Genomic DNA, 56,011 nt, shown 5'->3' with positions numbered 1-56,011 from the left:
GGATGGCGTGTGCGGCGCTGATCCAGGTGATGGCACCCTTGACCTTGACCGAATCGGCCCCCGGTGTGCCGCTGCGCGTGTCGGGCAGGTATTCGCACTGCACCTCGGTGACCACGCCGTTGGCATCTTTAACGCAGCCGGTGCAGCGCACCACGTAGCCGTATTTGAGACGGACGAGATTACCCGGAAAGAGCCGGAAGTATTTTTTTGGTGGGTCTTCGCGGAAATCGTCGCGTTCGATCCAGAGCTCGCGGCTGAGCGGAAACTGGCGTGAGCCGGCCTCTGGCTGGTGCGGGTTGATGGGCGCGGAGCAGGGCTCGATGTGGTCTTCGGGGAAATTGGTGATGATCAATTTGAGGGGATCGAGCACCGCCACGGCGCGCGCGGCAACCGGATCGAGATCGTCGCGCAGGGCTTGCTCGAGCACGCTGTAATCAATGCGTGAATCGGATTTGGAGACACCCAGGCGCTCGCAGAACAGACGGATGGCACCCGGTGTATAACCGCGCCGACGCAGGCCCGCCAGGGTTGGCAGGCGAGGGTCGTCCCAGCCGTTGACATGGCCTTCGGTAACCAGCTGGCGCAGCTTGCGCTTGCTGGTGACCACGTAGCTGAGGTTCAGGCGCGAAAACTCGTGTTGATGGGGCAGCGGCTCTGCCAATTGGCCGAGTTCGGCCAGGCGGTTGAGAATCCAGTCGTAAAAAGGACGTTGATCTTCGAACTCGAGCGTGCAGATGCTGTGCGTGATGCCCTCGAGGGCGTCTTCTACGGGGTGCGCCCACGCGTACATCGGGTAAATGCACCAGGTGTCACCTGTGCGGTGATGGCTGGCATGGCGGATGCGGTACAGGACGGGGTCTCGCAAATTGATATTGGGCGAAGCCATATCGATGCGTGCCCGCAGGGCCATCTGACCATCGGGAAACTTGCCGGCCCGCATGTCGCGCAGCAACGCCAGGGACTCTGCGGCAGGGCGGTCGCGCCAGGGTGAGTTGGTGCCTGGCTCGGTGAGCGTCCCCCGGGTAGCCCGCATGTCGTCGGCTGACTGCTCGTCGACGTAGGCGTGGCCTGCCTGAACAAGCGCTTCGGCAAAGCCGTACAGAGTTTCGAAGTAGTCGCTGGCGAAATATTGGTGAGATGTGCCGTTATTGACCCAATCGAACCCCAACCAGCGTACCATCTCGATGATGGCGTGGACGTACTCGTCCTCTTCTTTCTCGGGGTTGGTGTCGTCAAAGCGCAGGTGGCAAACACCGGCGTAATCGTGGGCCAAGCCAAAATTAAGGCAGATGCTTTTGGCGTGGCCGATATGCAGATAGCCATTGGGCTCGGGCGGGAAACGCGTTCGGATCCGGGCAGTATCGGGGGCTGCGGCCAGGCGGGCTTGCGCATCGCACGGCGGCGGCGCCCAGTGCCGTCCGTGGTAGCGACCAGATTTCAGGTCGTTATCAATAATAGTGCGCAAAAAATTGGAAACAGGCGCGACGTCGGTGGTCATACAATCCGCTGCATAATAAACTAGCGCACATTATGACTCAAACCGCATGGGTTCTGTCGCTTACCCAGTTCTATTTGGGCCTGGGGTTCATGTTGTTCTTCCTGGCGCTAGAGCTCGGGTTGGCGTGGGTGCTGTTCGTCCTGCGCGTACAGGCACGCCGAAAAAACGCCGCATTGCTGGCGTACCGCTTCTGGGTGCGCATTTACGCGCTGGCCCTGATTGTCGGGTTTGCCACCAGTTTGCCCTTGCTGCTGCAGCTGGGCACCTTGTGGCCATTGCTGATGGATCGCATGGGTGAGGTCGTCGGGCCATTGGTGGCGCTGGCTGTCCTCACCGCCTTTGTTTTCAAGTCCTGTTTCCTGGGCGCCATGCTTTATGGGCAACGCACTTTATCGGGGGCGGCGCACACCACGGTTGTGGGGATGGTAGCCGTGGGTGCCTCCCTGACCGCGTGGTGGCTGATGGTACTGCTGGCCTGGATGCAACGGCCTGTGGGCACGCTGTCCACAGAAAATCACTATCAGATTACCGATTGGGCGGTGCTGCTGTTTGGCGGTGTGGCCCCCGAGATGTTTGGACTGCTGCTCACCGGCGGCCTGATGCTGGTGGCTGCATTGATGCTGGCCGTTACTGCGCAGCGCACGCGCGCGCGCCCCAGTGACGAAGGCGACCGTACTGTGTTTGCAGGCGCCACCTGGCTGCTGCTGTTGATGATTGTGCTGCAGCTGGCCCTGGCAACCCAGCTGGGACGTCAGCTTTTGCCTGTACAGCCTGCGCGTTTGGCAGCCACTTTGCCACAATGGCAAAGTGGCCCGCCGGTCCGCCCGGCGTTATTTGCCTGGCTGGATGTGCCGGCCGGTGATAGCCATTGGTCCCTCAAGGGGCCAGCCCTGCCGCAAAGTTTTTTACCACCAGCCACAGAGTCCGGCCCGCCCGCCACCGTCAGCAATCAGGTGTTAACTGGCCTGAACGAGTTGATCGGCGTGAGGCCACCAGTGTGGATTACGTTTGCCTCTTCGCGGCTTGCCCTTGTGTTTACCAGTGTGCTCTTCCTGCTTGCCCTGTGGGCCTTCTGGCTGGCTCGTCGTCTGGGATTCGAGCCCGACAGCCTGTCTGCAGCCAGGCGGAACATGCTGCACACCAGCCTCTGGCTGGCGTTGGCTGTGCAGGTTGCCGGCTGGACCCACCTGCTGATAGGCAGTCTGCCCTATGCTGTCGAAGGTGCTGTCACTTTTCGCCAGATCGGTGCGGCGCAGGATGCCGGCACCTTGTGGGCCATACTGCTTGTGCAACTGGTGGTCTATGCGGCATTGGCGCTGGGCTTTCGTCAGTTGCTGGGCCATACCTTGCGATATGGTGTGGTGCCGGTGGCCCGGCATCGGGGGCGTGCATGATCGATTCTCTCGCAGCCCTGGTGGGGCTGGGCGCACAAGACCCCGCGTTCTGGATGCCTCTGGCCCTGATGGGCATATTCTTTGCCATTTTGGTGGCAGGGGTTGTGCTGGACGGCTTTGACATCGGAGTGGGGTGTCTGTCGCTGGTGGCGCCTGCTGCCCTGCGTCCGCGCATGCTGTCCTTGCTTGGCCCCTGGCGTGATGCCAACGAGTTCTGGCTGTTTCTGGGCCTGGGGCTGTGGGCCGTGGCGTTTCCCTATGGCTGGTCGCAAACCCTGGGACGCTTGTATTTCCCCTTATCGTTGCTGGGCTTGGGGACGATCCTGCGTTCAGTCTGCTTCGAGTGGCGTTTGCGCGCCCCTGCCTACCAGCAGGGCCGCTGGCAGCTGGGCTTTGGTTTGGGTGCCATTCTGGTGGCCTTTTCTCATGGCTATCTGCTGGCCCGGGTTGCCGTGGCTTACGAAACCGGCCCCGGCTATACAGGGTTTGCGGTGTTGATGGGCTTGTGTGCGGTAGCCGCCTACAGCCTTTTGGGGGCCGCCTGGCTGATGATGCGTGAGGCCGGTGAACTCCGTGCCCGGGCTGTTGGCTGGGCACGCCGAAACCTGCGCTGGAGCGCCGTGGGGGCAGTGGGCTTATCGGTGGTGCTGGATTTTTCCAATGCCGGCGTGTTTCTCAAGTGGGGCGATGGCGAACACTGGTCTGCCGTGTTTGTGGTCTGGGGTGGGCTGCTGCTGTGTTTTGTGTTTGCCGACATGATCCTGCAACGCATGATTGCGCAAAGCTACCGGGCGTCAGCCATGCCCTATGTGCTGGTGCTGGTGATCATCACGGTATTGCTGGCTGGCCTCGCGTATAGCTTTTTTCCCTATGTCGTGCTTGATGAGGTCACCCTGTGGGATGCGGCGGCGCCAGTGGCCACTTTGCGGCTTACCCTGTCGGCAACCGTCGTTGCGTTTCCGGTGGCCCTGATTTTCAACCTCTGGGTATATTGGCGCATGGTGGGGCGTTCTCGCGCGCCCATCCCGCCGGATTTTCACCCATGAGCCTCAACTCCCATCGCCTCAATCTGGACACAGGCAGCGTGGTTGCCATGCTGTGCTGGGCGGCACTGGCCGGGGTGGGAGGGGCGCTGGTTACCCTGGCATTTCATGCAGGTATCCATGCCATTCAGCGCATATTTGCCGAGCAACCAGGGCTGATTACCCAGGTAATGGGCAGCCTCGACTGGCGCTTGCAGGTGTTGGTGCCTGCTGTGGGTGGCGTGTGTGCCGGCGGCCTGCTGTTGGCCGCCCAGCGTGTTTCCAACGACCGGCATTCGGGCTACATGGAGGCCGTGGCAATTGGCGATGGCCGCATGTCCCTGGGGCAGGGGCTGTTGCGATCCCTCTCTTCTTTGTGCACCGTTGCCTCCGGCGGCTCAATCGGCCGGGAAGGGGCAATGGTGCACCTCGCGGCGCTCTGGTCGTCAGGGCTGGGCCGCATCCTGAGAATTGACACCGCCCGCCTGCGCTTGCTGGCCGCCTGCGGGGCCGCGGCGGGTGTATCGGCGGCCTACGGAGCACCCTTGGCCGGGGCGGTATTCGTCGGTGAAATCATCCTCGGTTCGATGTCATTTCAAAATTTTGGGCCGCTGCTGGTGGCGGCGGCGTCCTCCAGCCTGGTGATGCATCTATCCGGAGAATACAGCGCCCGCTATCCCATGCCTGATCTGTCTGCGGTGCCGCCAGAACTGTTCTTGCCCTGTCTGGCCCTGGGGGTACTGGCGGGCGTGGGGGCCGCACAGTTTTTGCGCTGCCTGCACGGCTTTAAAACCCTGTTTGCCCGCACGCGTTTGTCCTTGCCCTTACGCCTGGGGCTGGGCGGCCTGCTGCTGGGGGCCTTGCTGACACAGTTGCCGGACATGGCGGGCAACGGTAACCGTGTGGTGCTGTCCTTGCTGCATGACAACTGGGCCTGGCAAACCGTATTACTGATGCTGGTTTGCAAGGTGCTGGCCACTGCATTGACGGCGGGCTCCGGTGCAGTGGGCGGCGTATTTACACCCACTCTGTTTGTTGGCGGGGCTTTCGGAGTGCTTTTTGGACAAATCCTTGGAGATGCCTGGCCGATGCTGGCCGGTCATGGGGCCGTGTTTGCGCTGGTGGGGATGGGCGCGTTTTTGGCTGCGGCCACCAGTGCGCCGTTTATGGCAATCCTGATGATTTTTGAGATGACGCTCAGCTACCAGATGGTGCTGCCCCTGGTGCTGGCCTGCGTAGTTGCGTATTTCGTGTCCAGGGGCCTGGCCCAGGCGGTGATGTATGACGTCACCTTGCACCACGAGGATAATCAGGCCTTGCGTCAGCGCTTGCGTCAGGCACGCCTCGACAGCCTGCTGCGTCCGGCCGAAACCGTTGTCCTTACCAGCTCGCCGGTGCGCGCTGCACAAGAGATGTTTCTGGATTATCCCGTGCGGTACCTGTATGTGGTGGATGAAGCCGGCCACTGGCAGGGGGTCATTGCGCAGCAAGATCTCACCCGTATGATGCTGGGCGAGATCGATGTCGGATCCAAAACCTGTGGCGATGTGCTGCGGCTGGATTTTGTGAAGCCTTTATATCCGGATCTCGATCTGGACGAAGCACAGGCTCAGTTCAGTGCTTTTTCGGGTGAGCGCCTGCCTGTGGTCAGCCGGGATGCTTCCGCGCGCCTTTTGGGCGTGGTTTATAAATCAGACATGCTCGAGCGGTATTCTCAGTTGAAGCGTGCGGTAGACAGCGAAGACGCGTTTGTGCTGTCGCCCCGGCGGCGCCCTTAGCCCCGGCAGTAGGGGTTGGGACACACAAGGCATGGGATATACTGTGGTTTTAAACAGTTTGATGGCCTGTCGCCATCGCCGGTACGCTTTTTTGCACACCCTATCTGATGGCCATACAACCTGATTCCCTGTCGGCACCCGATCTCCCCGCTTCGCGGCTGGTGGCAGCTGATCTCAGCTCGCATGCCGAAGACTCCATCGAGCGCGCCCTGCGGCCCAAAGCCCTGCAAGAGTACGTGGGCCAGCAGCGCGTGCGTGAGCAACTGGATATCTTTATTGCCGCTGCCCGTAAACGTGGAGAATCTCTCGATCACGTGCTGCTGTTTGGCCCTCCCGGCCTGGGTAAAACCACGCTGGCCCACATTGTGGCCCACGAAATGGGCGTGCAGCTGCGCCAAACGTCAGGCCCCGTCCTCGAGCGTCCGGGTGACCTCGCCGCCATGCTCACCAACCTCGAACGCAACGATGTTCTGTTCATCGACGAGATCCATCGTTTGTCGCCGGTTGTCGAAGAAATCCTCTACCCGGCTCTCGAAGACTTCCAGATCGATATCCTTATCGGCGAAGGCCCGGCTGCGCGCAGTGTCAAGATCGATCTTCAGCCCTTTACGTTGGTGGGTGCCACCACGCGCGCCGGGATGCTGACCAATCCCTTGCGCGATCGCTTTGGCATTGTGTCGCGGCTCGAGTTCTATTCAGCCGAAGACCTCACCCATATTGTTCAGCGCAGTGCCGGCTTGCTGGGGGCACACACCACTCCTGATGGCGCCGCCGAAATCGCCTGCCGTTCGCGCGGTACCCCCCGTATTGCCAACCGTTTGCTACGGCGTGTACGCGATTACGCCGAGGTGCGTGCCGATGGGCACATCGACACCAAAACCGCCCAGGCCGCGCTGGCAATGCTCGAGGTCGATCCCGAAGGGCTCGACCTCATGGATCGCAAATTGCTCGAGGCCATTGTGCACAAGTTTGATGGTGGTCCGGTGGGGGTAGACAGCCTTGCAGCGGCCATTGGCGAAGAACGTGACACCATCGAAGACGTCATCGAGCCCTATCTTATCCAGCACGGCTATCTGCAGCGTACGCCTCGCGGGCGCATGGCGACACGTCGTTGCTGGCAACACCTGGGCCTCGAGGCGCCAGGCACCGAGCCCGGGCTTTTCTGATTCAAGCCTGGGTCTGTCGTACGCACTCAATCACATCGGCGCCGTAGGTTTCCAGCTTGCGGCCGCCCACTCCGCTGATGTTGCTCAGGCTGTCCAGATTGTCGGGGTTGTTCAGGGCAATCTCGCGCAGGGTGGCGTCGTGGAAGATGACATACGCGGGCACGCTATGGGCTTTGGCCACACGTCCACGCCAGGCACGCAAGTGTTCAAATCTGGCCAGGGCGTCGGGTGGCAGCGCATCCAGCTGGGCTGCGGTAGTCGTGCGCTGGCGGCTGGCCTTGGCGCGTTTTACGGCCACAGGGCGCAGCATCAGCGTGCGCTCGCCCTTAAGTACCGCCCGGCTGGCATCCGTGAGGGCCAGCGTGCCATAGCCTTCCAGATCTACGGTCAGCAGCCCCAGCGCCAGGGCTTGCCGCAAGATACTGCGCCAGGCATCCACCGAGAGCGTATCGCCCACACCAAACACACTGAGGGTGTCATGCTGGTTTTGCGTGACGCGATCCGTCATCTGGCCACGCAGGATATCGATGATGTGCCCGCCACCAAAGCGTTGGCCGCGTTCGCGCCATAACCGGTACACCGTTGATAACAGCTTTTGTACGGCCACGGTGCCGTCCCAGGCTGCGGGTGGATCCAGGCAGGTGTCGCAGTGGCCACAAGGTGCAATGGTTTGGCCAAAGTACGCCAGCAGATCCTGGCGGCGGCACGTGACGGTTTCACACAGTGCCAGCATGGCGTCCAGTTGACGTACCTGGCGGCGCTGGTGCAATGCATCGCCGTCAGAGGCGTCAATCATGCGCCGCTGTTGCACCACATCCTGCAGGCCATAGGCCAGCCAGGCATCGGCTGGCAAGCCGTCGCGGCCGGCGCGTCCGGTTTCCTGGTAGTAGCCCTCGATGGATTTAGGCAAATCGATATGCGCCACAAAACGCACGTCAGGTTTGTTGACGCCCATGCCAAAGGCAATGGTGGCCACCATCACCACGCCGTCTTCGCGTAAAAATCGTGCCTGATGCTCGGCACGGGTACGGGCATCCAGCCCGGCGTGATAAGGCAGTGCCGTGATGTCGTGCCGGGTCAGAAACTCGGCCGTCTGCTCTACCCGGGTGCGGGAGAGCGCATATACGATGCCGCATTCACCCGCATGTTCAGCACGGATGAAATCCAATAATTGCCGCCGAACTTCTTGCTTCTCAACGATGCGATAGCACAGGTTGGGGCGGTCGAAGCTGGCAACAAACTGGGGGGCTTCATCCAGCGACAGGCAATGGACAATATCCTTGCGGGTGGCGTCCGTGGCCGTGGCGGTGAGTGCCACCCGAGGGACCTCTGGCCAGCGCTCTGCCAGCAGGTTCAAGCCCTGGTATTCGGGCCGAAAATCATGTCCCCACTGAGACACGCAATGGGCCTCGTCAATCGCAAAAAGTGCAATGGATCCGTGGCCCAGCAAATCCAGGCAGCGGGGGGTCAGCAGCCGCTCGGGAGCCACATAAAGAAGATCCAGCCTGCCGCCCAGAAAGGCCTGTTCCACCGCCCGGGCTTCAGCCGATGTCTGGCTGGAATTCAGAAAGGCGGCACGTACACCCAACTCTTGCAGGGCGTCTACCTGGTCTTGCATCAGGGCGATCAGGGGCGAGATCACCACACCTGTGCCTTCTCGCACCAGGGACGGAATCTGGTAGCACAGTGATTTGCCACCACCCGTGGGCATCAATACCAGCGCGTCTCCGCCGCCGATAATGTGCTCGATGATGGCTTGTTGTTCTCCCCGGAAGGCACCATACCCAAACACATCGTGCAAGGCGTCTAGTGCCGTGCGATAGCGATCCTGCATGTCCGGCCTAGCCCCGCGAGAGTGCTTTCAGGGCCTGGCGGATGCTCTCGGAGACGGATAGGCCTTCGGGCAACGCGTTGCTGGCTCGCCGGGCCTCGGCGGCAGAGTACCCCAGGGCCTGCAGTGCGTTGAGCACATCATTGCCCGCATGGCTGGTTGGGCTGCCGCCGGCGTGTGCCGGGTTGGCCAGAGGGGTGAGTTTGTCGCGCAGCTCAAGCAGCAGGCGTTCTGCTGTTTTTTTGCCGATACCGGGTACTTTGATCAGCCGGCCGGACTCTTGCTGATCGATGGCCTCTATCAGATCGTCGACGCTCAGGCCAGAGAGCACAGACAGCGCTGTACGGGCACCAATGCCGCTGACCTTGATGAGTGCCCGAAATGCACTGCGCTCGGCCGCTGTGGAAAATCCGTACAGGACATGGGCGTCTTCGCGAATGGCCAGGTGCGTGTGCAAGGTAACGGTTTGACCCACCGCCGGCAGCTTGTACAGCGTACTCATGGGCACATCTACCTCGTAGCCCAGCCCGCCCGTCTGGATGCAGACAGTAGGGGGAGAGAGTTCGAGCAGGGTACCGGTGATGCGGCCGATCATGGTGGGATCCTGGAAAACAAAAGAGGCAAACAGAGGATGGGTGGTGCTCAGGATACCAGACGGCCGGTTCGCAGCCGACGGGTGCCGGACGATAGCGTCTCAGGCGCCAACGCCTGCAAACGGCCGGCCAGTGGCGCGCAATGGGCATGGCAAATGGCGCAGGCCAGCGCATCGGCGGCATCGGGTGCGGGTTCGCCATTGAGGCTGAGCAAATGCCGGACCATGGTCTGGATTTGCTCTTTGGTGGCTCGCCCGGTGCCCACTACCGCCTTCTTGATCTGCAAGGCGGTGTACTCCTGCACCGACAGGCCGGTATCAGCCAAGGCGCACAGCGCGGCGCCGCGTGCCTGGCCCAGCAGCAGGGTAGACGCAGGATTGGCGTTCAGGAACACCTTCTCGAGCGCCGCCTGATCGGGGTGGGTGTCGCGAGCCACTTCTCGCAGATTGTCGAGAATGACCTTAAGCCTGGCATGCAGGGGCAAGGCCGTAGGCACGACAATCGTGCCGCTGGCCACGTATCGCAGTTGTGCGCCGTGGACTTCGATGACGCCGAAGCCTGTGCGCCGCAAACCAGGATCGACCCCCAGGATGCGCATCAGTGGCGGAAATGCCGGGTGCCGGTGAAGACCATCGCAATGCCGCGCTCGTTGGCGGCAGCAATCACTTCGTCGTCGCGGATACTGCCGCCCGGCTGGATGACGCAGTTGGCGCCGGCATCGGCCACCACGTCCAGACCGTCACGGAACGGGAAAAAGGCATCCGAGGCCACGGCTGACCCTTGCAGCGACAGACCGGCTTTCTCGGCCTTGATGGAGGCAATGCGTGCGGAGTCGATGCGGCTCATTTGCCCCGCGCCCACCCCCAGTGTCATGTGCTGGCCACAAAACACGATGGCGTTGGATTTGACGTATTGCGCAACGTTCCAGGCAAAGAGCAGATCCTGCATTTGGGCAGCCGTTGGCACCAAGGTGGTGACCACCTTCACGCTGGATTCGGTGGCGACATGACCGTCGGGATCCTGTACCAGCCAGCCGCCGCCCACGCGTTTGATATCGAACGCGTTGCGGGCATCGCCCGCGTGCAACTGAAGCACGCGGATGTTCTTTTTGGCTGCCAGCAGCTGCAAGGCTGCGGGCGTGTAGTCTGGAGCGATCAGTACTTCGAGGAATTGCCCGGTGATGGCTTGCGCTGCCACTTCGTCCACCTGGGTATTGAAGGCAATGATGCCACCAAAGGCAGAGGTGGGGTCTGTCTTGAACGCCTGCTGATAGGCGTTGAGTGCATCGGTACCCAGGGCCACGCCGCAGGGGTTGGCATGTTTGACGATGACGCAGGCGGTACTGTCAAAGCTGCGCACACATTCCCAGGCCGCATCGGCATCGGCGATATTGTTGTAGGAAAGTTCTTTACCCTGGATCTGCCGGTAGCCGGCCAACAGGCCAGAGCCCACGCGTTTGTCGTGGTAAAACGCGGCATCCTGGTGGGGGTTTTCGCCGTAGCGCAGGGCTTGCTGCCGATCCATTTGTACGGTCAGTACCCGTGGCCAGGTGTCACGTTGCGGCACTTGCGACGGGGCGGGTTCACGGTCGGACAGGCTGCTGAGGTAAGCAGCAATGGCACCGTCATATGCCGCGGTGTGGGCGTACACCTTGGCTGCGAGCTCAAGCCGCAGGCCATACGAAGGTTGTCCGGCGGGGCCGTCCATCTCCGTCAGTACCCGTGCATAGTCGGTGGGGTCGATCACTACGGTGACACCGCCCTGGTTTGAACCATGGTTTTTTGCTGCCGAGCGCAGCATGGCCGGGCCGCCGATATCGATGTTCTCGATGGCATCCGCCAGGAGGCAGTCGGCTTTGGCGATGGTTTGCTCAAACGGGTATAGGTTGACCACCAGCAGGTCGATGGTGGGAATGTCCTGATCTTTAAGTGTCTGCATGTGTGCCGGATCGTCGCGGCGGGCCAGCAGGCCTCCGTGGATTCGGGGATGCAGGGTCTTGACGCGTCCGTCCAGGATTTCGGGCGAGCCAGTATGCGTCGCCACTTCGGTGACTGTCAGCCCGGCCCGGCGCAGCAAACGTGCCGTGCCGCCGGTAGACAGCAAGGCCACGCCGCGTTGGGCAAGGGCTTGGGCAAATTCGAGGACGCCCGTTTTATCGGACACGGAAATCAAAGCAGTCTGGATAGTCATGGCAGCAAAATGAAAGAAAAAAAGGGCTCAGGCACTGATCTGGTGGATATGCAATTTTTTGCGCAAGGTGCCACGGGTGATGCCCAGCATCTCGGCGGCGCGTGTCTGGTTGCCATCGGTGCGCTCGAGGGCAACCTGCAAGACCGTGCGTTCGACGCACAGGTTGACCATCGCCAGCATGTCGCTGGGTGCGGAGCCACCCAGGTCTTTAAAGTAGCGATCCAGTTGATCGCGCACGGCTTGTTCCAGGGGCGTAGAGGTAGGCATGAGGTACAAAAGTTGTCGAGGTGAACGTCGGTAAAAAACGTTAATGCAGTAAGGGGCTTTCAGGGACGGCCGCAGCATCTGCGGGCTGCGCATCCAGCCAATGGCGCAGCAGCTTGAATTGTTGCTGGGTACTCTCTAGGGCCATGACAGCCGGCAACAGGACGTCAGCTCCCGGGAGATCGGCCAGATACCAGCCGATATGCTTGCGGGCAGTACGGACGCCGGTGTGTTCGCCGTAAAACGAATAATGGTCTTCGAGGTGATTGAGCAGGTGGTCGCGCAGCTCGCCATAGGTGGGAGGTGGCAGATGGCTGCCGTGCGCCAGATAGTGGGCAATTTCCCGAAAAATCCATGGACGACCTTGAGCCGCCCGGCCCACCATGATCGCGTCGGCCCCAGTGTAGTCCAGAACTGCCCGTGCTTTCTCTGGGGTGTTGATATCCCCGTTGGCGATGAGGGGTATGCGGATGACCTGACGCACGGCACGGATCGTCTCGTATTCGGCCTCACCCGTGTAAAGATCGCAACGTGTGCGCCCGTGTAGCGTCAGGGCGGCGATGCCGCAATCTTCGGCCAGGCGGGCAATGCGCACTGCATTGCGGCTGCTGCGATCCCAGCCTGTGCGGGTTTTCAGGGTAACGGGTATACCCAGTGGCTGGCAGGCAGCCACTACTTTTTTCAGGATGCGTGCCACCAGGGCTTCGTCGCGCAGCAGAGCTGAGCCGGACGCCACGTGACAGACCTTTTTGACCGGACAGCCCATATTGATGTCGATAATCCGGGCACCCTTGCCGATGTTGAACACTGCGGCCTCGGCCAGCATATCGGGATCGGCGCCTGCAATCTGCACGGCAACGGGATCGGGTTCACCCTCGTGGTTGATGCGTCGGGACGTTTTTACGCTGTCCCAGAGTTGCGGATTGCTGGCCGCCATTTCGGACACGGCATACGCCGCCCCCAACGCCTTGCACAGGCGCCGGTAAGGGCGGTCTGTGACGCCCGCCATTGGGGCGGCACAGACAGGGTGGGGAAGTGTCCAGGGGCCGATTTGCATGAGCGTTATTGTAGAAGGCTATTGGCGCTGGCCTTGTAGCAGGTGGTGGGCCAGAGGTTGGCGCAGGCCCGGGATGAGATCAAGCAGTACCAGGCCAAGCCCCGCGAGGTGGCGTGGTAGTGCATAGCGGCTGGCAAATATTCTGGGCAGGGTATCGGTAATGGCCAGCGTGACGGTGCGGTCGATTTTGCGTTGACGGGCATATTGCTGCAGCAATGGCTGCAGTGCCTGCGCAGGCTGAACCAGCCAGGGTTGTAGCACGTGCGATAGCTGCGCAACATCGCGCAGGCCAAGGTTGAGCCCTTGCCCCGCCACCGGGTGCAGGGTTTGCGCGGCATTGCCAACTGCCACCACGCCCTCACCTTGCAAGCTGGGCCCGGCATGCAGCGCCAGGGGAAAGGTATTGACCGGTGTCAGGCGGTGCAGCGTGCCCAAACGGGTGCCAAACGCCTGTTGAAGTCGGGTGTCAAAAGTTGTGTCGTCCATCCCGGACAAGGCAGTGGCCTGTGCCGGCCGTACACACCACACGACACTGTAGAGACCCTGGCCGGCCGGATGGGGCAGCAGTGCCAGAGGCCCGGTTTGTGTAAAGCGCTCGAAGGCTCTGCCCGGGATTGCCTGGCTGGCGCGCACCGTGGTCAGTATGGCGTGTTGCTGGTAATCGCGGTGGAGACCTTGTGGCCGGGAGCCATCGGAGATCAGGGCGAGGCGCGTGCTGTGGTGGGTGTCGTCGGCGGTTTTGAGGATCACCGGCTGCCCTGGTTGAGGGCGCGAGGGCCGTTGCAAAATGCGGGTGATGCCGCTTTGTGCCAGTGCGGTGTGCAGCGATTCGAGGAGTTCATCGTAGGCTACTACGCTGCCCAGGCGCGGCACGTGAAGTTCGGTATGGTCAATCAGGGTACGGCCCAAATGGCCCGCCTGGGAAACATGCACCGTACTGATATCGGCAGAGTGTCCCGGCCAGGCACCCAGTTGCTGCAAAAACTGCCGGCTGCCATGGTTGATGGCAATTGCGCGTGGGTCGATGGATTGTCCCGCCGCGCGCTGGGCAGGTGCCGGGCCCATCAAGGCGATGCGGCCAGGGTCTGGGGCATGTCGCGCCAGGCTTAAGGCCAGCACGCAGCCCACAGGGCCGGCGCCAAGAATCGCAATATCGTAGTTTGTACTGGGCATGGCAGGCAGAAAACAGCAGGCAAAACGTCTATTTTAGGATGCTTTACACTAGTTGGATTAACCATTCTGATGGCTCCGCTGGTATGGATCTGCTTGCCTGGTTGCGGCCCTGGGAGTTCTCTCCCTCTTTGGTGCTGGCATTTCTGTTGTCGGCAGTGCTGTTTGTGCGCGGCCGCCGCGTGCACTCTGTGGGCAGGATTCGCCAGGTTCTGTTTTGGGTCGGCTGGATACTGCTGTATCTGTCCTTGCACACGCGGCTGGATTACTACGCAGAACGCATGTTCTTCATCCATCGGCTGCAACACCTGGTATTGCACCACTTGGGGCCCTTGCTCATCATGGGGGCTTATCCGGGGCAGGTGATGCGTGCCGGCCTGCCGCTACGCTGGCGTGTGCGGCTGGCCCAGGCCCGCAAAAGCGGCTGGGTACGCACCCTCGAGCATCTGGCCACTCACCGGATCCTGGTGCCGTTCCTGTTTGTGTTGCTGGTGCTGGTGTGGCTGCAGCCCACGGTGCAGTTTTATTCCATGCTCGACTGGCGGATTTACCGCTTCATGAACTGGTCAGTGGTGATCAGCGGTGTGCTGTACTGGAACCTCATCCTCGACCGGCGGCCCCACCCTCCGGCTGCGCTCAGCCCTGGCGGCCGGGTGTTCTCTCCCGTCTTTACCATGGTGCCGCAAATGGTTGCCGGTGCTGTCATCGCCTTTACCGGGCATGATCTCTATCCGGTCTTCGATCTCTGTGGCCGTGCACTGCCCGGCATCTCTGCACTGGACGATCAAGTACTGGGCGGGCTGATCATGTGGGTGCCAGCGGGCCTGATCGAAGCCTTTGGGTTGATGTATGCGCTGGGTACCTTGATGCGTCTGTCCTCCAAGGGACGCTTGCCGCCACCACGACGGCGGGTGCCACGTGCCTCTGCCCACGTGGCATCCTAGCTGGGTGGTTTCATTATGCGCCGTACCGGACAGATCCTGTGCCTGATTACTGCTTTATCGTGTGCTGTGCCGGCCTGGACACAGCCTGTGGGCCTGCCCACCCTGGGTGCGGCTTCCTCGGCAGAACTCTCCCCCGGCGTCGAGCGTCTGCTGGGGCAGGCCATCATGGAGCAGGGCCGCCACGACCCCACCTATATTGCCGATCTGGATATCAATCAGTATCTGACCCAGTTGGGTAGAAAACTGGCGGCACATGCCCCTCAGTCCTTGTCACAGGACATCACCGTGTTTGCGGTGCGCGACCCCTCCATCAATGCCTTTGCCTTGCCGGGGGGGTATATCGGGATTCATAGCGGGCTTGTGACCACCACAAACACCGAGTCCGAACTCGCCGGTGTGCTGGCTCACGAGATTGGCCACGTCATGCAGCGCCACATCGCCCGGGGCATCACACAACAGTCACAAGGCACAGCCCTGATGGTTGCCAGCCTGGTAGGGGCCTTGCTGGCGGCGCTGGCCGGGCAGGGCGATCTGGCAATGGGGGTTGCTACCTTTGGGCAAGCCGCCACCATCGATCGTCAGCTGGGTTTTTCTCGTAGCGCCGAGCAGGAAGCCGACCGGGCCGGTTTTCAGATGCTGAGCCAGACAGGGTTCAACCCCCGTGGCATGCTCACCATGTTTCGCAAGCTTGCCAATGCATCCCGGCTCAACGAAGGAGCAGGAGGCGGGTATGCCTCTACCCATCCATTGTCCATCCAGCGCATGTCCGATATCGAAAACCGGGTGGCCAATATGTCGTCAGGCAAAGACACCCTGGATGCTCAATATTGGTTTGTGCGCAGCCGTCTGGCACTGATTCAGGCGCGCAGCAACGAAGACACGCGTCGCCTGCAGCAGTCTTTTGAAAGCGAAGCGAAAAAGACCAGTGGCAGCAGCCAGGCCGCGGCCCTTTATGGGCTGGCGTGGTTGCACTGGAAATCCGGCGGTCTTGCCCAGGCCAAGCAGTTGCTGGATCAGGCCAATGCCGTGCAGCCGGCGCCGCAACTGGCGCTGCTGGAAATCAGTTTGGCACGTGCCAGCGGTGTGGCTGCGGCGGTGGATGTATCAGCGCAAGCCTGGAAACAGTGGCCCAATAGCCAGGCGGTGGCTGATGCGCACGCCCGTGCCCTGCAGGCAGCCGACAAGCATGCCCAGGCGGTTGAGTTTCTGAAGACTGTCATCAAGAAATGGAGCCATGTGCCCGAGTTTCAGCAACTGCTGGCCACCAGCCTGGAGCACCAGGGCCAGAAGGTACAGGCCCACGAGGCCATGGCTACGTACTTCGAGCAAACGGGTGCCTTGCCCACAGCCATGGAACACCTGCAGCAGGCGCGTCGCTTATCAGACGATTTTTACGAACAATCGCGCCTGGATACACGCATCCAGGCTTTGAGAGACCATCTGGAAAACCGCCGGGCCCTGCTGGAGCCTTTCCGGAAATAAGCGATGGGCGCCACCTCTGCCTGAAGCAGGGGTGGGCCGCGGCTTTAGATGCGAATGCCTGCTTGCTCGTGGCCGTGAGGGTGGTCGCCCTCGCGCAGGACGTACTCGGTGCCGCAATACTGGCACTTGGCGACACCGTTTTTGACCACCTCGATGTAGGTGCGCGGGTGCATGCACCAAAGCGGTGATTTCGGGCCTGGGCAAAATACCGGGAGGTCTTCGGCACCGACCACGACGGGTTCTTTTTTGTGAGAAGTATTGGGATTGCTGCTCATGGTGTTTCCTGTTATACCTTCGAGAGCCAGTGATGATATTTGGGCGTCTTGCCCGATACCGCATCGAAGAACGCTTTTTGCAATTGGGCTGTGATGGGGCCGCGCTCGCCGGCGCCAATCTGGCGGCCGTCGATTTCGCGAATGGGTGTGACTTCGGCCGCCGTGCCGGTAAAGAAGGCTTCGTCGGCAATGTAGAGGTCGTCGCGGGTGAGCCGGCGGGACACCACTTTCAGGCCGAGGTCGTCGGCGAGCTGGTGGATGGACGCCCGGGTAATGCCCGTGAGCGCGCAGGCGATATCGGGTTCGTAGAGCACGCCATCCCGAACAATAAACAGGTTTTCGCCCGCGCCTTCGGCCACGAAGCCGCTGGTGTCCAGCAAGATGGCTTCGTCGTAGCCGTGATCCTGGGCCTCGGCGTTGGCCAGAATGGAGTTGGCGTATGTGCTGGCAATCTTGGCACGGGGCATGGTGACATTGACATGCTGGCGTGCAAACGAGGAAATTTTGACCCGGATGCCCTGTTTGAGGGCTTCTTCGCCCAGATAGGCACCCCAGGGCCAGGCTGCGATGGCCACATGCACCTGCGCGCCTTTGGGCGACACCCCCATTTTCTCGGAGCCATAAAACACGATGGGGCGGATGTAGCAGGACTCAAGCTCGTTGCGTCGCACGACCTCGATTTGAGCCGAGGAGATGGCTTCGCGGGTGTACGGAATCTTGATTTGGTAGATATGTGCCGAGTTGAACAGGCGGCGTGTGTGATCTTCGAGGCGGAAAATAGCCGTGCCGTGGTCGGTTTTGTAGGCGCGCACGCCTTCGAAGACGGACAGCCCATAATGCAGAGAATGAGTCAGGACGTGCGTGGTTGCTTCGCGCCAAGGCACGAGCTTGCCATCATACCAGATTACCCCGTCGCGGTCGGCCATGGACATTGCGATCTCCCAGATTAATAGCGCTTTATTGTACCAATTGCCCGCGCAACGGAGATGCACGTTAAAATACTTCGTTCATGCACGCGTTGGGCCTTTTTGGGCCGGCGCATCTTTTACGACGAATGACCGAAACCATCCCCCAAGATTCTATTGCCGATACGCCTGTTGCGTTTGGCCAGTTTGGCCTGCATCCAGGCATCATGAAAGCCATCGAGGCCTCCGGATATGTGTCTGCGACACCCATCCAGGCCAAAGCAATCCCCATCGCACTAAGTGGCCGTGATGTCATGGGGGCAGCCCAAACCGGCACGGGTAAAACAGCCGCGTTTTCCTTACCCATCCTGCACCGGCTGATGCCGTTTGCCAATACCAGTGCATCTCCTGCCCGCCACCCTGTGCGGGCGCTGATCCTCACACCTACCCGCGAGCTCGCCGACCAAATCCACGAGAACGTACAGCGCTACAGCCAGTACGTGCCCTTGCGTGCCGCGGTGGTATTTGGCGGAGTGGATATCCGCCCTCAGCGCGATCAGTTGCGCCGGGGCTGCGAGATCCTCATTGCCACGCCGGGACGGCTGCTTGATCACGTCGAACAGCGCAACGTCAATCTCGGGCAGGTAGGCATTCTGGTTCTGGATGAAGCCGACCGCATGCTGGATATGGGCTTTTTGCCAGACCTCGATCGCATCATGCGTCTGCTGCCCCCCGGGCGGCAGGGCTTGCTGTTTTCGGCCACCTTCAGCCCCGAGATCCGCAAGCTGGGTCGCGGCTTTTTGCGCACCCCCGTCGAAGTCGAAGTTGCGCGAGCCAATGCCACAGCCGATACGGTGTCTCAAATCGCCTATGGCCTCGAAGGCGATGCCAAACGGCGTGCCGTGGTGCATCTGGTCAAGTCGCGCAAGCTCACCCAGGTCATTGTGTTTTCCAACACAAAAATTGGTTGCAGTCGCTTGGCGCGCCAACTAGAGCAAGACGGTGTACGGGCCGAGTCCATCCATGGCAACAAATCGCAAATCGAGCGCATGAAAGCACTCGAGGCCTTCAAGGCGGGCACCCTCGAAGTCCTGGTGGCTACCGATGTGGCCGCACGTGGCCTGGATGTGGCCGGTATTCCGTGCGTGATCAACTATGATCTGCCCCGTAATCCCGAAGACTACGTCCACCGCATCGGCCGTACCGGCCGTGCTGGCGCTCTGGGCGAGGCCATTGCCTTTTTTGCGCCCGACGAAGAGCGGCATTTGCTGGACATCGAAAAGCTCATCAAAACCAAGATACCCCGTGGCGAGCTTGATCTTCCCCGCCTGCCACGGCGGCGGCCGGTGGTTGCACCCCGGCATAGCGGTGGTGGCTGGCATGCGCCGGCAGCACCTGTGGATGATTTTTTCGACAAACCCTACGAGCCTTCAACTTCGTCTGTGCCCAGTCAGGGGGTCCCTCCTGTCGCAACCCCTTCACGCCAGTCGGTGGGGGTGTTATTGGGTGGCAAGGGCAAGCCCAGCTAAGCCCCCTATCTACCTGCCGGTCAACCGGCAGCCAGATGCCGGATATTACCGGGCCCCGCCTGCACGATTGGCAGGCGGTCTGCCCCATCCAGCAGGCGCTTCAGGTGGTCTATATACGGAAGCTGGGTGCCCCAGAACCGCGTCCCGCCTGCATCCTGAACCAGCACCGTCGGGAAATTCTCGACATCCTCATCGCCCAGCCACTCGGGGCTGTCCTCAACGTCTACCCAGATAAACGTCCAGTCGGGATGCTGTGCAGCCAGGTTCTCGAATGCTGGTTGGTAGGCATCGCAGGTGCGGCACCAGGCCGCGCAATAACAGACCACGCACGTGTTGTGGCTGTCGGCCAGCCGCTGTTGCAGCGCTGCCAGATCAGAGTGGGGGTTGAATACTTTCATCAGGGCAATATAGTATGAAATTTCCCAGTTATTTTCAGTGTGTGTATTCATGAACCACCAGGATCTCGTCGTGCGCAGCCCGCATTCTCCCAATGGTCTGACCCTGGTCGGGCAGGCATTTCGGCGCGCGCTGATCAGCCAACTGCATCCGCGCATGCTGGCGGCCCTGTTTTTGCCGTTTCTCGTTGCCATCCTTGGTGCAGCCCTTTTGCTGTGGTTCTTTTGGACGCCACTGACAGGCTGGCTGGATCAGGAAGCCTCCTCGTGGGGCGTATTCAATACCGTGGATGGCTGGCTGGTTGCGGTTGGCCTGTTTTCCCTCAAGTTGTGGATGGTGCCACTGCTGGCTGCCGGCCTGTTGCTGCCGATGGCGGGCATATTGGGCTTGGGCATTGCCGCGGTGTTTGTCATGCCACTGGTATTGCAGCACCTCGAGAAGCGCGATTATCCCGGGCTGCGGCGTCAAGGTCAGCACGCAACCGTTCTGGGCACCTGGAACGCCATCTGGGTGGGCTTTCTGTTTTGTGTGGGCTGGGTGCTTACCATGCCCTTATGGCTGTTGCCGCCGATGGCCCTGGTGCTGCCGGTGTTCTGGTGGGCGTTTGCGGTTAATCGCATGCTGCGGGTGGATGCCATGATCGAGCATGCCAGTGGCCCCGAGCGGCGCCTGCTCTGGCGTCGCCACACCAGATCCCTGTGGCTGATGGCCGGCATCCTCGCAGTCATCAATCTGGTGCCCTTGTTTTGGCTGGTCATGCCGGTGTTCTCGGCACTGGTCTATGCCCATTTCAGTCTGGATGCGATCCGGCGGCTGCGCACCGAAACCCTGATCGATATCTGATTGGCTGCATCCTCATTTATTTCCCTGTATTTACTGGAAACCTCCCATGACCTCGTCCGCCCGTACACACACGCCAGCCAACACTGTTGCCAGCCCCCGCCGGGCCCCTCGTGTAAGGCTGATTGCCATTGGCGACGAAATTCTCTCGGGGCGGCGACAGGACAAACATTTCAGCACCCTGATCAATCTGTTGCAGGAACGTGGGATGCAACTCAATGCGGCCGAGTTCATCTCCGACGACGAAGACGAGATCACCGCCTGCCTGCAGCGCAGCTTTGCCACACCTGATCTGGTTTTTTGTTGCGGTGGCATCGGCGCTACCCCGGATGACCGCACCCGCCAGGCGGCCGCGCGTGCATTAGGGGTTGGGCTGGCGCTGCACCCAGAGGCCGGGCAGCTGATTGCGCAGCGGTGTGCCGACATGGCAGCCAAGGGGCAGGGTAGTGCGGATATGTCTACACCCGAAAACCAGCAACGGCTGCAAATGGGCGTGTTTCCAGAAGGCGCCGAAATCATTCCCAATACGTATAACCGTATTCCCGGGTTTTTTATTCATAATCACAGTTTCATGCCCGGGTTTCCGGTCATGGCGCATCCGATGATGGCCTGGACACTGGATACCCGTTATGCCGGTTGGCATCACCACGAGGCGCGGGTCGAGCATTCCTTTTTGTTGTTTGGCTTGCCCGAGTCCCGCATCACGCCTGCCCTGGAGGCGCTCGAGCTGCGGTGGCCGGGGATTCGCGCGTTCAGCCTGCCCAACGTTGGCGATTCAGGCGGCTATCCGCATATCGAGCTTGGGGTCAAGGGCGAGCCCGTTGCCGCAGCGGAAGCCTTGGCCTGGCTGCGCGCCCAAGTGCAGTCGCTGGGTGGCCGGCTAAATCCGCCTGCCTGATCCTTTGCCCGGATAGAGACAAAAGCCTGCATCACGGGGCTTGCCATCCTTCCCGATTTTTCATAGTATGGAATTTGTCGCGTTGCAACAATTTTCTCTATGGCTCATTCGCAAAGTCCGGCTTCCATGCTTTCCTCTTCCTCCCCGTCGTTGCACGACTCCGTCGCGGATACCAGTGCGGTCACCATCCAGGTGCTGGATCGAGCAATGCGTATTCTGGATGTGCTGGCCAGCCAGCGCGATCCCGTTGCACTAAAAGACCTGGCAGCCGCCACCGGCTTGCACGCATCCACCACACACCGGATTCTTGCCGATCTGGCTGTTGGCCGCTATGTCGAGCGGGTGGATAGCGGCCTGTATCGCCTGGGGATGCGGTTGCTGGAGCTCGGATCGTTGGTCAAGGGGCGCCTGGATGTCCGTACTGCGTCGTTGGGCCCCATGCGCGAGCTTCATCGTCAAACCGGGCAGACAGTCAACCTGTCCCTGGCGCAAGGCGACGAAATCGTCTATATCGAACGTGCCTGGAGCGAGCGCTCGGGCATGCAGGTGGTGCGTGCCATCGGTGGCCGTGCCCCTTTGCATCTCACCTCCACCGGCAAGCTGTTTCTGGCCACCTGGGATGCACGCAATGTGCGCAGCTATGCCATTCGCACAGGCTTGGCGGGCAATACCCGCAACAGCCTTACACAACTCGAGCAACTCGAGCGCGAACTGGCCCTGGTACGACGTCACGGCTATTCGCGCGACAACGAAGAGCTCGAGCTTGGAGTACGCTGCATTGCGGCGGGTGTCTACGACGATACCGGCACCTTGCTGGCTGGTTTATCGCTGTCGGCACCGGCAGAGCGCATGCGTGACGACTGGATTCCGTTGCTGATGGCAGCCACATCCAGCATCTCGGAAGCATTGGGCTACGAAGCCGCACACTAAATGACACACTTATTTGTTGCATCGCAGCAAATAAGTGTTGACATCCATTTTGATTCATTTAAACTTTCAATTGTGCGCTGCAGCAATTCTTGCTGACAGTCGAGAAGGTGCCGGGCATATCGCCTCTGAGGAAGCCTTCTACTTATTGACAAGGAGTCATCATGAGTGCAAATCCCCAACTGCTGGCCACACAAAAGGCCGTCATCGACAATTTCCTGGCTGTTCAAGGTACGTTTTTCAGCGGCTTCGAAAAGTTGGTCGACCTTAACCTGAAAGCCACCAAGGCTGTTCTGGACGACGCTGCGCAGAAATCGCAAGATGCCGTCGAACTCAAGGATGCCCAAGAGCTTCTGGCTTTCACCTCCGGTTTGGTTCGCCCCGAGCAGGCTGTTGCCTATGGCAAGGATGTTTACGAGATTCTTGCCAGTGTGCAAGGCGAGCTCAGCAAATTGGCTGAAACCCAATTGGCCGACAGCCAGGATCGCGTGTCCGACGCGGTAGAGCAGTTTGCCCGCAACGCCCCCACCGGCTCTGAAGGTGCGGTTGCCTTGCTGAAGTCCTCGCTGGCCACGGCCACCAATGCTTACGAGTCGGCAACCAAGGCCGCTCGTCAGGCCGCCAGTGCTGCCGAGTCCAACTTCACTGCTGCCACCAACGCCACGCTCAAGGCTGCGGCTGACGCCTCCAAGGCCAGCAAGCCTGCACGCAGCCGTCGTTCAGCCAACTAATCACTGGCTGCACGGGGCCTGCCGCTAGGCGGGCCTGCAAGAACGCTCCGTAGCAACATCCTTAAGGGCCTCCAAGGCATGGATAAGATCCAGCTTTGGGGGCCTTTATATTAGGCCCAACCTTTACCCTCTGGTATTTTCTTCCGCAAGTGCTGCGATTGGCTTACCCTCAATATGCAGCTTGACCGTATACTCGCACAGGGCGCCATTTGGTGTTCCAACCGCACGTCGTCTGCTGAGCAGGGCGGCGCCAGGCAGTTTTCAACCTCCCGAGAGATTTTCTGAATGTCGTCCGTTCGTCGTTCGCTGCTGGTTGTGGGTGTGCCTGTCCTGTTGGTTCTGGGGGCGATGATCTGGTGGGTGAGCCAGCCCAAGGCCAAGGTGCCGGCCAGTACCACTCAGGTGGCGGCGGTGCGTGTGCATGTACAACCGGTTCAGGTGCAGGATGTCACCATCCGCCTGCCCGGCCTGGGTATTGTCCAGGCATGGCATTCGGCCACCATCCGTGCCCGCATCGATGGGCAGCTGCAGTCGCTGGGGTTTCTTGAGGGCGAGCAGGTAAAAAAAGGACAACTGATCGCCCAACTGGACAACCGTGCCCAGAAGGCTCAACTGGATCTTGCTCTGGCACAGCGTAGCCGCGATCAGGCGCAGCTGGATAACGCCCGGCAAGACCTCAAACGTTACACCGAACTGGCCCGCCAGTCTGCCATCAATCGCCAGACTCTGGATACGCAACGTGCGCAGGTAGCAACCTTGCAAGCCATAGTGCAGGCGGATGATGCACAAGTGCAAGCCGCCAGGGTACAGCTGGATTACACCCGGATTGTGGCGCCGTTTGCTGGGCGCACAGGAGCCCGGCTGGTGGATCCTGGCAATCTCGTGCGGGCGGCGGATGGCCAGGGGCTGGTGGTTATCAATCAGACAGACCCCATTGCCGTCAACTTTACCGTGCCGGATACCGAGTACGCGCAGATTCAGGCTGCCTTGAAGGGCGCTGATGCCTTGCCGCCCGATGCGTCCCTGCCGGCAGTCAAGGTGCAAGTGTTGCCACGTGGGCAATCCGGCGTACTGAAAGAAGGGCGCCTGGTGTTGGTGGATAACCAGGTAGACACCAGCAGTGGCACACTGCGCCTCAAGGCCAGGTTTGATAACCCGGATGCGGTTTTGTGGCCTGGCCAGGCGGTGGATGTGCGGCTGGTTTTGGGCGTGCGCAAGCACGCACTGACGGTACCCGACGCCGCAGTGCAGCGGGGTGCTCAGGGCCTGTTTGTGTATGTGGTGTCGGCGGATGACACTGTACGGGCACAAGCCGTGCAGGTGGCATTCAGCCAGGATGGTTTCAGTGTCATCGAGCAAGGCCTTGCGGCTGAGGATCGTGTGGTGACTGATGGGCAATATCGTTTGCATCCCGGCGCGCGAATCGCCGAGATTCAGCCAGAATCCGCCGAACCCAAGCCGGCTGCCTCCCAGGCAACCGCGCCGGCGGCATCCTGACGGGGCCGGACATGAAGTTCTCGACTTCGTTTATTCAGCGTCCCATTGGCACCTCGCTGCTGGCGCTGGCCCTGTTTTTGGTGGGGCTGGCGGTTTTCTCTTTGTTGCCTGTGGCGCCTTTGCCCCAGGTAGACTTTCCCACTATTCAGGTTACCGCCAAATTGCCTGGTGGTAATCCGGAAACCATGGCAACCAGCGTGGCACAGCCTCTGGAGCGTCAGTTTTCGACGATTCCCGGCCTGGTGCAGATGAGCTCGCAAAATGCATTGGGAGAGTCGCGCATTACCTTGCAGTTTGATCTGGATCGCAATATTGATGGTGCTGCCCTGGACGTGCAGACGGCGATTGCGTCAGCAGCGCGGCAGTTGCCTGCCAATATGCCCAGCCCGCCTACGTTTCGCAAGGTCAATCCGGCTGATTTTTCCATCCTGATCCTGTCGGTGCAATCGGATGTATTGCCCATCACGGTGGTCAACGACTACACGGACAATATCCTGGCGCAACAGCTCTCACGCGTTGAAGGCGTGGGTCAGGTCAATATCTTCGGGCAACAAAAGCCCGCGATCCGCGTACAGATCGACCCCCTGAGAATTTCCGCACTGGGGCTTGATCTTGAATCCATCCGGGGCGTGCTGGCCAGCACCACGGTCAATCAGCCCAAGGGCACCGTAGACGGGGCGCGACAAAGCTATACCATCTACACCAACGACCAACTGCTCAGTGTCGAGCACTGGAATGACGCGATTGTGGCCTGGCGCAATGGGGCGCCTGTCAGAATCCGGGATATCGGGCAGGCTATCCCAGGCCCAGAGGACACCAAGCAGGCCGCCTGGGCCTTTGCGGGGAAAGGTGCGCAGCCTGGTGATGTGGCATTGGATGGACGGTCTCTGGTGGTGGGCGTGACCAAACAGCCCGGTGCCAATGTGATCGATACCGTGGCGCGTATCAAGGCCGAGATGCCAAAGCTGATGGCATCCATGCCGGCCAGCATTCATGTCAGCACGCTGATTGATCGTACCCAAAATATTCAAGCCTCGGTGCACGAGGTGGAATTTACGCTGTTGTTGTCCATCGCACTGGTGGTGCTGGTGATATTCATGTTTTTGCGCAATGTGGCGGGCACACTGATTGCCAGTGTGGCCGTGCCGCTGGTGCTGATGGGCACCTTTGCACTGATGTATCTGGCAGGCTACAGCCTGGATAACCTGTCCCTCATGGCGCTCACCATTTCGGTGGGCTTCATCATTGATGATGCCGTGGTCATGCTGGAAAACATCTGGCGTCACATCGAGGAAGGCATGCGGCCCTTTGAGGCGGCAGTGCGAGGGGCCCAGGAAATTGGTTTCACAATTATCTCGATTTCCGTGTCATTGATGGCCGTGTTTATCCCCCTGCTGCTTATGGGGGGCATTGTGGGGCGCCTGTTTCGCGAGTTTGCCGTCACGGTGGTCATAACCATCGGCATCTCGGTGCTGGTGACCCTTACCCTGACGCCGATGTTGTGCTCGCGTTTTTTGCGTCAGCAGCGGCCCGGGCAGCATGGCCGCTTGTACCAGATCTTTGAGACAGGTTTTGATCGGCTGCTGGGGGCTTATCGCCGGTCTTTGGATGTGGTGCTCAATCACGCCTTTGCTACGCTTTGCGTGTTTTTACTGACGCTGGCGGCTTCTGTGGCCTTGCTGATCGTGATCCCCAAAGGGTTTTTTCCGCAGCAGGATACTGGCACGATTTTTGGGATTGCTGAATCGGGGCAAGACAGTTCTTTTGAGGCCATGAATGAACGCATGATGGCGCTGGCGGATGTCCTGCGGCAAGACCCGGATATCACGGGGTTTGGCATGACCAGCAATGCCCCTACGTTTAATACCGGGCGGTTTTTCATTAGCCTCACACCACGCAGCCAGGGGCGCACGGCAACGGCCGACGAAGTTATCCGGCGCCTGAACCCGCAGTTGGCCCGAGTGCCGGGTGTGCGCCTGTTCATGCAGGCCGGGCAGGACATCAACGTCGGTGGGCGCCTGTCGCGTACGCAATATCAGTACACCCTTACCAGCGCCAACCTGGACGAGCTTAATATCTGGGCCCCACGGCTGCTTGAACGGTTTCGTACCCTGGCACCACTCACTGATCTGGCGACCGACCAGCAAAATGGTGCCAGTACGGCGGTTGTCACGATCGACCGCGCCCGGGCGGCCATGTTTGGCATCACCCCCGCCATGATCGACAGCACCATCTATGATGCACTGGGCCAGCGCCAGGTGGCGCAGTTCTTTACCCAGATCAACAGCTATAACGTAGTGCTCGAGATTACGCCGCAATGGCAGCGTGATCCCGATGTGTTCTCGCGCCTGTATATCAGCTCGCCGCTCACGGGCCAACAAGTACCGTTATCCAGCCTGGTAACGGTAGATACCTCGAAGACGGGCTATCTGTCCATCAATCACCAGGGGCAGTTTCCGGCGGTAACCATCTCGTTCAACCTGGCCAGTGGCTATTCGTTGGGGCAGGCGGTGGATGCCATCCAGGAGGCACAGGCCGAAATGGCTGTGCCTATTTCTGTTCAAGGCGCGTTTCAGGGCACCGCCCAGGCGTTTCAGGAGTCTCTCGCCACGCAGCCTTACCTGATTGCCGCCGCATTAATTGCGGTGTATATCGTTTTAGGCCTGCTCTACGAGAGCTATATCCACCCGCTCACGATTTTGTCCACCTTGCCGGCGGCTGGCGTGGGTGCCTTGCTGATTTTGATGCTCAGCGGCATGGATTTCAGTGTGATTGCCCTGATTGGGGTGCTGTTGCTGATTGGTATCGTAAAGAAAAACGGTATTTTGCTGATCGACTTTGCCATCGTGGCAGAGCGTGAGCAGGGGCTCTCGTCCCGGGAGGCCATTTATCAGGCGTGCCTGCTGCGGTTTCGCCCGATTCTCATGACCACCCTGTGTGCGCTGTTTGCCGGCCTGCCGCTGATGCTGGGTTCGGGGGCCGGATCAGAGTTGCGCCAGCCCCTGGGCTACACCATGGTGGGTGGCCTGATCTTGTCTCAGGTGCTTACCCTGTACACCACGCCCGTGGTATATCTGTATCTGGATCGCGCGCATCACCATTATGTGCGGGGGCGTGCGCTTAAACAGGCCCGGCGCTTGCGGGCACGCCGTCAGGCGGCACATCGGGTGGCCTGATGACCAAAACACCAAATGCTTACAGGGGATCCAGCGCCTGCACGCACTCGCGAATGAGTGCCGGGCCGCGATAGATCAGGCCAGTGTATAACTGCACTGCATCGGCGCCAGCCTGGATTTTTTCAATCGCCTGCTGGCCGGATTCGATCCCGCCCACGCCAATGATTGCCACCTTGTCGCCCAGTTGCTGGCGCAATTGGCGAATCACCACCAGCGACATCGCGTGTACGGGTGGGCCCGAAAGCCCCCCGGCTTCGTTTTCGTGGGGCAAGCCACGCACGGCATCGCGCGACAGTGTGGTGTTGGTGGCAATAATGCCATCGATGCCATGGTGGCTGATCAACTGCCCCACGGCCGTGATTTCGTCGGTGTCGAGATCAGGGGCGATTTTGACCACGAGCGGCCGCATGCGTCCGTGGATCTCGGCCAGTTGCTGGCGACGGGCGTGCAGTGCCGCCAGCAAGGCATCCAGCGCATCGTGGCTTTGCAGACTGCGCAGGTTTTTTGTGTTGGGCGAAGAAATATTGATGGTGATGTAGTCGGCATGCGGGTACACACCGTCCAGACAGCGCAGGTAGTCGTCTACCGCGTGCTCGATGGGGGTGGCTGCATTTTTGCCAATGTTTAATCCCAGGATGCCGCCTTTGCTGCGCCATTGGCTGCGCTTTACGTTGGCAATAAAGGTATCCAGCCCATCGTTGTTAAAGCCCATGCGGTTGATCAGGCAGCGGGCCCGGGGCAGGCGAAACATGCGTGGCTTGGGATTGCCTGGCTGGGCGCGCGGTGTAACGGTGCCAACTTCGATGAAGCCAAAGCCCAGTGCGGCCAGCGCATCGATATAGGCACCGTTTTTGTCCAGCCCGGCCGCCAGGCCAATGGGGTTGCGCAGGGGCAAGCCCATCACAGTGCGCGGCAGCGTGGGTTGTGCGGTGGCCGACAGCACCCGTGTGAGGGTGCACTGATGGCTGTGCTGCAGGGCGCGCAGCGTGTGTTCGTGCGCCTGTTCGGGGTCCATGGAGAACAGTGCGGCACGGGCCAGTGGATAGGCGTTGAACAAAAGAGACATGGGTATCCGGGGGATTCAGGACATCAGGGATCGGAGGGCTCGACCCACACACCACCCTGAAGAATCTGGTGGGGGCGAAACCGCGACTTATAAGCCATTTTACGGCTTTCGGCGATCCAGTAGCCCAGGTACAGCCAGGGCAGCTGGCGCTGCCGGCAGTAGTCCAGTTGCCACAGAATGCCATAGGTGCCCAGGCTGCCATGCCAGTCGGGATCATAGAAGGTATAGACGGCAGACAGGCCATGATCGAGATAATCCATGATGGCCACCATGCGCAATTGGCCGCCGGCATCATGAAACTCTGCCATCTCGGTGTGTACCCGGCTGGTAAGCAGAAACTGCGTGTACTGCGCCTGGTCGTCCTGATCCATCCCCGCACCCGGATGGCGCAGCTGCTGGTAGCGCAGGTACAGCGCAAAGTGGCTGGCATCCCAGTGCAGCGGGGTTAGCTGCACGCGAAGTGTTTCTTGCATGTGCCGCCACAATCTTTGCTGGGTACGGTTGCGCACAAACCGCTGAGTATCCACCCGCAGGGGAATACAGGCCTGGCATCCGTTGCAGGCAGGACGGTAGGTAAACAGGCCGCTGCGCCTGAAACCTTGTTCGATCAGGCGCGAATATGCGGCATCATCCACCAGATGGGCGGGTGCGGCCACCTCGGATCGCGCCATGCGCCCCGGCAAGTAGCTGCAGGGGTAGGCGGCCGTTGTATAAAACTGCAGGTGGCGGAAAATCGACTCGCTGGGTTTGCTCATGAGATAGCCTCGTATCCTCTGCCTACATTGTGGCACCGTGCGTACTGCTTGTACCTAGTTGCTCAAGGCTGGATCAGAGGTATCAAGCGCCCATCGGCTGTCAGGCGGCCAGATGGCCAGTGCAGCTGCGTGTCATCGCGCCCTTGTGCCAGTCGGCTCAGGAAGTCATCGCGGGAGATGGCTTGTGCGCCCAGGCTGGCCAGATGAGGGGTTTCTTGTTGGCAGTCTATCCAGGGGATGCCCTGAGCCATCAGAAACCGAACCAGATATGCCAGCGCTACCTTGCTGGTGTCTGTGGCCAGGCTGAACATCGACTCACCAAAAAAGCAGCGCCCGATACACACGCCATACAAGCCGCCCGCCAACTGTCCATTGATCCAGGTTTCTACGCTGTGGGCATATCCCAGGTGATGCCAGGCGCGGTAGGTCTGACGGATATCGGGTGTAATCCAGGTGCCACCCGGTTGTGGTGCGGCGGGTGCCGGCCAGTGCTGCGTATGGCGGGCCGCACCCAGGCCAAGCCGGTGTGGGTTGCGCTGTGCGCAGTGTGTGATGACTTGATCGAATGCTGTGTTTAGCGTGATCGCCAGGCCCGCTTGGCCGGCCGGGTGGGTTGGCTGTAGGGGAGGACGATCAAACTGGCGGACGCGTTTGGCCAGTGAGTGGCTGATGTGAAGATCGCCGCACATCAGCAGCATGCGTGGATCCGGACTCCACCAGAGCACGGGCTCACCCGGGCTATACCATGGAAACATTCCCTTGCGGTATGCCTCAAGCAACCGTGCGGTCGATAGGTCGGCCCCCGCCGCCACCAGTCCGTGGGGAGAGGTTTGCTTGATCTCTGGCAGGGGCGTGTTGGGGTCTACCCAGATAATCGACATGGCACCATATCGGCTGATGCGCGCGGCCTAATCAGGAAAGCGCAGGTCGATGGCGTAATGATGTGTGGGAAACACGCCTTGTGGCCGGTCTTTGAGATAGTGTTCGATGGTGGTGCTGACTGTGCGAAACGCCAGGTCGTTCCAGGGGATCTCATCGAGCTTGAAAAAACCGGCTTCGAGGGTTTCGGGGCCTGGAGCCAGATGGGGCCCCAGGACATCGGCCAAATAAAAGAAATGCACCTGATTGACAGACGGCACGTCCACCACGGTGAATAAAGAACGCACCTGAATGCGTGCGCCGGATTCTTCGTGATTTTCGCGTATCGCGCCTTGCTCGGTGGTTTCTCCGAGTTCCATAAAGCCCGCCGGGAGCGTCCATTTGCCGTAACGGGGCTCGATGGCCCGCCGACACAGCAGGATCTGGTCTTGCAAAACAGGCACGATACCCACGACGTTGCGCGGATTTTGATAATGAACTGCACCGCAGTGGGTGCAGAGATCCCGGATACGATTGTCATCAGGCGGAGTTTCGCGGCTGAGACGGTGGCCACATTGAGAGCAGAACTGCTGCGTACGGGGAGCCGGATGATAGAAGGCGGGATCAGTTTGATTCATGAACTGATTTTAGCCGCTTGCCACCGGTTTGCGCAGTGCCTCGAGACGAGGGTAGACGCGGAGAAATCAGGGGGCAGGCTGTGCTTGAAAACCCAGGGTTTTGGCTACTGCCTGGGTGGGTAGCCATCCCACAGGTGCCATGTTTGCACCAGACGGTGGTTGGGGCCCGGGAACAAGACCAACTGCCAATGGCCGCGTCTGCAGACTTTGCAATGAGGGCAATGCGTCCAGGCAATCTGCCAGCGTCTGGTGCTCGGGCGTCACCAGCGCCTCTGCTGCCCGAGCGAGATCGCGATCCAGCACGCGTCCTGCGCCTTGCGGGGCCTGTGCATAGAGGTAGCCGTTGTCGTCTACCCACCACTGCTTGATGGGACCATACGGCAGGCCTGTATGGGTTTGCCAATGCAGGCCGGTGTCTGGCCCGGGATGCAATTCGAGAATCCAGGGAGCTGCGTCCAGGCGCACATATACTTTTTGTGGACCATTCTGAAAAAACCAGCGGCCAGTATCGTCGGACTGATAGTTGCGGCCGATAAAGGTCACGATTTGCGGGTTGGTAATCGGCTGGCCGGGCTCGGTTTTTGTATGCCCCCAGCCATGGCCTGCGGGGTGCAGGCACCACTGGCCGCGAGGCGATAAGGACAGCCAGCCAAAGGCTGCTGGCACATTAGGCCAGCGAGCCATGGCGGCCAGTACGGTGTCGTCCATTATTTCCAGTAGCCGTTGGCAGCTGCAATCGTTTGGAAGTTGGTGGCTACGACCTGGGATGATGCAATCAGGGCATTGGCGTCTTCACCGTAAACAGGGCGCAGCTTATCGCGCACTTCGGCAGAGGGTTGGGTGTACTTGACCCCCATGCGAGCCAGCTTGATCGCCAGTTCGTAACCCTCTTGGGGTGTGTCGGTGATTAGAGTCTTGAGCCAGTTGTCAGCCATCTTGGGTGCCTCCTGTTAAATAAGGTTTTATAAGAATGGCATGAATTCGCGTCGATTGCATCCTTGCCTCGGAGCAAAAGCAGGTATGGCGGTGGCGTGCAGCGTAAAATGGTGGTTTGTCTGAGTGTCTGGGAATCTGTCATGGATACGCCGGTAGCTACACACCTTGATGCGGCTGCACTACAAGGTTTTGTCGACGAGCAATGGGATCGCGAAATTACGCCAGCCCTTCAGCGATATATTGCCGTGCCTGCCAAAAGCCCTGCCTTTGATGCCGACTGGCAGGCACATGGGTTTATCGGCCAGGTAGTGCGCGATGCCGCCACTTGGCTGGAATCCCGTCGGGTGGCCGGCTTGAAGGTCGAGATCCTGCAACTGCCGGGCCGCACACCGGTGCTCACCTTCGAGGCCCCGGCTACCCGGGCTGACAATGGTGACACCGTATTGCTGTATGGCCACCTGGATAAACAGCCCGAGTTCTCCGGCTGGCGCCAGGGCCTGGGGCCCTGGCAGCCGGTTATCCAGGATGGCAAGCTCTATGGCCGTGGCGGTGCAGACGACGGCTATGCCGTGTATGCCTCTCTCACCGCCATCGAGGCGCTGGATCGTCAGGGCATTCCCCGGCCGCGTTGTGTGGGGCTCATCGAAACCTGCGAAGAATCCGGCAGCTACGATCTCTTGCCCTATATCGATACGCTTCGCTCACGCCTGGGCAATATTGCGTTGGTGGTGTGCCTGGATTCGGGCGCCGGTAACTACGATCAACTGTGGATGACCACCTCATTGCGCGGGCTGGTTACCGGCACCCTCGAGGTTCAGGTGCTGGACGAAGGTGTGCATTCGGGTGACTCCAGTGGCGTCGTGCCCTCCAGTTTCCGGGTATTGCGTCATCTGCTTGATCGCCTTGAAGACAGTGGAACAGGCCGTGTATTGCCTGGCAGCTTTCATTGCGAGATTCCTTTGCAGCGCCAGGATCAGGCCCGTCAGGCGGCTCGTATTTTGGGTGATGAAGTCTGGCGACGTTTTCCCTGGGCGTGCGGGGCGGATGGCAATTTTGTGCTGCCTATGACGCGCGAGCCCGATCAGGCCTTGCTAAACCGTACCTGGCGGCCAGCCTTATCGGTTACCGGCGTGGATGGCATGCCGTCTGTGGACAATGCCGGCAATGTGCTGCGCCCGCACACCGCATTCAAGCTGTCTTTGCGTCTGCCCCCGCTGGTGGATGCGGGGCAGGCTGCCCAGAAGCTCAAGACACTGCTCGAGCAAGAGGCGCCTTATCAGGCGCGGGTGGTGTTTCAGCCCGATCCGGGCGTGGCCAGTGGCTGGGATGCGCCTGAGTCTGCTCCGTGGCTGGTGGATGCGCTGGACCACGCCTCGAATCAGTATTTTGATGCGCCGTGTGGTTATATTGGCCAGGGTGGTACGATCCCCTTGATGAATTTGTTGCGCCAGGGGTTTCCGCAGGCGCAATTCATGGTGTGTGGTGTCTTGGGGCCAAAATCAAATGCTCATGGCCCCAACGAGTTCTTGCATCTGTCGTATGGCAAACGCCTGACGGCAGCCGTGGCCCAAACCTTATCTGCATTGCCCGCAGGCTTGCCTGTTGATGCCGATGCTCATTGACAGGTAGTGGCAACAAAAAAGGGCCTACCTGAAAAGTAAGCCCTTGATTGGAGGCGCAAGCCGGAATCGAACCGACGTTGACGGATTTGCAGTCCGCTACATAACCACTCTGCCATTGCGCCGCTGACATGCTGGTAGATCCAGCCAAGTCAAGCATTATACGATAAATTTACGTAGCACATGGCGCACCCGCGCCATGTGCTACGTCTGTTTTTGGGATGAATCATTAATGGGGTCTTTACTGCCGGCAATTACCGGGACGATGTGGCTGTATATTGTGTGGCGCTTTGTCTGGCCAATGGGCAGCCGCGTTTGGGTGCGTTTGGGGCTGGCACTGTTGCTGTTGCTGACTTCGCAGGTTCACCAGATTACGGGCCGGTATTTTGGTTCTCTGGCTTCACCAGAAGTGCCACATGCCGTGCTGGTGGTGCTGGTCTGGGCATTTGCCTTTGTGTTGCTTCTGTCCATCTTGCTGCTTCTGCGGGACATCATCGGGGTGCTTGTCTGGTTGCCGCTGCGTCAGTCGGGGCGTTGGGTGCTGGGCGCGCCTGCGGTACGTCTGGGGCTGGGGGTGTTGGCACTGGGCCTGGCCACGCTGGGTGTCTGGCAGGCAATACGGGTGCCTGATGTGCGGCAGGTCAGCGTCACAATTCCCCACTTGCCGGCCGCACTGGACGGCTACGAGATTGTGCAACTGACAGACCTTCACGCCAGCCAGTTGCTGCCGCGATCCTGGCAGGCCTCGGTGGTGGCGCGCGCCAATCAGCTCAAGCCTGATCTGATCGTCATCACCGGAGATTTATCGGATGGCACTGTGGCTGCACGGGCCGACGACGTTCAGCCCCTGGCGCGCCTGAGCGCACCGGATGGTGTGATTGCCATCCCCGGTAACCACGAGTATTACTCCAACTATTCGCAGTGGATACCCGCTTACCGTGCGTTGGGGCTGACCTTGCTGGAAAACAGCCATGTCCTGATCCTGCACGGGGGCGCTACCTTGGCGGTGGTGGGCCTGACCGACAGGCAGGCACAGCGGTTTGGCCTGCCGGGCCCGGATCTGCATGCCGCCATGCAGGGGGTTCCGGTCGATGCGGTGGTCTTGTTGCTGGAACATCGCCCTGGCAGTGCGCCCGAGAATGCCCGGGCTGGGGTAACCCTGCAGTTGTCGGGACATACCCATGGCGGGCAGATTCTCGGCTTGCACTACCTTACTCAGAGAGTCAATAACGGGTTTGTGTCCGGCCTTTATGCGGTAGGCAATATGGCCCTGTATGTCAGCAATGGCACCGGGCTCTGGAACGGCCTGGCGGTGCGGCTGGGTCGTTCGTCAGAAATCACACGAATCACCCTGCGCGCCGGCCGTTGAGGCGGTATCAGTCTACTTCCTCGATCTGCTTCACGTCAGATTTATTCACCTGAACTTCATGGCCGTCTTTTTCATAGGTGATGAAATCTTTATCCTGATCGACGTCCGGCTTGTCTGCGGTGTAGGTGGTTTGGCCGTCACGTGTGGTGACGGTGGTGGGGGTCGAGCAAGCCGCTAGTGTCAAACTGGCAGTGGTAATGGCAAGAATCATCGAAAGTTGCTTTGACATCAGGCATCTCCTGGTTTTGAATGGCTTCCCAAATACCTTATCAAAGCAGCGACTGATACGCTGTAAGGGGGTTCTACAAACCCCCTTGTATTGGAGATCAGGCGGTGGTGACCTGCAAAGGCTGATGCCGCCGGATGAAGCGTACGATGGCGTTTAGCAAGATTCCGTACAGCGGCACGAACAGTAACAGACTGACTGTTAACTTCGTCGCGTAGTCCACCAAAGCGATCTCAACCCAGTGTTCGGCCATAAAAGCGTTACTACTGTGCCAAAATGCGACGCCAAAAAAGAGCAAAGTGTCCAGTGCCTGGCCCACCACAGCGGATGCGGCGGGGGCTACCCACCAGGCAAACGGACCTCGACGAATGCGGTCGAACACCAGAATATCCATCAATTGCCCCAGTACGTAGGCGGCAAAACTGGCGAAGGCGATTCTGAACACAAAGGTGTCGAAGCTGGCCAGGACGCTTAGCTGATTGAAGTGCCCCTCGTGAAACAGCACCGAGATAATGTAGGAAGCGATAAGTGCCGGGATCATCACGCGCGAAATCACGCGCCGCGCAGCTTGCTTGCCAATCAGGCGAACCGTGAGGTCTGTGGCCAGAAAAATGAAGGGAAAGCTGAAGGCGCCCCAGGTGCTATGAAAGCCCAGCAGATTGATGGGCAACTGCACCAGATAATTGCTGGCGATAATGATCAGGACGTGAAAGAAAACCAGCAGCACCAGGATGCCGGATACACGTGAGGTAGGGACGAGCGCGGGGGTCATGAAGAACCTTTTTGGTGGATGGGGTGAGGGAACCCATGGGTAAAACGGTATGCATTATAAGCAAAATGGTATTGGGCGGCATCGGCAGCCGGGCCGCCGTGCGTGGCATGCCGGTGCGTGTGATGGTTTTTAATAAGCCTGTGTTGGTCAGGGCGCCACCCAGCCCCTTTTGATCAGACCGCGAAAAAGCCTTTGATGAAGGGCCTGTGCGAGGTTGTAGAGGGGTATTAGGTACCAGTGTGCTTCAAACCGGACCCCCCAGGCACAAATGGCGGCCACCGCTGCAGCGCCGGCCATATCCAGCGGAAAATGCACACCCAGATAGATGCGTGACCACGCCACAGGGATCCCTGAAACTGCAAGTACGCCGCCAAGCCGGCGTAACCTGCTGCTTGCCAAAAGACTGAAGGCCACGGCCCACCAAAGGGTCAGGTGGTCGCTGGGAAAGGAAGAATCCGGGGCATGGGTGATCAGCGTATGCCCCAAGCCCACCATGAAGGGGCGGGGATGCATCCACATCATGCCAATGATCTGATTGGCAAACAGGCCTAAGCCGCCTGCGACGGCTGCCATAAGCATTGTTCGGCGTGAATTCTCGTTGCCATAAAGCCAACCTGCACAAAGGGTGAGTGGGATCAACCAGATGGCCCAGTCTGCCAATACAACTGCCAGGTCGACAATCCAGGGGGCGGGGTGGGCTGACGCATTCAGCCAAAGGAAAACTGTGTTGTTTAAAACGTCCATAAGAATCCTGTGGCAAGGCAGGTGCTCTACAGCAAACCATTTATGCAGGGTTGTGATGTGTACCAGAGCCCGGACTCACCAACTTGATGTGGGTAGTCAGTGTTTTACCCCCTGATATTTAGTGCACACTTAGAATCAGGATGAGTGTCTGCGTCGCAATGTCTTATTTTACCGGTTCGCGCCATTCAATTTATTTGGTGCTTTCTGCGATCCATCGCTGGTTCCGTGACACTCTAATCTGGCGCTAATTTTGTGCGTCCATCCTGATTGTGAAACCGAAATTTGGTGGGAACAATGACACAATGATTACGAGCGGCATTTTTGACTGGATCATCAATAATCAGGCCTTGATGGCATTGCTTCAGCAAAATTGGCTGTACGGCGTTGCACTGATTGCGCTGGTGATTGCCGCAGAGACGGGGTTGGTGGTGCTGCCGTTTTTACCTGGAGATTCGCTGTTGTTTGCCACCGGCGCATTTCTGGGGCTCTCGGCGATCTCGCCGATTGGGCCCATTCTTTTGCTTGCAGCGGCTGCAATCATGGGGGATCAGATCAACTTTCATATCGGTGGTTCGCGGGTTGGAAACGCTGTTGCCAACAGCCGCTGGGTGTCGCCAGTCCGCATGAAGCAGGCGCACGATTTCTTCGAGCGGTTTGGCGGCGCAGCGATCGTGCTTGCCCGGTTCATCCCGGTGGTCCGGTCTGCAGTCCCCTTTGTTGCCGGCATGGCCAGGATGTCTCCCAGCCGATTTACGCTATTTAATGCCGTGGGCGGACTCCTCTGGTGCACGCTGCTGGTGTCCGCCGGATATGCGCTGGGGCAGGTTCCATGGGTGCGAGACAACCTTGGTTTATTGACGGTTGCCGTGGTTGTGTTGTCGATTGCGCCGATAGGTTTGAAGCTTTATCGGGCACGGCGGGGGCAGTGAGCTTACCTGCGAGCATAAAATAAAAAAGGCCTGAAGAGGGCAGGTATGCAGGTGTCCAGGCGACGCGAGCCGATGCTATGGATACTAATCGTTTACCCTTAGATACAAGTTATCCATGGCACAAACAGCGCTAAACTGAGCCTAAACCCTTGCCTGACGCGCCTGGTAACAATACGACCGCCATGCAGCCCTTCCCCACTCCACCAGGGGGGTAGTGCCGCCAGAGCAGCGCACCGACGACCCTGCCCCGCCCCCCCATTCGGAGGCAGATCATGTCGTACACAACACCCCGTCGCAGCAACCCCCTATCCACCGCCCGCCGCCATTTCCTGCAAGCAGGCGGTCTGGCAGGCCTGGCCGCCATCGGCGCACCTCTATTTTCACTGAATGCCCTGGCTGCTGAAAAAACCCTCAGGATCCTGCAATGGAGCCACTTCGTTCCCAGCTATGACACCTGGTTCGATGCCTTTGCCAAAACCTGGGGTGATGCCCACGGCGTACAAGTCATCGTCGACCACATCAACATCGGCGACCTCGTCACCGCCACCACATCCGAAATGTCCGCCAACTCAGGCCACGACATCATCGAACTCGGCCCCGAAGCTGCCCAATTCACCCCTAATGTGCTGGATATGGCGGATATCAACCAACAGGCCAGCAAACAATTCGGCAAAGTCTTTGGCGTCATCCCCCGAATATCCTATAACCCCGTCGTCAAATCCTGGTATGCCTTCTGCCACGGCTGGACCATCGACTGCGGTGACTACCGCCGCAGCCTCTGGGAAAAGGCGGGCATGAAAGACGGCCCCGACACCTGGATGCAGCTATTGGACATTGGCGAAAAAATCCGCAAAGAGCAGGGCGTTCAAGTTGGTATCGGCATGTCGCAGGAACTGGACTCGAACATGGTCGCCCGATCTGTTTTATGGTCGTGGGGCGCATCCGTCCAGGACGACCAGGACACCGTCATTCTGGGCGTGGGTGAAAACCGCACACGCGCCATTGAAGCCGTCAAATACATGGTCGACCTGTTTCACCGCGCCATGACTCCGGCGGTCTTCGCCTGGAATGCCGCATCCAACAACCAGGATCTGATCGCAGGCAAGGCCTCGTACATCGTCAATTCGATTTCCGCCTACCGATCCGCCCAACAGACCAAACCTGACATTGCCAAAGACGTCTTCTTTACCGGCCCCCTGGCCGGGCCCCGTGGCGATCGCTGGGCCAACGTCCACGTTCTGTACAACTACATCATTCCCAAATTCGCCAAAGCCCGCGAAGACCTGGCCAAACAATTCATCCTGCACCTGACCGAAAACTACGACCAGGCCATGTATCACAGCAAGCTCTACAACACCCCCAGCTACTTTGACACCGCCGTCCCGGCGGGCGACCGTGGTTACCCTGGTGTTGAGGGTGCCAAAACCCTGAAGAACCTGAACGACGCCTGGTTTGCCAAAGACCCCTTCCGCCTGGAGGGCGAGGCCGAAGGCAAGTTGGGGCCCCTGACCAGCGCCACCGAATGGACCACCAACCTCGGCCACCCTGGCTACTCCAATCCTGCTGTCGGTGAAGTTTTCAACACCTTCATCCTGCCCAACATGATGGCCAAGGCCGCACGCGGTGACCTGACCCCCGAACAAGCCGTCGACGAAGCCGCCAAGCAGACCGAGTCCATCTATGCCCAATGGCGTGGCCGCGGCCTGATCGGCGGCAAAAAAGCCTGATGAGGAGCACGCATGGCCAGCCTGAGTATCGAACACCTCAGCACCACCTATGACCATGGCCGCGTCAAAGCTGTCGACGACGTCAGTCTGGACGTCCCCGACGGTGAATTCCTGGTCTTGCTTGGGGCCTCGGGCTCGGGTAAATCTACCCTGATGCGCACCATCGCCGGGCTGGAACGCCCCAGCAGCGGCCTGGTACGCATCGACGGACGGATATCCAATGAGGATCCACCACGCGTGCGCAATATCGCCATGGTCTTCCAGAGTTACGCCCTGTATCCCCACAAGAACGTTGCTCGCAATATTGCCTTCCCCCTGGAAGCCATCCATTTGTCCAAAGCGCAGATCCAGGAAAAAGTTACCTGGGCCGCAGAACTGTTCGGGATAGAAAAACTGCTGGCGCGCAAGCCGCGCGAACTGTCGGGCGGCGAACGCCAGCGCGTTGCCCTGGCGCGCGCCCTGGTGCGTACCCCTAGCCTGTTTCTGATGGATGAACCCTTGTCCAATCTGGATGCCAAGCTGCGCCATTCCGCCAGACGTGAATTCAAGCGCCTGCACCAGCAAACCGGCATCACCACCCTGTACGTCACGCATGATCAGGTCGAGGCCATGGGCCTGGGGCAGCGCATCGCCGTCATGAACCATGGCTGCATCCAGCAAATCGGCACCCCGTACGAGATCTATCACGAGCCGGCCAACACCTTTGTGGCGCAGTTCATGGGCTCGCCCCCCATGAACCTGATCCCCCAGGCCGACAGCCTATGGGGATTTCACCCCGAGGACGCGTGGCTGCCGCAGGGCACACAGCCCACGGCCGAACAACACCCGCTGCCCATTACCATCCAGCAAGTCGAAGCCTTGGGCGCCGATGTATTGATCTACGGCACACTGCAAGGCACCGAGACCGACCTGATCCTGAAGCTGCCCGAACGCAAGTCTCACGGCCTGGCTGCGGGCCAGCAACACACCTTTTGCGTGCTGCAGGCCCGCATGCGGCGCTTTGATCCAAAGACCGGTCTGCGCACAGACCAACCTGCCGGAGGGGCCTAGGTTATGGCTGCCGCCAATCCCAGCACCCGCACCCTGAGCCTGGCCCAGCGCGACACCCTGTTGGCTATGGGCATGGTGCTGCCCGCCATTCTGTACATCGTGCTGTTGCTGGGTATCCCCATCGTGCTGGCCGTGGTCTACAGCCTCAATGACGTCACCACGGGCAGTCCCGTCATGCGTTTTGTGGGCCTGGAGAACTTCACCGCGCTGCTGGATACGCCCGACTTCCTGCGAGCCATCGGCAATACCTTCAACATCACCCTGAGCACCCTGATCGGTGTTCTGGTTCTGGGCACCGTCCAGGCGGAACTGCTGGTGCGGCCCGTGCGCGGCAAGTGGCTGATCCGTTTTCTGATCCTGCTGCCCTGGACGGCACCGGCCTCGCTGTCGGTAATTGCCTGGCTGTGGATGTTTGATTCAACCTTCAGCCCCATCGACTGGGTTCTGCGCGGCCTGGGCCTGCTGGGCCACCAGGGTGCCCTGTTTGGCGATTTTGACAATACGTTCTGGCTGGGGCGCAGTGGTTTTGCCTTGTTTTCCATCATCCTGGTAAACGTCTGGCGCCTGCTGCCGCTGGGTACCGTCATCATCCTGGCGGGCCTGAACGGTGTGCCGCGCGACATCCTGGAACAGTCCGAAATCGACGGTGCGGGCTACTTTCGCCGCCTGTTTCACATTATCCTGCCCATGCTGATTCCAGTGTTCGGCGTCACCATTCTGTTTACCTTTGTGTTCGTGTTTACGGACATCATCACGGTCTTTATCCTGACGCGCGGCGGCCCCGCCAACGCCACCCAGGTGCTGCCCACCTTGGCTTTCTTTACCGGGGTGCAGGGCGGATCCCTCGGGCGTGGCGCCGCCACGGCGCTGTTCCTGCTGCCTGTGCTGGCGGCCGTGTCCATCGTCATCCTGTCGCTCATCCGACGACGCGAGATCTAGCCATGAGTGATATGCGATCCGCAGAATCCGGCCGGCGCCACAGCCACCACACGGCGCGGCGTGGCGGGCTATACCTGGCCACGCTGCTGTTCGTGATTTTTGCTGCGTTGCCTTTTTACGTGATGCTGATCACAACCTTCAAGACACAGGCTGATATTTTTACACCCAGCGCCAATCCTTTCTGGTTTTCCGAACTCCCAACCCTGGACAACCTGCGCCTGCTGTTCGAGGAAACTCAATTTGTGCAATGGCTGCTGAATACCCTGTATGTGGGCGTGGCCGTAGTGATCATCACACTGGCCCTGGCCGTACCCGCCGCCTACGGCCTGGCGCGCATTGCCGGAGGCTGGGGCGAAACCCTGGGCATCGGCATCTTTCTAAGTTATCTGGTGCCGCCCACCTTGTTGTTCATTCCTTTTTCCAAAGTCATCGCCACTCTGGGGCTGCAGAATTCGCTGTGGGCGCTGATCGTGGCCTATCCAACCTTTACGGTGCCGTTTTGCACTTGGCTGTTGATGGGTTTTTTCAAGGGCATCCCGCGCGACATCGAGGAACAGGCCATGATCGACGGCCATGGCCGCTTCAGCGCCTTTATCCATGTGGTATTGCCCCTGGCCATACCAGGCCTGCTGACTGTCGTGGTGTTTGCCTTTACCTTGTCTACCAGCGAATTCATCTACGCCCTGGCCTTCGTCACACATTCGGCCGACAAGACCATCAGCATCGCTGTGCCAACGGAGCTGATCCGGGGCGACGTCTATCACTGGGGGCCGCTGCTGGCCGGCGCCCTGATCGCCAGCATCCCGGTTGCGGTGCTGTACACCTTCTTTATCGATCAACTGGTGGCCGGGTTGACGGCAGTGGCGCGAAATTAACTGTAGGTGCAGATGGGCCATGACCGGTATGCCCAACGCCACCGCCTTGGTTGGCCGCGCCCAAATGCAAAAAGGCCCGAACCGAAGTTTGGGCCTTTTTAAATTTGGAGCGGGAAACGAGACGCACATTAGCAATCTAAGGCGCTGTTTCATAAACGCTTTTTCCATCTGTATAAGCAGATGGTGACTTGATTTTAGCCTTGTTTATCGACGTCGGCAATGGAGCCGTTCCATCGATGTCCAGGCATGTCCAAGCGCATCTTCTGAGTCTCCATCCATGCTCGAACGAGGGGAGTTTCAATAAGTTACGGCGCATTTTAGCGTTGTAGTGATGTGGGTGTCAGCTGCAGTTCGCAGAGGTTGCGTGCTCTTTCAATGGTTCTGGGCGCCACGCTTTTAGATGCTATTTAGGTCTATCAGGATACCGATCAGGTATTACCGTCGTAGGATGCCCCACTATGGTGCAGCGAATTCACCACACACAAGTTGAGTCCTTAGGACTCTTGGTTATGCCATGCAGATATCAGACTATACACGTTTGGTCTTGATTAGAACGGCTCCGATTGCGACGCTGATGGCATGAGCGCTAATGCTGAGCTAATTTTCTGTCTTTGCTCGATTACTGGCAAATGTTAATTTTTGCATATTGAACGAACGAAGGCTAGATGTTGCGGATGCTAATAATCTTGCATGTCCGTTTCTTCCCGTCTCTGTCGCTCTAGTCGGGGGGAGAGAATAGCCTTTGGTTGGCAACGGAACCGTCAATGGGGTGACGCTTCCGTGGGGAGAAGGGACATGCATAACGAGGGTCCCCCGCGATCGAAGGTGTTTTATCATCCTCTTGAGGCAGCCGTTCGCTGGGCGGGGTTATTACGGTATGAATCGCTGATTATGAAATCAGTCAGATCACTTCAGTGTCTACCTCGGTCAATGGATTGCCCTCGTTGGGGTGAATGTCGTCTATATGCGGAACGCATCTATGATGGCATCGTCAATAGTGAGCTGCCGTTTGGTAAGAATGGAATTACACTCAACGACGATGCTCTGCTCACTTCTCCAGAATTGACTATCCGTCACATTAATCTGAAACGTTGGATGCGAACTTACTATCCAGAGCACCGGCCCGGTTTTCTCTTTAGCCGTGGTGAACGCATGACGCATCCCTTTATCACTGTAGATACGGTTCAAGCGATATTGACCGAGCGCTTGGCTTTGAGGGCCGCGTTGGGGCAGAATCAACGTGATTTTCTCGAATTGCAGGAAAAATATAAATCCTTGCTTGAGAAGTCCGCGGCATTGCTATCGTCCGAGCAGGGTGCCATTAGTGATCGAGCTGAAGCTACCTATTTGCACATCATTGGCAGCATGTTGGCATTGATGCTAGGACAATCACCGTCTGGCATGCCGTACTCAAACTTCAAGACCCAAGAAGCTATCGTAAGTGCATTGGTGGCACATCACGATGGCGTCATGGGCATCACGGAAAGGACGTTGAACGGCAAATTCGCAACGGCAAGGCGCCGACTGCATAACGTCTCCCTTTGAAGTCGGCCAGCTTGTATGTGCAGTCGCGGATATTGCATTTGCAATGATTTTCTGCGGCAGTGTCTATTGAATAGAGGTCACGCCAACAAACGCCACTGAGCGTTCAGGAGTGACTGTCATGTCGCAAACCCCGATACTGCCAGCGAATGAGCGTCGTATCCTTCGCCTCGAAGAAGTTGAGGCAAAGTCCGGCTTCAAGCGCGCCCACATCTACAACCTGATGAAGAAGCGCCAATTTCCACAGGCACTGCGCTTGGGCGTGCGCGCTGTCGGCTGGGACTCCATCGAGATCGACCAGTGGATCGCTGAGCGCGTCAACAATCGGGCCTGACCCGTTCTCCTACGGATTTTTCATCCTCGAAAGGAGACGCCATGCAGGTCGTATCTATCATTTCAACGAAAGGCGGTGTTGGCAAGACTACCACCGCAGCCAATCTGGGCGGACTCGCTGCGGACGCGGGTCTGCGCGTACTGCTGCTCGATCTCGATGTGCAGCCTACCTTGTCCTCCTATTATGAGCTGGGCCGCCGTGCTCCTGGCGGCATCTATGAACTGCTGGCTTTCAACGAGCACGATCTTGGCCAGCTTGTGTCCCACACGATCATCCCAGGCCTCGATCTTGTACTGTCCAATGACCTCCGAAGTGAGTTGAACACCTTGCTGCTGCATGCACCCGACGGGCGTCTGCGGCTAAGACACTTACTGCCAGTGCTGGCGCCGCTCTATGACTTGGTGCTGATCGACACTCAGGGCGCGCGCTCGGTGTTGCTGGAGATGGCGGTGCTCGCCTCCAACCTCGCGCTGTCGCCTGTGACTCCCGAAATCCTTGCCGCCCGCGAACTGCGACGCGGCACGATGCAGTTGTTGGAGGATATTGCACCGTATCGTCATCTCGGGATTGAGCCTCCGTCATTGCACCTGCTCATCAACCGTGTTCACCCGGTGTCCGCCAATGCGCGATTGATTCAACGGGCTCTGCGTGATCTGTTCCAGGATCACACAGGCGTTCGTGTGTTGGACACCGATGTACCGGCTATCGAAGCCTACCCACGCGCTGCAACGCGTGGCCTGCCGGTGCATCGGGTCGAGTACCGACAGCCGCCGGGCAGAGTTGCGCCAGCCGCGCTCGATACCATGCGCGCGCTGGCCGCCGAATTGCTCCCACAGTGGCATGATCGATTTGCGCAGGTGGTCGGTCGCCAGCCGCGCTCCGCTGATACAGGGGGGCGCCATGGCGAACGTTCATGAACTGGCCCGAGGCCACAAGCGATTGAGAGTTCTGATCGAGTTCGCCTTGAGCGAGGGCTGGCACGTCAAACGTACCCCCGGCGGACACCTCAAGTTCACCAGGCCCGGCTTCGCCTCAATCTACACCAGCTCGACAGCAAGTGACCACCGAGCGGCGCTCAACGCGAAGGCACAGATTCGCCACGCCGTGCGAGGACCAGGTTCCTCGCACGCCAACGATCGTGGGGGCGATCATGGCTGACATGACCTCCCAGGAGATGGCTGGCAAGCTACTCGCAGCAGGGTTCGAGCGCGGTGGCCCGCCAGCCTTGGCCTTGAGTGACCCCATTGCCGATACGCCCATGGTCGTTACCCTGGATCAATTACGCCCCTATGACCACGATCCGAGGAAGAAGCGCAATCCGGCCTATGAGGACATCAAGGCCTCAATCCGTGAGCGTGGTCTTGACGCGGCGCCAGCCATCACGCGGCGCCCGGGTGATGATCACTATATCATCCGCAACGGGGGCAATACGCGGCTGGCGATTTTGCGCGAACTGTGGTCGGCGACTAAGGACGAGCGCTATTTCCGCATATCATGTCTGTTTCGTCCATGGCCTGAGCGTGGCGAGATCGTTGCGTTGACTGGGCACCTCGCGGAAAACGAACTGCGTGGAGGTCTCACCTTCATCGAGCGTGCCCTGGGGGTCGAGAAGGCGCGTGAGTTTTACGAACTGGAAAGCGGCTGCAAGCTGAGCCAATCCGAATTGGCCCGGCGCCTTGCTGCCGATGGCTACCCCGTGCAACAGTCGCATATCAGTCGGATGGCTGACGCGGTGCGCTATCTTTTACCTGCGATCCCGACTGTCCTTTATGCCGGGCTGGGCCGCCACCAGGTCGAGCGGCTGTCGGTCATGCGTAAAGCCTGTGAGCGTACCTGGGATCGCTATGTCAAGGATCGTCCTCTGGTGCAGGGCTTTGACGACTTCTTCCAGGAAGTGCTGTCGCAGTTCGATACCCAGGGCGATGAGTTCTCGTCACCACGGGTACAAGATGAGCTGATCGGACAGATGGCTGATCTGCTGGGTATAGATTACGATGTGCTGGCCCTGGACCTGACAGAATCCGAAAGCCGCCAGCGCGCTTTGGTCAGCGACCCAACGCCGCCATCATCACCGCCCGTATTGCCTAAACCTGGGGACATTCCACGCCCACTTGATCGAACCGTACCCTACGCTGCAAAGGCTGCACCGCCGGCGCCACCTGTCGGTGGGTTCGCCGACGCCCCTCCGATGCACGAGAGCGATGAAAATGCCGAAGCTGCGGTAATGGCGGACAACCTGCTTCAGGAGCACATCGTCTCGCCAGCACCGACGACTGAGCGGCTACAGTCCATCCAACGCATGCTTGCCGACCAGTTGGGCAATGCTTTGCCGCCTGACTTCTCGGCGAGTGTCTTACAGTCCATTCCAGTGCAGGCCGGCGGCCTCTATCCGATCTCCGATGTCTGGTACATCGATCCTGGCCTGGATACGCCCGAGCGCCTGCGCATTCACATCGCGCAGTTCGCCCACGAGATCGCGAACGAGGCGGGCCTGGGTGAGTGCATCAATGACCGCCCAGACGGCATCGGTTTCGAATGCCATACCCGTACCCAGGCCTTGGCCCCGCTGGGCCGCGCCGTCCTCGCATTGCTGGCTTGCCTGGCCGGCCAGCAACTTGCAGACATCAGCCTGGACAACGGACAAGTCGTCAACGACCTGCCGGTGCTGTTGCACGGTCAGGGCGACGCAACCCTGCGACTGAGCGATGCTGCGCTGGTCAAGCTGTTCCGATTGCTGCGATTGGCCCGGCGTTTGCTAGACTTGGAAGCTGGGCCTGCGGGCTCTGGAACGTGAGCGGAGAAGACTGGCATGTCCACACCGCATCCTCTCAACCAGGCCGTCATCGCTCAGGCTCTCTATGACCTGCGAAACGGACAATTGCGCCGTTGCAAATTGATGGGGTTTGGCGAGGAAGAGCTAGACGCTCTCAAGCATCCCGCGCTCATCAGTGTCCTGGCCAACGCCAACGTCTCATGGTGCTCGGTGACGGTCAACCGTGAGGTGCTTCGGCGGCTGCTCAAGCAGGCACAGGACGTGGAGAAGGAAATCGCCACGGTCGATCGGATGCTACGCTTGGGCGCCAGTACGGAAATGGTCAGTCGTTTCTATGGCCTTACACATCAGGAAGTTGCCCTGCGGCGCGACATCCTCGGCCTGCCCAAACGCAAAGGTCGTCACCCCGTGCTGGACGAGCAGCAGGATACGGAGCTGTGGCAGCAATGGAAGGCACTCACCGATGGCAGGGACGTAGATCTGAGGGACGAAGCCTCGATTCTCGAAGTCACGATGGATCTTTCCGAAGGGATGTCACTGCCGCTGTCGGTGGTTTGGACTGCGGTCAAGGCGTGGGTCGATCAAGGGCTGGGATAGGCGATGGTCGAGGGGAGGACGTCACCGCAATGTCGAGGCCCTGCCGCCCTCACTGATCTGCTCAATGCTGCGGTGAAGGATCTTGTGCCCGAGCCCGGCACCGGTGCGTCGGTGCCCACATCCGCGTTCCCTACGTCTGCCGATGGCATGCTGTTCAGCGGCAACCGGCATGACATTGTGCCGCGGCGGCTGTTCCTCGATCGCCGCCTGACTCCGCTGGAGCGCAATGCCTGGCAAGTGTTCCGGTTGATGCTCAACGACGATGGTGTGACTGCGTTCCCCACTTATGAGCAGTTGCGGCCCTGGTTGGCATCAATGCCTTGCTCCGGCCAAGCCTCTCACGAGACCGTAGCTCGGGCATTGACATTGCTGCGGCTCACCCGATGGTTGAGCTTGGTACGACGGCGGCGTGACCTCGATACTGGCCGTATCCTTGGCAACCTGTACGTCCTGCACGATGAACCTCTGACGCCGTTCGAGGCCATGCAGCTTGATGCCGACTACCTGGCGCTAGTCAGCCAGTCTCTCGGTCATTCGGCCAAAGCGGTTCAGGTGGTCGGCTTGAACACGCTCAAGGAGATCGTGGAAGACCCGTTGCTGTCTGGCCGCACACTGCCGTCACGATTGCAGGTTCTGGCTGAGCGCCTCGCCAGCCAAGGCGTTGCGGCTACTGATAGTTATCCACAGGAGAACACCAACCGCAATTCTGAAGAAGGCGCGAGGGGCCTTCTTCGGAATTGCGGACACCTCTCTTCGGAATCCGAAGCAGGGCCGAAACCCGCGCCGGACGCCGCTCTTCGGAATCCGAAGAACGACAGTACTGTACATAGTAGCCGTATTAATGAAGTACATACTACCGTGCAAGCGTGCAGGTTGAGCGAATTGCATTGGCCTGATCGCTTTGCCGAACTGAAGGCGGAACAACAGGCAGGCGTCAGGATGGCGTTGCAGCAAGTGGATGGCGCTCTGCGTCAAGCCGTGCTGGATGAGTGGGCAGCACGTTGCGGCAAGCGCGGCATCCGTAATCCGGCGGCCTACCTATTCGGAATCATTCAGCGCGCCATTCGCGGAGAGTTCAATGCATGGGCTCGGCAAGCAGACACACCCGCGTCGGTAGCGTTCACCGATCAGAAACCTCCAGCACCATCGGCTCGGCCACGAGGCAGGCCTGTGACATCCGAAATTGCCAGGCAGCACATTGAGCGCTTGCGCGATCTGTTACGAAAGGCCTGACCACGTTGGAGCGCGAGGCCATGGAGCAGACATCTCTGGCCTTCAGCGGAGCTATCCCCTGGGGATAGTGAGCGCAAGGGGCATTGAACCTGGGCTTTAGCAGATTCGGTTTGTTGACTGACTGCCTTCCGCTTCCTGCGGAAGCTGGCTGCTCATCTTCCAACAAAGGGCGACCGTCATGGCAACCAACGAACCGCTGCAACTGAATCTCGGCTCCTTGCGCAGCTCAATATCACTGACACTTCACACGCACCATGCTTCCCGTATCTGGCATGGCCGCGCTGCTGCCGAGGGGCGGCCAGGCATCGTCGGCCTGAATGGCTACATCGCAGTGATGAACAAAATGAAGCGCGGCTCGGAGCAAGACGATCCGTACTCGGACTGGTGGATGCTGCGCATTGAGGAGAAGCTCGATCAAACCAAGGCCACGCTGCAATCGCTGCGCGAACAGGTGGATCAGGCACTGTCTGGTGTGCCCGCCGCACTCAGTCTGGGCGAAAACCTGAACGTGCAACCCGTCAAGCTGCCGCTGTTCGTCAATGCCCAGCTTGGTTTTGCCGCTGTATATCTGCTGGCAGACTACGACGACATCGCCCGCAAGCTGATCCTCGCCCACCACACCGCGCTCATCGATCGCAGCACGCTGGAGCGCTGGCTCAATGAAGGTGCCCATGCGTTGCGCAGTCTTTTCAGCCTGGCCCAGCAGTATCGCTACTCGGGCTGCACCCGCGACGACTTTGCTGCGAAGAATGCTGTATCACGCGCGGCGCTGGAGAAGTTTGGTGAGTTGCCGCAGGACGTGCTGGAAGGTACACGCCGCTCGAAGTTTGCGCCGCCCATCGTGCGTCGTGGCCTGCAGCCGCGCAGTGACGGTTCTGCCGCAGCCGACCCCAGCGACGAGGCCGCCACCATTGAGGCCCCTGAAGCAACTTCCAGCGAGGGTGAGCAGGCATGAGTGACCCGAATCGTGACACACGCTACTTCCGCCCGCTGCAACAGACAGCCTTCATGAAGCTGGAACACGCAGGCTCTCAAAAGGGCCTTTTGAAACCTTTTAAAGGTAAGGGGGATCTGGAGGATTGGGCCAGCCAGTGCTTCGCCCTGCGTGACGAGTTGATTGACGTGGCGCAGCGACAGGTGCTGCAACAGGCGGTCGGGTATCCCTTCCACCTGCTGCCCATCGAGCTGGCCCAGCAGACCACTGGCGCAGGCACGGCGTTTTTGCGCTGGCGCAAGCACGACAGGTCAGCCATGGGTGTGGCTCTGTGGCAGGAGCTGATCGCGAACACCGGCACACCGGTCAACCTGCTGGCCGATCTACACGCCATCGAGCTTCAGCGCATCACGCTGAACATGCAGATCAGCTTGTTGCACACCTTGGGCAGGCAGGCCAGGGGGTGCGCCAGCAAGGCCGCCGCAGCGGAAGACGCCTACCTGCGCCGGCTCAAGTTCATCCCGCCTGCAGTGCGCGATCGGTGATCGCGTCGGGCACCTTGACACCCGCCGCTAGCCAGGCACGGGTATTTCAACCACACGGAGACTGCAATATGAGCACGCATTTTTCTGGCGAGGGCAACATCGGCTCGCCCCCCGAGTACCGGGAGTTTCCCAACGACAACGACGAACCCAGCCGTCTTCTGCGCCTGAACGTCTACTTCGATAACCCCATCCCCAAGAAGGATGGCGGCTTTGAGGACCGCGGTGGCTTCTGGGCGCCGGTTGAAATCTGGCACCGCGATGCCGCGCACTGGAAGGACTTGTACCAGAAAGGCATGCGCGTGCTGGTCGTCGGCCGCATGGAGCGCGAACCCTGGACGGACAATGAAGATCGGCCGCGCGAGACCTGGAAGGTCAATGCGCATAGTGCCGGGATCTTGCCGTTTCGCATTGAGTCCGTGGCCCTCGGCCCCAGGCAGCAGGAGACCGTGCAGGAAGCGCAACCAAAGTCCCAGGCCGCCCAGGAACCGACCGCACCGAAGGAGCCAGCGCGCAAGAAGTGAACTGGCAGGGGGATGGCTGCGGTTCATCACCGCCCTATGTGTGCCGGGGGCTATCCCCTGGGGATAGCTCCATCAACATCCACCAGCCTCCAACCGCTCCCGAAAATCGCGGCTCCTGGCCCACACGTCCCTGGCCGTACGCCATTCCTGCTTCAGCTGTGCCATCCCGTGAAAGTGGTCGCCATCTCATGCGACTTGTTTGCTGCTGCCTCTGGTGGTGTTTGTCATCCTCAATGCCAGCAACCCAATGACCCACGGAAATCGGATGGACGGACATGCGGCTGTTCTTGTGCGAGAAGCCCTCCCAGGGCAAGGACATTGGCCGGATTCTCGGCGCGACCCAGCGCGGTGAAGGCTATCTCAGCGGCTCCGGTGTCACCGTCACCTGGTGCATCGGCCATCTCGTAGAAGTGGCAGCCCCAGAGGTCTATGACGCGGCGCTCAAGCGCTGGTCGCTGGAGCAGTTGCCCATCATTCCCCAGCAATGGCGGGTCGAGGTCAAACCGAAGACCGCCACGCAGTTCAAGGTCGTCAAAGGGCTTTTGGCGAAAGCGACCCATCTCGTCATCGCCACCGATGCGGATCGCGAAGGTGAGCTGATCGCCCGCGAGATCATCGACCTGTGCGGCTACCGCGGCCCCATAGAGCGGCTCTGGCTGTCGGCGCTCAATGATGCGTCGATCCGCACGGCGCTCGGAAAACTGCGGCCCTCGGCCGAGACGCTGCCGATGTACTACTCGGCTCTGGCGCGCTCGCGAGCCGACTGGCTCGTCGGTATGAACCTCAGCCGCCTATTTACCGTACTCGGAAGACGGGTGGGTTATAACGGCGTGCTGTCCGTCGGGCGCGTCCAGACGCCGACACTTAGGCTTGTCGTGGATCGCGACCGCGAGATTGAAGCTTTCAAATCGGTGCCCTACTGGGCCATCGACATATCCTTGTCCGCAGGCAGTCAGGCGTTCATCGCGCAGTGGGTTGCCCCCGATGGCTGCACCGATGGCGTCGGACGTTGCCTGCAGCAACCTACTGCGTGGCAAGCCGCACAGCAGATTCGAACTGCGGGCAATGCTCAGGTGGAGTCGGTGGAGACTGAGCGCGTGCGCGAAGGTCCGCCGCTGCCGTTCGACCTGGGTACCTTGCAGGAAATTTGTTCCAAACAGCTTGGACTGGACGTTCAGGAAACCCTGGAGGTCGCCCAGGCCCTGTACGAAGCACACAAGGCTACGACGTACCCGCGTTCGGATTCCGGCTATTTGCCCGAAAGCATGTTCGTCGAGGCACCCACGGTTCTCGACAGCCTGATGAAGACCGATCCCTCGCTGCGCCCGATCATGGACCAGCTCGACCGCTCCCAGCACTCGCGTGCCTGGAATGACAGTAAGGTCACGGCGCACCACGGCATTATTCCGACGCTCGAACCGGTGAACCTCTCGGCCATGAGCGAGAAGGAACTTGCGGTGTACAGGCTGGTCCGGGCGCACTACTTGGCTCAGTTCCTCCCTCATCACGAGTTCGATCGCACCATAGCACAGTTCGCTTGTGGCCAGCAGATGCTGGCGGCGACGGGCAAGCAGGTTGTCGCCAAGGGTTGGCGCCTGGTGCTCGAGGAACCTCAGCCTGACGAGGACGGCGATGCCGCGATGCGCAGTCAAGTGCTTCCCGCGTTGCGCGAGGGCTTGGCGTGCCAAGTGGCTGCAGTCGATCTGAAGGCGCTCAAGACGTTGCCGCCAAGACCGTACACGCAGGGCGAACTGGTCAAATCCATGAAGGGGGTCGCCAAGCTCGTGACAGACCCGCGCCTGAAGCAGAAGCTCAAGGATACGGTCGGCATCGGCACCGAGGCGACGCGAGCCAACATTATTAGCGGCCTGATCGCACGCGGTTATATCGTGAAGAAGGGGCGCGCCATCCGAGCATCGGATGCGGCCTTCACTCTGATCGACGCCGTGCCCGCTGCGATCGCTGACCCGGGCATGACCGCCATCTGGGAACAGGCGCTCGACATGATTGAATCCGGTCAGCTCACGCTGGACGTATTCATCGCAAAACAGGCAGCGTGGATTTCGCAGTTGATTGAGCAATACGGCAACGCGTCCCTGTCCATCAAGGCTACCCAAGGCCCGGCGTGTCCGTATTGCGGGGCGGCCACTCGCCAGCGCACTGGCAAGAGCGGCCCGTTCTGGTCGTGCAGTCGCTACCCCGACTGCAAAGGCACGCTGCCGGTCGAATCCGGCGCGTCCAAGCAGCGTGTCACGCGTGCGCGCCGCATTAACCGAAAGGGCTCCTGATCCCCCCATCCCCCGTGGCCGCAGCCGTCTACTGGCGGCGTGGCCTGTATCCCGCACACCCTGCGGGATGCCCAGCGTATGACACCTTCTCTATCGTGCGCGTGTCCTACCCGATCGTCTTGCGACGGAGGGACATGAAGGTCGTTATTCCGAGAACTGTATTCTGCTGATCTGCGTTTCTTCCGCTTGTGCGAAGGGTCTCCCGATGGCTGGCGCTCACAGGCGAGCCATCGGGAGACCCTTCGCGGTCAGCGGTATTCGATGCCGGTGCCCGCCGGCGTAAAAACGGGCTCCGTTTGTGCAAGGATTTGTGCCAGACGATTCCGGCCTCAGCCACGATACGGGCCGGGTGTGATTGCTGATAAGCAGACGGGTCTAGCGACAACCGGGCCTGCCAGTCAGCCCACGGGTGGTCTCTCTTTCCTCCCGAGCCGATGGCCACCTGGCCTTCGGCGCCTTTCTCCTGCCCATCAACGTCCTGATTCGACCAAGAATCCAGGGCCACACAAACAGGAGACCCAATATGAATCCGCAACCTTGCACCCTTCGTGCTGTATCCCAGGTCAAGCCGTTGCTGTACGGTAGCGTGTGCAGCGGCATTGAGGCCGTGAGCCTCGCCTGGCAACCCTTCGGCCTTGAAGCCGCCTGGTTCGCCGAGATCGAGCCGTTCCCGAGCGCCGTGCTTGCCCACCATTACCCTCATGTGCCCAACTTGGGCAACATGACCGAGATTGTGCAGCTGGTGCGCGCTGGCACCGTGCCGGCCCCCGATATTTTGGTTGGTGGCACGCCTTGTCAGTCGTTCAGTGTTGCTGGTGCGCGGCGCGGGCTGAATGATCCGCGCGGTGCCTTGACCCTTGCCTATGTGGAGCTTGCCAATGCCATCGATCAAACACGCCGCCAAGGCTGCCTCCCGTCGGCCACACTCGTCTGGGAAAACGTTCCCGGCGTCCTCAACGACCGCAGCAATGCCTTCGGGTATTTCCTGGGGGCGCTGGCCGGAGAAAGCCGTGCGCTCCAGCCGCCAGGGGAAAAATGGGCGCACGCTGGTTGTGTGTCTGGACCCCGCCGCCGCATCGCCTGGCGCGTGCTCGACGCTCAATATTTCGGCGTCGCCCAACGCCGTAAACGCGTGTTTCTTGTGGCAAGTGGTGGAGATGACCTCGATCCCGCAGAAGTACTTTTTGAGCGCGCGGGCCTGCTCGGGGATTCTCGTGCGGGCTGCTCGCCGTGGCAAGAAACTCCCCTTGCTGCTGGGCGTGGTCTTGTGCCAGCAGGCGAATATGCCGGACTGAACCCCCACTACAGCAGCATCACCACCACGGCCGGGTTCGGTGGTGGCAACACAGCTGGGCCGATCGATGTGGCCGCCTGCCTGACTGCAGCACCCGGCCCTAAAAGTGACTTCGGGGTCGAGACGTTCCTCGTGCAGTCGATCGCTGGCGCCATCACCCATATGTTCAGCACCGCGAACGGCGACAAGGGCAGCAGCGAGAATGGTACGGGCAAGGGGGTGCCGACCATCGCCTTTGCCGCCCAGGGGTGCGGCTCGGATGCAACGATGGCCCGGGCGCCGACCCCGCGCGCGTGTGGGATGCCCGCCATCGCTTTTGCGGAGAATTCCCATGGCGAGTTGCGCTTTGAGTCGGGCCACGGTCAGCTTGTGGGAGCACTTTCCACGGGGGGAGGCAAGCCGGGTCAAGGCCAGCCTATGGTGCTGAGCCAAGCGCCGCGTCAGCGTGTCGGCGTGGTTCCCGCCATTGCCTTCGCGCAGAACAACCGTGGTGAAGTGCGTTTCGAGTCGGGCCACGGTCAGGTAGCTTGTACCGTCCTGTCCAGCGGCAAGCCGGGCTATGGGGTGCCGATGGTGGCCTGTGTAGCCTTGCGGGGACGGCAGCATGGTCTTGCCGCTGAACTGGGCGGCGGTGTCGCGGCTGCGCTGCGCGCCAGCAGCGGTGGCGCGGATAAGCCACATGTATTGGCCCCAGACCCCGAGGCGCATTTCCGCTATGACTGGGATGCACTCGCCGCGGCGGACTGGCTGTGGCGGCAGTGGCGGGTGCGCCGTCTGATGCCTGTTGAGTGTGAGCGGCTGCAAGGCATGCCCGACAACTACACGCTGATCCCGTACCGCGGCAAACCCGCCGCAGACGCTCCACGCTACAAGGCGATCGGCAACTCCATGGCCGTCCCATGCGTGGCATGGCTAGGTCAGCGACTGGTTCGGTGCCTGCAAAAAACGGGCTTGAGCGCTTCGGATTGATCGACGACGCAGCCCGTGGACCGCGCCATTCTCCTCTCTGCATTGCCGATAGTTCGGCAGTAGCCCGCAGCCAGGGTGTAGAGGCTGCCGTGGGCTTTGCCTGCGCCACCCGCCAGTTCGTCTCGGCATCTTACGGCGAACGCTGCCCACCAGGGCATTGATGCCTCCCTTCTCCAACCTACGGGATGAAGCCTCGTCCCGTCAGGGGCGCGTCATCACCCGGTCGATCTCAGGACTTTCCATGGAAAACATCACCAAGCAAGACCGCATCACGCTGAAAAACCTCAAGGTGGCCGACTTCGCCAGCGAGGAAACGCTGTGCTTCACCGCCACCGTCCTGTTCGACGGCGCCTCCATCGCCGAGGCCCACAATGATGGGCGCGGTGGCTCGACGTTCCTCTATGCGCTCAGTGGTAAGCAGGCGCTGCTGGCGAAGGCTGAGGCCTTCGCCAAGGGCCTGCCGCCTGCGCTGCTCGACCTCGACCAGGAGGATGAAGACCCTCATTACATCAATATAACGCTCGATTTCCTGGTCGATGAGTTGGCCGACGCCCTGCACGCGCAGCGTAAGCTGCGAGCTGCGTTCAGCCGCGATATCGGCAACAAGGTGTTGTTCGTCAAGGGCGGCAAACTGCTGTTCATCAAGGGCATCAAGCTCAAGGCCATCGCCGATCGTAAAGCGTACTTCGCTTCGCTGCGCGCCCGTCAGGCCCAGCCCATTGTCATCCTCGCCGAGTTGGCGTCGGACGAGGCGTTCGCCTTATGGAAGCGGCATGTCCTGGGCGAAAACCCTGACTGACCCGGCACCGATGCACCCTCCTGACAGCCCCGCACTCGATGAACTGACCCCCAGAAGTTGGACAGTTAAAAGGCTGGGCTAAGTTGAGAAGGCCTGAGTTCGGTATTGCACTGGGC

The 56,011-nt window shown here is 60.0% G+C and carries 53 protein-coding genes and 1 tRNA gene (1 of these 54 cut by a window edge); 33 read left to right on the top strand and 21 right to left on the bottom strand.

Translation table 11 applies throughout. The annotated features are described in order from the left end of the window. A protein-coding gene (locus tag ABS758_RS05765; protein WP_350383811.1) for a glutamine--tRNA ligase/YqeY domain fusion protein crosses the window boundary here: on the bottom strand, nt 1-1,498 show its 5' portion. 254 nt of this gene lie to the left of the window's left edge; the window shows 1,498 of its 1,752 coding nt (coding positions 1-1,498); the start codon lies at nt 1,496-1,498; its stop codon lies beyond the left edge, outside the window. A 32-nt stretch (nt 1,499-1,530) separates the two neighbouring features. Here ABS758_RS05765 and ABS758_RS05760 point away from each other — a divergent pair, with 32 nt between their 5' ends. The 4 genes from ABS758_RS05760 to ruvB all read left to right on the top strand — a co-directional run bounded on the left by ABS758_RS05760 (nt 1,531) and on the right by ruvB (nt 6,858). Next, nucleotides 1,531-2,892: a cytochrome ubiquinol oxidase subunit I gene (locus ABS758_RS05760; RefSeq protein WP_350383809.1), complete on the top strand. Its 1,362-nt coding sequence runs from the start codon at nt 1,531-1,533 to the stop codon at nt 2,890-2,892. Next, nucleotides 2,889-3,938 (top strand): cytochrome d ubiquinol oxidase subunit II, encoded by a 1,050-nt coding sequence (locus ABS758_RS05755; protein WP_350383806.1) that lies wholly within the window; start codon nt 2,889-2,891, stop codon nt 3,936-3,938. The genes ABS758_RS05760 and ABS758_RS05755 overlap by 4 nt, the downstream gene beginning before the upstream one ends. After that, a complete protein-coding gene (locus ABS758_RS05750) occupies nt 3,935-5,692 on the top strand; it encodes a ClcB-like voltage-gated chloride channel protein (RefSeq protein WP_350383803.1) in 1,758 nt (585 codons plus the stop codon). Before ABS758_RS05755 ends, ABS758_RS05750 begins: the two co-directional genes overlap by 4 nt. Before the next feature lie 107 nt (nt 5,693-5,799). After that, the gene (gene ruvB, locus ABS758_RS05745) at nt 5,800-6,858 is read left to right on the top strand and encodes a Holliday junction branch migration DNA helicase RuvB (RefSeq protein WP_350383800.1); all 1,059 of its coding nucleotides are present in this window, start codon (nt 5,800-5,802) and stop codon (nt 6,856-6,858) included. Nucleotide 6,859: 1 nt separating this feature from the next. Here ruvB and recQ read toward each other — a convergent pair whose 3' ends face one another. The 7 genes from recQ to ABS758_RS05710 are packed head-to-tail and all read right to left on the bottom strand — an operon-like array spanning nt 6,860 to nt 13,966. Beyond that, on the bottom strand, nt 6,860-8,692 hold the full coding sequence (gene recQ, locus ABS758_RS05740) for a DNA helicase RecQ (RefSeq protein ID WP_350383797.1): 1,833 nt from the start codon (nt 8,690-8,692) through the stop codon (nt 6,860-6,862). Between the two features lie 7 nt (nt 8,693-8,699). Beyond that, nucleotides 8,700-9,284, bottom strand: coding sequence for a Holliday junction branch migration protein RuvA (gene ruvA, locus ABS758_RS05735; protein ID WP_350383794.1), 585 nt, complete (start codon nt 9,282-9,284; stop codon nt 8,700-8,702). A 47-nt stretch (nt 9,285-9,331) separates the two neighbouring features. Next, nucleotides 9,332-9,880: a crossover junction endodeoxyribonuclease RuvC gene (gene ruvC / locus ABS758_RS05730; protein ID WP_350383791.1), complete on the bottom strand. Its 549-nt coding sequence runs from the start codon at nt 9,878-9,880 to the stop codon at nt 9,332-9,334. Continuing rightward, a complete protein-coding gene (purH, locus tag ABS758_RS05725; protein WP_350383789.1) occupies nt 9,880-11,472 on the bottom strand; it encodes a bifunctional phosphoribosylaminoimidazolecarboxamide formyltransferase/IMP cyclohydrolase in 1,593 nt (530 codons plus the stop codon). The genes ruvC and purH overlap by 1 nt, the downstream gene beginning before the upstream one ends. A 27-nt stretch (nt 11,473-11,499) precedes the next feature. Continuing rightward, nucleotides 11,500-11,739 carry a helix-turn-helix domain-containing protein gene (locus ABS758_RS05720; RefSeq protein ID WP_350383786.1) on the bottom strand — a complete coding sequence of 80 codons (240 nt, stop codon included), beginning with the start codon at nt 11,737-11,739 and terminating at the stop codon, nt 11,500-11,502. A gap of 40 nt (nt 11,740-11,779) precedes the next feature. Further along, nucleotides 11,780-12,793, bottom strand: a complete 1,014-nt coding sequence (gene dusB / locus ABS758_RS05715) for a tRNA dihydrouridine synthase DusB (protein ID WP_350383784.1) — start codon at nt 12,791-12,793, stop codon at nt 11,780-11,782. A gap of 18 nt (nt 12,794-12,811) precedes the next feature. Beyond that, nucleotides 12,812-13,966 (bottom strand): FAD-dependent monooxygenase, encoded by a 1,155-nt coding sequence (locus ABS758_RS05710; RefSeq protein ID WP_350383783.1) that lies wholly within the window; start codon nt 13,964-13,966, stop codon nt 12,812-12,814. An 83-nt stretch (nt 13,967-14,049) separates the two neighbouring features. On the opposite strand from ABS758_RS05710, the gene ABS758_RS05705 reads away from it, so the two are divergent. Both ABS758_RS05705 and ABS758_RS05700 read left to right on the top strand, forming a co-directional pair. Beyond that, complete coding sequence (locus ABS758_RS05705) at nt 14,050-14,907, top strand: cytochrome c oxidase assembly protein (protein ID WP_350383780.1); 858 nt, start codon at nt 14,050-14,052, stop codon at nt 14,905-14,907. A gap of 15 nt (nt 14,908-14,922) precedes the next feature. Then, entirely contained in the window at nt 14,923-16,389 is a 1,467-nt protein-coding gene (locus ABS758_RS05700) for a M48 family metalloprotease (RefSeq protein ID WP_350383778.1), read from the top strand. Between the two features lie 44 nt (nt 16,390-16,433). Here ABS758_RS05700 and ABS758_RS05695 read toward each other — a convergent pair whose 3' ends face one another. Then, the gene (locus ABS758_RS05695) at nt 16,434-16,664 is read right to left on the bottom strand and encodes a zinc-finger domain-containing protein (RefSeq protein ID WP_350383775.1); all 231 of its coding nucleotides are present in this window, start codon (nt 16,662-16,664) and stop codon (nt 16,434-16,436) included. An 11-nt stretch (nt 16,665-16,675) separates the two neighbouring features. Continuing rightward, nucleotides 16,676-17,596: a branched-chain amino acid transaminase gene (locus tag ABS758_RS05690; RefSeq protein ID WP_350383773.1), complete on the bottom strand. Its 921-nt coding sequence runs from the start codon at nt 17,594-17,596 to the stop codon at nt 16,676-16,678. Nucleotides 17,597-17,718: 122 nt separating this feature from the next. Between ABS758_RS05690 and ABS758_RS05685 the strand changes: the two genes are divergently transcribed. After that, on the top strand, nt 17,719-19,098 hold the full coding sequence (locus ABS758_RS05685; RefSeq protein WP_350383772.1) for a DEAD/DEAH box helicase: 1,380 nt from the start codon (nt 17,719-17,721) through the stop codon (nt 19,096-19,098). A gap of 20 nt (nt 19,099-19,118) precedes the next feature. On the opposite strand, the gene ABS758_RS05680 is transcribed toward ABS758_RS05685, so the two are convergent. Further along, complete coding sequence (locus tag ABS758_RS05680; protein ID WP_350383770.1) at nt 19,119-19,547, bottom strand: thioredoxin family protein; 429 nt, start codon at nt 19,545-19,547, stop codon at nt 19,119-19,121. On the opposite strand from ABS758_RS05680, the gene ABS758_RS05675 reads away from it, so the two are divergent. The 6 genes from ABS758_RS05675 to ABS758_RS05650 all read left to right on the top strand — a co-directional run bounded on the left by ABS758_RS05675 (nt 19,546) and on the right by ABS758_RS05650 (nt 27,563). After that, complete coding sequence (locus ABS758_RS05675) at nt 19,546-20,337, top strand: EI24 domain-containing protein (RefSeq protein ID WP_350383768.1); 792 nt, start codon at nt 19,546-19,548, stop codon at nt 20,335-20,337. The two genes, ABS758_RS05680 and ABS758_RS05675, sit on opposite strands and share 2 nt — an antisense overlap. A 46-nt stretch (nt 20,338-20,383) precedes the next feature. Then, nucleotides 20,384-21,232, top strand: a complete 849-nt coding sequence (locus tag ABS758_RS05670; RefSeq protein WP_350383766.1) for a competence/damage-inducible protein A — start codon at nt 20,384-20,386, stop codon at nt 21,230-21,232. A 126-nt stretch (nt 21,233-21,358) separates the two neighbouring features. Further along, nucleotides 21,359-22,162, top strand: a complete 804-nt coding sequence (locus ABS758_RS05665; protein WP_350383763.1) for an IclR family transcriptional regulator — start codon at nt 21,359-21,361, stop codon at nt 22,160-22,162. Between the two features lie 161 nt (nt 22,163-22,323). Continuing rightward, the gene (locus tag ABS758_RS05660; RefSeq protein ID WP_350383761.1) at nt 22,324-22,890 is read left to right on the top strand and encodes a phasin family protein; all 567 of its coding nucleotides are present in this window, start codon (nt 22,324-22,326) and stop codon (nt 22,888-22,890) included. Nucleotides 22,891-23,175: 285 nt separating this feature from the next. Further along, nucleotides 23,176-24,387 (top strand): efflux RND transporter periplasmic adaptor subunit, encoded by a 1,212-nt coding sequence (locus tag ABS758_RS05655; RefSeq protein ID WP_350383758.1) that lies wholly within the window; start codon nt 23,176-23,178, stop codon nt 24,385-24,387. A gap of 11 nt (nt 24,388-24,398) precedes the next feature. Continuing rightward, nucleotides 24,399-27,563 (top strand): efflux RND transporter permease subunit, encoded by a 3,165-nt coding sequence (locus ABS758_RS05650; protein WP_350383755.1) that lies wholly within the window; start codon nt 24,399-24,401, stop codon nt 27,561-27,563. Between the two features lie 19 nt (nt 27,564-27,582). On the opposite strand, the gene ABS758_RS05645 is transcribed toward ABS758_RS05650, so the two are convergent. The 6 genes from ABS758_RS05645 to ABS758_RS05620 form a co-directional block, all read right to left on the bottom strand. Continuing rightward, entirely contained in the window at nt 27,583-28,629 is a 1,047-nt protein-coding gene (locus tag ABS758_RS05645) for a quinone-dependent dihydroorotate dehydrogenase (protein ID WP_350383752.1), read from the bottom strand. Between the two features lie 23 nt (nt 28,630-28,652). After that, complete coding sequence (locus ABS758_RS05640) at nt 28,653-29,384, bottom strand: arginyltransferase (protein WP_350383749.1); 732 nt, start codon at nt 29,382-29,384, stop codon at nt 28,653-28,655. A gap of 62 nt (nt 29,385-29,446) precedes the next feature. Further along, nucleotides 29,447-30,265 (bottom strand): leucyl/phenylalanyl-tRNA--protein transferase, encoded by an 819-nt coding sequence (aat, locus tag ABS758_RS05635; protein WP_350383746.1) that lies wholly within the window; start codon nt 30,263-30,265, stop codon nt 29,447-29,449. Between the two features lie 27 nt (nt 30,266-30,292). Next, nucleotides 30,293-30,880: an NUDIX hydrolase gene (locus ABS758_RS05630; protein WP_350383744.1), complete on the bottom strand. Its 588-nt coding sequence runs from the start codon at nt 30,878-30,880 to the stop codon at nt 30,293-30,295. Between the two features lie 66 nt (nt 30,881-30,946). Beyond that, nucleotides 30,947-31,588 carry a DUF2946 family protein gene (locus ABS758_RS05625; RefSeq protein ID WP_350383742.1) on the bottom strand — a complete coding sequence of 214 codons (642 nt, stop codon included), beginning with the start codon at nt 31,586-31,588 and terminating at the stop codon, nt 30,947-30,949. Further along, on the bottom strand, nt 31,588-31,815 hold the full coding sequence (locus ABS758_RS05620) for a hexameric tyrosine-coordinated heme protein (protein ID WP_350383739.1): 228 nt from the start codon (nt 31,813-31,815) through the stop codon (nt 31,588-31,590). The genes ABS758_RS05625 and ABS758_RS05620 overlap by 1 nt, the downstream gene beginning before the upstream one ends. Nucleotides 31,816-31,956: 141 nt before the next feature. Between ABS758_RS05620 and ABS758_RS05615 the strand changes: the two genes are divergently transcribed. Further along, on the top strand, nt 31,957-33,438 hold the full coding sequence (locus ABS758_RS05615; protein ID WP_350383737.1) for a M20 family metallopeptidase: 1,482 nt from the start codon (nt 31,957-31,959) through the stop codon (nt 33,436-33,438). A 48-nt stretch (nt 33,439-33,486) separates the two neighbouring features. On the opposite strand, the gene ABS758_RS05610 is transcribed toward ABS758_RS05615, so the two are convergent. Then, a tRNA-Cys gene (locus ABS758_RS05610) sits at nt 33,487-33,560 on the bottom strand. 107 nt (nt 33,561-33,667) lie between these two features. On the opposite strand from ABS758_RS05610, the gene ABS758_RS05605 reads away from it, so the two are divergent. Beyond that, complete coding sequence (locus ABS758_RS05605; RefSeq protein ID WP_350383735.1) at nt 33,668-34,804, top strand: metallophosphoesterase; 1,137 nt, start codon at nt 33,668-33,670, stop codon at nt 34,802-34,804. A gap of 7 nt (nt 34,805-34,811) precedes the next feature. Here ABS758_RS05605 and ABS758_RS05600 read toward each other — a convergent pair whose 3' ends face one another. The 3 genes from ABS758_RS05600 to ABS758_RS05590 form a co-directional block, all read right to left on the bottom strand. After that, the gene (locus ABS758_RS05600; protein ID WP_350383733.1) at nt 34,812-35,033 is read right to left on the bottom strand and encodes a YgdI/YgdR family lipoprotein; all 222 of its coding nucleotides are present in this window, start codon (nt 35,031-35,033) and stop codon (nt 34,812-34,814) included. 97 nt (nt 35,034-35,130) lie between these two features. Then, complete coding sequence (locus tag ABS758_RS05595) at nt 35,131-35,802, bottom strand: 7-cyano-7-deazaguanine/7-aminomethyl-7-deazaguanine transporter (protein WP_350383730.1); 672 nt, start codon at nt 35,800-35,802, stop codon at nt 35,131-35,133. A gap of 147 nt (nt 35,803-35,949) precedes the next feature. After that, nucleotides 35,950-36,375 carry an undecaprenyl-diphosphatase gene (locus tag ABS758_RS05590; protein ID WP_417276487.1) on the bottom strand — a complete coding sequence of 142 codons (426 nt, stop codon included), beginning with the start codon at nt 36,373-36,375 and terminating at the stop codon, nt 35,950-35,952. Between the two features lie 473 nt (nt 36,376-36,848). Here ABS758_RS05590 and ABS758_RS05585 point away from each other — a divergent pair, with 473 nt between their 5' ends. The 18 genes from ABS758_RS05585 (at nt 36,849) to ABS758_RS05500 (ending at nt 55,895) form a co-directional block, all read left to right on the top strand. Then, nucleotides 36,849-37,475, top strand: coding sequence for a VTT domain-containing protein (locus tag ABS758_RS05585; protein ID WP_350383725.1), 627 nt, complete (start codon nt 36,849-36,851; stop codon nt 37,473-37,475). A 272-nt stretch (nt 37,476-37,747) separates the two neighbouring features. Then, the gene (locus ABS758_RS05580; RefSeq protein ID WP_350383722.1) at nt 37,748-39,202 is read left to right on the top strand and encodes an ABC transporter substrate-binding protein; all 1,455 of its coding nucleotides are present in this window, start codon (nt 37,748-37,750) and stop codon (nt 39,200-39,202) included. Between the two features lie 12 nt (nt 39,203-39,214). Next, nucleotides 39,215-40,252 carry an ABC transporter ATP-binding protein gene (locus tag ABS758_RS05575; RefSeq protein WP_350383720.1) on the top strand — a complete coding sequence of 346 codons (1,038 nt, stop codon included), beginning with the start codon at nt 39,215-39,217 and terminating at the stop codon, nt 40,250-40,252. A 3-nt stretch (nt 40,253-40,255) separates the two neighbouring features. Next, nucleotides 40,256-41,191 (top strand): carbohydrate ABC transporter permease, encoded by a 936-nt coding sequence (locus ABS758_RS05570; RefSeq protein WP_350383717.1) that lies wholly within the window; start codon nt 40,256-40,258, stop codon nt 41,189-41,191. Nucleotides 41,192-41,193: 2 nt separating this feature from the next. Further along, a complete protein-coding gene (locus ABS758_RS05565) occupies nt 41,194-42,066 on the top strand; it encodes a carbohydrate ABC transporter permease (protein WP_350383715.1) in 873 nt (290 codons plus the stop codon). Between the two features lie 930 nt (nt 42,067-42,996). Beyond that, nucleotides 42,997-43,611: a hypothetical protein gene (locus tag ABS758_RS05560; RefSeq protein WP_492329363.1), complete on the top strand. Its 615-nt coding sequence runs from the start codon at nt 42,997-42,999 to the stop codon at nt 43,609-43,611. Between the two features lie 118 nt (nt 43,612-43,729). Beyond that, the gene (locus ABS758_RS05555; RefSeq protein WP_113934388.1) at nt 43,730-43,942 is read left to right on the top strand and encodes an AlpA family transcriptional regulator; all 213 of its coding nucleotides are present in this window, start codon (nt 43,730-43,732) and stop codon (nt 43,940-43,942) included. 41 nt (nt 43,943-43,983) lie between these two features. Beyond that, nucleotides 43,984-44,859: a ParA family protein gene (locus ABS758_RS05550; RefSeq protein ID WP_113934387.1), complete on the top strand. Its 876-nt coding sequence runs from the start codon at nt 43,984-43,986 to the stop codon at nt 44,857-44,859. Then, nucleotides 44,843-45,100: a type II toxin-antitoxin system HicA family toxin gene (locus ABS758_RS05545; protein ID WP_113934386.1), complete on the top strand. Its 258-nt coding sequence runs from the start codon at nt 44,843-44,845 to the stop codon at nt 45,098-45,100. The genes ABS758_RS05550 and ABS758_RS05545 overlap by 17 nt, the downstream gene beginning before the upstream one ends. Continuing rightward, nucleotides 45,093-46,736, top strand: coding sequence for a ParB family protein (locus ABS758_RS05540; RefSeq protein ID WP_113934385.1), 1,644 nt, complete (start codon nt 45,093-45,095; stop codon nt 46,734-46,736). The genes ABS758_RS05545 and ABS758_RS05540 overlap by 8 nt, the downstream gene beginning before the upstream one ends. A gap of 15 nt (nt 46,737-46,751) precedes the next feature. Further along, complete coding sequence (locus tag ABS758_RS05535) at nt 46,752-47,312, top strand: DUF2857 domain-containing protein (protein WP_113934384.1); 561 nt, start codon at nt 46,752-46,754, stop codon at nt 47,310-47,312. A 3-nt stretch (nt 47,313-47,315) separates the two neighbouring features. Continuing rightward, complete coding sequence (locus ABS758_RS05530; protein WP_113934383.1) at nt 47,316-48,545, top strand: STY4528 family pathogenicity island replication protein; 1,230 nt, start codon at nt 47,316-47,318, stop codon at nt 48,543-48,545. 178 nt (nt 48,546-48,723) lie between these two features. Continuing rightward, on the top strand, nt 48,724-49,500 hold the full coding sequence (locus ABS758_RS05525) for a PFL_4669 family integrating conjugative element protein (protein WP_113934382.1): 777 nt from the start codon (nt 48,724-48,726) through the stop codon (nt 49,498-49,500). Then, complete coding sequence (locus tag ABS758_RS05520) at nt 49,497-50,024, top strand: DUF3158 family protein (protein ID WP_113934381.1); 528 nt, start codon at nt 49,497-49,499, stop codon at nt 50,022-50,024. Before ABS758_RS05525 ends, ABS758_RS05520 begins: the two co-directional genes overlap by 4 nt. Before the next feature lie 68 nt (nt 50,025-50,092). Further along, nucleotides 50,093-50,545, top strand: a complete 453-nt coding sequence (locus tag ABS758_RS05515; RefSeq protein ID WP_113934380.1) for a single-stranded DNA-binding protein — start codon at nt 50,093-50,095, stop codon at nt 50,543-50,545. Nucleotides 50,546-50,820: 275 nt separating this feature from the next. Further along, nucleotides 50,821-52,833 (top strand): DNA topoisomerase III, encoded by a 2,013-nt coding sequence (locus ABS758_RS05510; protein ID WP_113934379.1) that lies wholly within the window; start codon nt 50,821-50,823, stop codon nt 52,831-52,833. Nucleotides 52,834-53,356: 523 nt separating this feature from the next. Further along, nucleotides 53,357-55,096, top strand: a complete 1,740-nt coding sequence (locus tag ABS758_RS05505; RefSeq protein ID WP_113934378.1) for a DNA cytosine methyltransferase — start codon at nt 53,357-53,359, stop codon at nt 55,094-55,096. Nucleotides 55,097-55,337: 241 nt separating this feature from the next. Continuing rightward, entirely contained in the window at nt 55,338-55,895 is a 558-nt protein-coding gene (locus ABS758_RS05500) for a hypothetical protein (protein ID WP_298014168.1), read from the top strand. The last annotated feature ends 116 nt before the right edge of the window (nt 55,896-56,011 follow it).

The organism is Castellaniella sp. FW104-7C03 (assembly GCF_040276085.1).
Taxonomy (GTDB): domain Bacteria; phylum Pseudomonadota; class Gammaproteobacteria; order Burkholderiales; family Burkholderiaceae_B; genus Castellaniella.
Note: the sequence above shows the minus strand (reverse complement) of the source record. Positions and strands in the feature narration are given on the sequence as shown.

What these genes read in the sequence shown, in the direction of transcription:
- ABS758_RS05760 (WP_350383809.1), top strand. Translation starts at nt 1,531, where the DNA reads ATGACTCAAACCGCATGGGTTCTGTCGCTTACCCAGTTCTATTTGGGC.
- ABS758_RS05755 (WP_350383806.1), top strand. Translation starts at nt 2,889, where the DNA reads ATGATCGATTCTCTCGCAGCCCTGGTGGGGCTGGGCGCACAAGACCCC.
- ABS758_RS05750 (WP_350383803.1), top strand. Translation starts at nt 3,935, where the DNA reads ATGAGCCTCAACTCCCATCGCCTCAATCTGGACACAGGCAGCGTGGTT.
- ruvB (WP_350383800.1), top strand. Translation starts at nt 5,800, where the DNA reads ATGGCCATACAACCTGATTCCCTGTCGGCACCCGATCTCCCCGCTTCG.
- recQ (WP_350383797.1), bottom strand. Translation starts at nt 8,692, where the DNA reads ATGCAGGATCGCTATCGCACGGCACTAGACGCCTTGCACGATGTGTTT.
- ruvA (WP_350383794.1), bottom strand. Translation starts at nt 9,284, where the DNA reads ATGATCGGCCGCATCACCGGTACCCTGCTCGAACTCTCTCCCCCTACT.
- ruvC (WP_350383791.1), bottom strand. Translation starts at nt 9,880, where the DNA reads ATGCGCATCCTGGGGGTCGATCCTGGTTTGCGGCGCACAGGCTTCGGC.
- purH (WP_350383789.1), bottom strand. Translation starts at nt 11,472, where the DNA reads ATGACTATCCAGACTGCTTTGATTTCCGTGTCCGATAAAACGGGCGTC.
- ABS758_RS05720 (WP_350383786.1), bottom strand. Translation starts at nt 11,739, where the DNA reads ATGCCTACCTCTACGCCCCTGGAACAAGCCGTGCGCGATCAACTGGAT.
- dusB (WP_350383784.1), bottom strand. Translation starts at nt 12,793, where the DNA reads ATGCAAATCGGCCCCTGGACACTTCCCCACCCTGTCTGTGCCGCCCCA.
- ABS758_RS05710 (WP_350383783.1), bottom strand. Translation starts at nt 13,966, where the DNA reads ATGCCCAGTACAAACTACGATATTGCGATTCTTGGCGCCGGCCCTGTG.
- ABS758_RS05705 (WP_350383780.1), top strand. Translation starts at nt 14,050, where the DNA reads ATGGATCTGCTTGCCTGGTTGCGGCCCTGGGAGTTCTCTCCCTCTTTG.
- ABS758_RS05700 (WP_350383778.1), top strand. Translation starts at nt 14,923, where the DNA reads ATGCGCCGTACCGGACAGATCCTGTGCCTGATTACTGCTTTATCGTGT.
- ABS758_RS05695 (WP_350383775.1), bottom strand. Translation starts at nt 16,664, where the DNA reads ATGAGCAGCAATCCCAATACTTCTCACAAAAAAGAACCCGTCGTGGTC.
- ABS758_RS05690 (WP_350383773.1), bottom strand. Translation starts at nt 17,596, where the DNA reads ATGTCCATGGCCGACCGCGACGGGGTAATCTGGTATGATGGCAAGCTC.
- ABS758_RS05685 (WP_350383772.1), top strand. Translation starts at nt 17,719, where the DNA reads ATGACCGAAACCATCCCCCAAGATTCTATTGCCGATACGCCTGTTGCG.
- ABS758_RS05675 (WP_350383768.1), top strand. Translation starts at nt 19,546, where the DNA reads ATGAACCACCAGGATCTCGTCGTGCGCAGCCCGCATTCTCCCAATGGT.
- ABS758_RS05680 (WP_350383770.1), bottom strand. Translation starts at nt 19,547, where the DNA reads ATGAATACACACACTGAAAATAACTGGGAAATTTCATACTATATTGCC.
- ABS758_RS05670 (WP_350383766.1), top strand. Translation starts at nt 20,384, where the DNA reads ATGACCTCGTCCGCCCGTACACACACGCCAGCCAACACTGTTGCCAGC.
- ABS758_RS05665 (WP_350383763.1), top strand. Translation starts at nt 21,359, where the DNA reads ATGCTTTCCTCTTCCTCCCCGTCGTTGCACGACTCCGTCGCGGATACC.
- ABS758_RS05660 (WP_350383761.1), top strand. Translation starts at nt 22,324, where the DNA reads ATGAGTGCAAATCCCCAACTGCTGGCCACACAAAAGGCCGTCATCGAC.
- ABS758_RS05655 (WP_350383758.1), top strand. Translation starts at nt 23,176, where the DNA reads ATGTCGTCCGTTCGTCGTTCGCTGCTGGTTGTGGGTGTGCCTGTCCTG.
- ABS758_RS05650 (WP_350383755.1), top strand. Translation starts at nt 24,399, where the DNA reads ATGAAGTTCTCGACTTCGTTTATTCAGCGTCCCATTGGCACCTCGCTG.
- ABS758_RS05645 (WP_350383752.1), bottom strand. Translation starts at nt 28,629, where the DNA reads ATGTCTCTTTTGTTCAACGCCTATCCACTGGCCCGTGCCGCACTGTTC.
- ABS758_RS05640 (WP_350383749.1), bottom strand. Translation starts at nt 29,384, where the DNA reads ATGAGCAAACCCAGCGAGTCGATTTTCCGCCACCTGCAGTTTTATACA.
- aat (WP_350383746.1), bottom strand. Translation starts at nt 30,265, where the DNA reads ATGTCGATTATCTGGGTAGACCCCAACACGCCCCTGCCAGAGATCAAG.
- ABS758_RS05630 (WP_350383744.1), bottom strand. Translation starts at nt 30,880, where the DNA reads ATGAATCAAACTGATCCCGCCTTCTATCATCCGGCTCCCCGTACGCAG.
- ABS758_RS05625 (WP_350383742.1), bottom strand. Translation starts at nt 31,588, where the DNA reads ATGGACGACACCGTACTGGCCGCCATGGCTCGCTGGCCTAATGTGCCA.
- ABS758_RS05620 (WP_350383739.1), bottom strand. Translation starts at nt 31,815, where the DNA reads ATGGCTGACAACTGGCTCAAGACTCTAATCACCGACACACCCCAAGAG.
- ABS758_RS05615 (WP_350383737.1), top strand. Translation starts at nt 31,957, where the DNA reads ATGGATACGCCGGTAGCTACACACCTTGATGCGGCTGCACTACAAGGT.
- ABS758_RS05605 (WP_350383735.1), top strand. Translation starts at nt 33,668, where the DNA reads ATGGGGTCTTTACTGCCGGCAATTACCGGGACGATGTGGCTGTATATT.
- ABS758_RS05600 (WP_350383733.1), bottom strand. Translation starts at nt 35,033, where the DNA reads ATGTCAAAGCAACTTTCGATGATTCTTGCCATTACCACTGCCAGTTTG.
- ABS758_RS05595 (WP_350383730.1), bottom strand. Translation starts at nt 35,802, where the DNA reads ATGACCCCCGCGCTCGTCCCTACCTCACGTGTATCCGGCATCCTGGTG.
- ABS758_RS05590 (WP_417276487.1), bottom strand. Translation starts at nt 36,375, where the DNA reads ATGGCAGCCGTCGCAGGCGGCTTAGGCCTGTTTGCCAATCAGATCATT.
- ABS758_RS05585 (WP_350383725.1), top strand. Translation starts at nt 36,849, where the DNA reads ATGATTACGAGCGGCATTTTTGACTGGATCATCAATAATCAGGCCTTG.
- ABS758_RS05580 (WP_350383722.1), top strand. Translation starts at nt 37,748, where the DNA reads ATGTCGTACACAACACCCCGTCGCAGCAACCCCCTATCCACCGCCCGC.
- ABS758_RS05575 (WP_350383720.1), top strand. Translation starts at nt 39,215, where the DNA reads ATGGCCAGCCTGAGTATCGAACACCTCAGCACCACCTATGACCATGGC.
- ABS758_RS05570 (WP_350383717.1), top strand. Translation starts at nt 40,256, where the DNA reads ATGGCTGCCGCCAATCCCAGCACCCGCACCCTGAGCCTGGCCCAGCGC.
- ABS758_RS05565 (WP_350383715.1), top strand. Translation starts at nt 41,194, where the DNA reads ATGAGTGATATGCGATCCGCAGAATCCGGCCGGCGCCACAGCCACCAC.
- ABS758_RS05560 (WP_492329363.1), top strand. Translation starts at nt 42,997, where the DNA reads ATGGATTGCCCTCGTTGGGGTGAATGTCGTCTATATGCGGAACGCATC.
- ABS758_RS05555 (WP_113934388.1), top strand. Translation starts at nt 43,730, where the DNA reads ATGTCGCAAACCCCGATACTGCCAGCGAATGAGCGTCGTATCCTTCGC.
- ABS758_RS05550 (WP_113934387.1), top strand. Translation starts at nt 43,984, where the DNA reads ATGCAGGTCGTATCTATCATTTCAACGAAAGGCGGTGTTGGCAAGACT.
- ABS758_RS05545 (WP_113934386.1), top strand. Translation starts at nt 44,843, where the DNA reads ATGGCGAACGTTCATGAACTGGCCCGAGGCCACAAGCGATTGAGAGTT.
- ABS758_RS05540 (WP_113934385.1), top strand. Translation starts at nt 45,093, where the DNA reads ATGGCTGACATGACCTCCCAGGAGATGGCTGGCAAGCTACTCGCAGCA.
- ABS758_RS05535 (WP_113934384.1), top strand. Translation starts at nt 46,752, where the DNA reads ATGTCCACACCGCATCCTCTCAACCAGGCCGTCATCGCTCAGGCTCTC.
- ABS758_RS05530 (WP_113934383.1), top strand. Translation starts at nt 47,316, where the DNA reads ATGGTCGAGGGGAGGACGTCACCGCAATGTCGAGGCCCTGCCGCCCTC.
- ABS758_RS05525 (WP_113934382.1), top strand. Translation starts at nt 48,724, where the DNA reads ATGGCAACCAACGAACCGCTGCAACTGAATCTCGGCTCCTTGCGCAGC.
- ABS758_RS05520 (WP_113934381.1), top strand. Translation starts at nt 49,497, where the DNA reads ATGAGTGACCCGAATCGTGACACACGCTACTTCCGCCCGCTGCAACAG.
- ABS758_RS05515 (WP_113934380.1), top strand. Translation starts at nt 50,093, where the DNA reads ATGAGCACGCATTTTTCTGGCGAGGGCAACATCGGCTCGCCCCCCGAG.
- ABS758_RS05510 (WP_113934379.1), top strand. Translation starts at nt 50,821, where the DNA reads ATGCGGCTGTTCTTGTGCGAGAAGCCCTCCCAGGGCAAGGACATTGGC.
- ABS758_RS05505 (WP_113934378.1), top strand. Translation starts at nt 53,357, where the DNA reads ATGAATCCGCAACCTTGCACCCTTCGTGCTGTATCCCAGGTCAAGCCG.
- ABS758_RS05500 (WP_298014168.1), top strand. Translation starts at nt 55,338, where the DNA reads ATGGAAAACATCACCAAGCAAGACCGCATCACGCTGAAAAACCTCAAG.